The following is a 55,272-nucleotide window of genomic DNA, read 5'->3' on the forward strand; positions in this document are numbered from 1 at the left end:
CGATCCCCTGCGAGATCGTGAACACGTTCTAAGGTTGCGTTAAGGCAGTCGTACCAATATCGGGCCGCACAGTGTCCTATTGGGTTTCCGTCGATTGCCATGCCGCTGGATCATGTTCTCTTCCTCTCTTTCAACGGCCGGGCTTCGGTGCCCCAGCGGCCGGGGGCGTTCGCGCCTTGCGCGCCGGATCAGCCGCCGCAGTCGATAGCGATGCGCTCGCCGGGGCCTGGCCTGGCCGCGGCCGCCAGGAAGGGGCTCTGATGGCCGTGCAAGCCAAGCCTCGGCAACTCGCGTCCCTTTCCTGCGTCGTGCCCTGCCACAACGAGGCGGCCAATCTGGAAAAGCTGCTGCCGCAGCTCCAGGAGGCGCTGGCCGCCTGCGTCGAAAGCTGGGAGATCATCCTGGTGGACGACGGCAGCTCGGATGCGACCAGCATGGTGCTTGCCCACTGGGCGCAGCGGCCGGGCTTCCGTGCGCTGCTGCTGTCGCGGAACTTCGGCAAGGAGGCGGCCCTCATGGCGGGCCTGGAGGCGGCGCAGGGCGACGCCGTGGTGACGATGGATGGCGACCTGCAGCATCCCCCGTCCCTCATTCCCGTCTTCCTCCAGCACTGGAGCGAGGGCTCGGACATGGTCTATGCCCAGCGCCAGGATCGGCACGACGAAGGCGTCTTCAAGCGCTGGGGCGCGGGCTGGTTCTATGCCATCGTGAACATGGGCGGGCGATTCCAGGTGCCCGCCGGGGCCGGGGACTTCCGGCTCATGGACCGCAGCGTGGTCGATGCCCTGCTGTCCCTGCCCGAGCGCAACCGCTTCATGAAAGGCCTCTATGCGTGGGTCGGCTTCGATGCCACCGCCGTCCCCTACATGCCCAGCGCCCGGCTGCACGGCCGCACCAGCTTCAGCCCTTTGGCGCTGATCCGGCTTTCGCTCGACGGGCTGACCGGCTTCACCGCCTGGCCCCTGCGGGCCGTGAGCGCCATGGGCCTGGTGCTGGCGGTGCTGGCGCTGCTCTACGGGGCCTACCTGACCATCGCCTACCTGCTCTACGGGCATGCGATCAGCGGCTGGACGACCATCGTGGTCGGCCTGATGGGCTTTTCCGGGGTGCAGCTGCTGTCGCTGGGCATCGTGGGCGAATACGTGGGGCGGATTGCGGAAGAGGTCAAGGCACGGCCCCTCTACGTCATCAAGCGTGAACTGGGCCAGGGTCTGAAGAGGGCGGATTGATGACGGTGAACAACAAGAACCCGGCGCAGCCGGGAATGGTGGCGGTCGCCCTGCTGGTGCTGGCCTGGTGGGCCGCCACGGCCTGCCTGCGTCCGCTGATGCTGCCCGACGAGGGCCGCTACGTGGGCATCGCGTGGGAAATGCTGCGCTCGGGCGACTGGCTCACGCCCACCATCAACGGCCTGCCGTACTTCCACAAGCCGCCGCTCTTTTACTGGATCACGGCCAGCTCGCTCTGGCTGTTCGGCAACCACGAAGGCGCGGCGCGCGTGGCGCCCATGCTCGGCGCCCTGGCCGGTTCGTGGGCTTCCTACGCCTTCCTGCGCCGCTGGTGGAGCGAGCGGGCGGGGCGGATGGGCCTGCTGGTGCTCATGGCGCAGCCGCTCTGGATCATGGGCGCGCAATTCGCCAACCTGGACACGCTGGTCGCCGGCTGCATCGTCGCCACCATCTGCCTGCTCGCGCACGCCGTGATGCTGGCCGAGCATGCGCTGCCGCATCGCCGGGTGCTGCTCGCCGCCTGGGGCATGGCCGCGCTCGGCGTGCTGGCCAAGGGCCTGATCGGCTTCGTGCTGCCGGCGCTGGTGGTGTTCCTGTGGCTCGTCGCGCAGCGGCGCTGGCGGCGCCTGGGCGGCCTCTTCTGGTGGGCCGGGCCGCTGCTGTTCCTGTGCCTGACGGCGCCGTGGTTCTTCGCCATGCAGCAGCGCTTTCCGGACTTCCTGTACTACTTCTTCGTGGTGCAGCATTTCAAGCGCTTCGCTGAGGCCGGGTTCAACAACGTGATGCCCATCTGGTTCTATCCGGCCGCGCTGGCGCTCTTCTTCCTGCCGTGGCTGCCGTGGATGGCCCGCGCCTGCAGGCCGCTCGGCAGCGGCGCGTCGCCTGAGCACCGTTCGGTTCGGCTGCTGCTGTGGATCTGGGCGGCCGTCATCGTGGGCTTCTTCTCGCTGCCCAAGTCCAAGCTGCTGGGCTATGTCATGCCTGCGGTGGTGCCTCTGGCCGCCCTGGCGGCGCAGGGCTATCTGTCGCGGGAGCGCGTCTCCCGCCTGCAGTCGGGCCTGTGGTTCCTGGCGGCGGGCACGGGCACGGCGCTCGCGCTGGGGGCGCTGACGTGGCTGACCGTGCATCCGCAGAACTCCATGCGCGCCTTCGCGCAGGCGCTGAGCGAAAGCCGCCAGGCGGCAGAGCCCGTCGTGATGCTCGACACCTACTATTTCGACCTGCCGTTCTATGCGGGCCTGCGCACCCCGGTGGCGGTGATCGAGAACTGGGACGACCCGGCGATCCAGCAGCGAGACGACCAGCGCAAGGAAATCGCCGATGCCGGCCAGTTCGATCGGGCCGCCGCGTCCGTGCGCCTGCTGCTGCCGGCCTCCCTGCCGCGCCTGCTGTGCCGTTCCGGCGTCGTGTGGGTGCTGGGGCCTTCCAGGGCGGTGGAGCGCTACCCGTATCTGGCGGAGGCCGCCAGCGCCTACAGCCGCAACGCGATGACGTTGTGGCGCCTCGAAACCGGGCGCCCGGCCGTTGCCGCGCAGCTGGGGTGCAGCCAGATGCCGTACGACGATGCGCTGCGCCAGTCCCCCGCGCCGCTCTCCGAGGCCCGCGTGCCGGGTTGAGCGGCGCCCCTGGGCCGCTGCTGGCTCGCACCCAGCGCGGCCCGCATGGAGCCATAAAAAAGCCGGCCCGGGCAGCGCTGCCCGGGCCGGCTTTTTCGTGTGCGGTGTGGTTAGGCCAGCAGGTCGCTCAGCGCCCGCGCGATGACCTTGGTGGCGCGGCGCAGGTCTTCGAGGTCCAGGCGCTCGTCGGCGCGCTTGGCGTGCGATTCCAGCACCGTGCGCGGGCCGGCGCCGTAGATCACGCCGGGGATGCCGGCTTCGCCGTAGAGGCGCACGTCGGTATAGAGCGGCGTGCCCATGGCGGGCACGGGCTGGCCGAAGAGGGCTTCGCCGTGGCGCTGGATGGCGCTCACCAGCGGCGCATTGCCCGCCAGCGGCTTCATGGAGTTGGCCAGCAGCAGGCGTTTGATCTCCACGGTGATGCCCGGCTGGCCGGCGGCGGCCTCGGCGATCACGCGGCGGATGTCGGCTTCCACGGTGGCCGGGTTCTCCTCGGGGATCATGCGGCGGTCGAGCTTGAACACCACCTTGCCGGGCACGACGTTGGTGTTGGTGCCGCCTTCGATGCGGCCCACGTTCAGGTAGGGGTGCTTGATGCCCGCGACCTTGGACGTGATCTGCTTGTAGGCCGTGTTCTGCGCGTAGAGCGCCTTCAGGATCTGCACGGCGCCCTGCAGCGCGTCCACGCCGGTGTCGGGCACGGCGGCGTGGGCCATCTTGCCGTTCACGGTGACTTCCATCTGCAGGCAGCCGTTGTGGGCGGTGACGACTTCGTAGCTGAAGCCGGCGGCGATCATCAGGTCGGGCTTGGTCAGGCCCTTCTTCAGCAGCCAGCCGGGGCCGAGTTCGCCGCCGAATTCCTCGTCGTAGGTGAAGTGCAGTTCCACCGCGCCCTTGGCGGGCCTGGCGACGGCTTCCAGCGCGCGCACGGCGAAGGTGAAGGAGGCGAAGTCGCTCTTGCTCACGGCCGTGGCGCGGCCGTACATCTTGCCGTCCACGATTTCTGCGCCGTAGGGGTCGTGCGTCCAGCCTTCGCCGGGCGGCACCACGTCGCCGTGGGCGTTGAGGGCGATGGTGCGGCCGCCGTCGCCGGCCTGGCCGTAGGGGCGGCGCACGATCAGGTTGGTGATCGACTGCATGCCGTAGTCGCGCACCTCGGCCTCGGGCACGGCGTGCTTTTCGGCCTCGAAGCCGAAGCCCTGGAGCAGCTCGGCCGTGCGCTCGGCGTGCGGCGCGTTGTTGCCCGGGGGCGTGTCGGTGGGCACCTGCACGAGGGCTTGCAGGAAGCGCACTTCCTCGTCGAAATGCTGGTCGATCCAGGCGTCGAGTTGCTGGTAGTTGCTCATGGGTTTTCCGTGGCGAGTTGGTTCAAGACGTGGGTGAAGGCATCGACGGCCAGTTGCATGTCGTCGGCCGTGGTGCTTTCCAGCGGGTTGTGGCTGATGCCGCTGTTGAGGCCGCGCGTGAACAGCATGGCCTGGGGCATGATTTCGTGCAGCTTCATGGCGTCGTGGCCGGCGCCGCTGGGCATGCGGAAGACGGGCACGCCCAGGGCATCCACGGCGCGTTCCCAGCGCTGCTGCCAGGCCGGTGCGCTGGGCGCGGCGGCGGCCTTCATGGCCTGCTCGCAGGTGTAGGACAGGCCCCGGCGCTGGGCGATGGCGGCGAGTTCTGCCAGCACGTCGCGCTCCAGCGCGTCGCGCTGCGGGTCGGTGGGCGCGCGCAGGTCCAGGCTGAAGAGGCAGCGGCCGGGCACCACGTTGATGGAGCCGCTGGGCACCTGCAGCTGGCCGATGGTGCCGACCGAGTCGCCATCCTGCGCGGCGCGCTTTTCCACGTAGAGGGCCAGCTCGGCCACGCCCACGGCGGCATCGCGGCGGCGGTCCATGGGCGTGGTGCCGGCGTGGCTGGCCATGCCGGCCATCTCGCACACGTAGCGCACGCCGCCGTTGATGGAGGTGACCACGCCCAGGGGGATGTCCAGCTCGTTCAGCACCGGGCCCTGTTCGATGTGGACCTCGATGAAGCCCAGGTAGCGGGCCGCGTCGCGGCGCAGCTTGGGGATGTCGTCGATGCACAGGCCCGCGTGCTGCATGGCCTCGCGCATGGTGATGCCGTCGGCATCCTGCTGGTCCAGCCAGGCGTTGTTGAAGTGGCCGATGAGCGCGCCCGAGCCCAGGAAGGTGGCCTTGTAGCGCTGGCCTTCTTCCTCGGCGAAGCCGACCACCTCGATGCCGAAGGGCAGGCGGCGGCCGGCGCGGTGCAGCTCGCGCACGCAGGCCATGGGCACGAAGATGCCCAGGCGCCCGTCGTACTTGCCGCCGTTGCGCACGGTGTCGTAGTGGCTGCCGGTCATGAGGATCTTCGCGTCGGGCGTGGCGCCGTGGTAGCGGCCCACCACGTTGCCCACCGCGTCCACCTCGACCTCGTCGAAGCCGCAGTCGCGCATCCAGTGGCTGATGCGCTGGGCGCAGGCGCGGTGCGCGTCGGTGAGGTAGGTGACGGTGAGCTGGCCGAGTTCGGCGAAGCCCGGGTCGCTGTGCGCGGCCAGCCTTTCCTGCCAGTCCCACACGTCGTTGCCCAGCGCGGGTTCGTAGCCGAACTTGTCGTTCAGGCGGATCTCGGCGATGCGGTGGATGTTGCGCAGCGCCTCGGCCATCTCAAAGTCCACCGGGTTGCCCAGGCGGCGGGCGAAGGTGTCGATGATTTCCTGCTTGGGCAGGCCCGTGCCGCGCGGCCCGCGCACGGCCAGGATGAACGGGAAGCCGAAGCGGGCGTTGTAGTCGGCGTTGAGCTGCTGGATGCGCGCGAATTCTTCGGGCGTGCACTGCGTGAGGCCGGCCTTGCTCTGCTCGTTCGCCGATTCGGCCGTGAGCGCCTGGGCCACCATGGCCTTGCCGGCCAGCTCGGGGTGGGCGCGGATCAGCGCGAGCTTGGCCTCGTGCGGCGCCTGCGCCAGCACGCGCACCATGGCGTACTTCAATTGCGCGAGCGAGCGGAAGGGCCGCTCGGCCAGCGCGCCTTGGGCGATCCAGGGCGAATGCTCGTAGAGCCCTTCCAGCAGCGCCAGGGCCTGGTCGGCCGGCGCGGCGTTGAGTTGTTCCAGCGTCAGTGGCATGGGTGTCGTGCTCCTGAAATATGAGCTATTGGCGCAGGTGGGATAAGCGCCAGAGGCCGATTGGGTTTGTATGTCCGTCGATCAGAGGCCGGGGGCCGGGTGCTGCTCGGCCCAGTGCTGCGCCAGGTCGAGCCGGCGGCAGACCCACACCTTGTCGTGGCGCTGGATGTGGTCCAGGAAGCGCTGCAGCGCGGTGATGCGCCCGGGCCGGCCCAGCAGGCGGCAGTGCATGCCTATGCTCATCATCTTGGGACGGTCGTCGCCGGCCGGGTCGCCCTCGGCATAGAGCGCGTCGAAGGTGTCCTTCATGTACTGGAAGAACGGGTCGGCATGCGAATAGCCCTGCGGCAGCGCGAAGCGCATGTCGTTGCAGTCCAGCGTGTAGGGCACGATGAGCTGGGGCACCGTGCTGCCGTCGGTCTTCTGCACCTTCATCCAGAAGGGCAGGTCGTCGCCATAGTAGTCGCTGTCGTAGGCGAAGCCGCCGTAGTCGGCCACCAGGCGGCGCGTGCGCGGGCTGTCGCGGCCGGTGTACCAGCCCAGCGGGCGGTTGCCGGTGAGCTTGCGGAGGATGTCCATGGCCTCGGCCATGTGGGCGCGCTCCACGTCTTCGGGAATGTTCTGGTAGTGGATCCACTTCAGGCCGTGGCAGGCGATGTCGTAGCCCAGCTCGCCGAAGGCGGCTGCCACATCGGGGTGGCGCTGCAGCGCGGTGGCCACGCCGAATACGGTGAGCGGCAGGCCGCGGCGCTCGAATTCGCGCAGCAGGCGCCACACGCCGGCGCGCGAGCCGTATTCGTAGATGCCTTCCATGCTGATGTGGCGCTCGGGGTAGGCGGCGGGGTTGAACATTTCCGAGAGGAACTGCTCGCTGCCCGCGTCGCCGTGCAGCACGCTGTTCTCGCCGCCTTCCTCGTAGTTCAGCACGAACTGCACGGCGACGCGCGCGCCGCCGGGCCAGCGGGCGTGCGGCGGGTTGCGGCCGTAGCCGATCAGGTCGCGCGGATAGGGCAGGGTGGAGTCGTAGAGCGTCATGGCGTTGAGGTGTCGGGTCAGAGAGGCAGCGGCGACAGCGCCGCGGACAGGTCGTTGAGCGGGCGCTGCTGGCCGAAGGCGAGGCTTTGCTCCACATGCAGCAAATGGGCCTGCATCAGCTGCACGGCCTGTTCCTCGTTGCCGGCGGCCAGCGCATCGACGATGGCGCCGTGCTCTTCATGCGAATGCGCGGCGGCGCTGGCGGACTGGTACATCAGGGTGATGAGGGCGCAGCGCGAGATCAGGTCGCCCAGCAGCTGCGCCAGCACTTCGTTGTCCATCAGCTCGGCCATGCGGACGTGGAAGTCGCCCAGCAGCTCGGTGCGGCTGCTGGCGTCGGTGCCTTCCACGGCGGCCTGCTCGCGCAGCACATGCTCGCGCAGCGCGGCGATCTTGCCCTGCGTGCGGGTCCGCACGAAGGCGCGGGTCATCTCCACTTCCAGCATGCGGCGCACGGCGAAGACCTGGCGCGCCTCGTCTTCCGACGGGGTGGAGACGAAGGCGCCGCGCGCGGGCTCCAGCGTGATCAGCCGGTTCTGCGCGAGCTGGAAGAGCGCCTGGCGCACCAGCGTGCGCGAGACGCCGAAGTGATCGGCCAGCTTCTGCTCGGCCAGCTTGGTGCCGGGCTGCAGGCGCTGCGTGGCGATGGCGCGCGTGAGCGACTGGACGATGGCGCTGGTGGAGGAGGGTTCCATGGGCGATGAGGGCAGTTGCTCAAAAGTGTATACACTTTTGGTCCACACGGCGCTGCATCCCGTGGGCCGTCATCACAGGAGATTCCCTATGGGCCTGAGCACCCACGTTCTCGACACCATGCACGGCTGCCCCGCTGCGGGCATGGCAGTGGCGCTGTATGCCACCGACGGCGGCGCGGCCACCCTGGTCAAGCAGCTGGTGCTCAACCACGACGGCCGCACCGACGCGCCGCTCTTCGACAACGCCAGCCTGCGCCCCGGCACCTATCGCCTGAGCTTCGATGTGGCGGCGTATTTCCGCGCCCGGGGCGTGGAGCTGCCCGAACCCAACTTCCTGAACGTGGTGCATCTGGACTTCGGCGTGGCCCATGCCGACCAGCACTACCACGTGCCGCTGCTGGTGAGCCCCTGGAGCTATTCCACCTACCGGGGTTCCTGACACGCGGCCGCTGTGTGGCCGAAAAACCCTGCAGCGCGCTCCAGATGCGCGCAGGGTGCTCTTCTTTTCATAGCTGGCCTTCGGTCAGTGTATCGAGCTGGAAGCGCCCCGACTTGTCCCACAGCCAGGTGTCGGTGTAGGTGACCTTGCCCATGCGCGTGGGCGCGGGGAAGGGCGCCGCGGCGCGCACCGTGCGCTCGATCTCCTTCATCACCTCCGGCGCATGGCGCGGCGCGCGCATCCAGCGCACGGCGGTCACGCGGCCCGCCCGGTCGATGTCCACTTCCAGCACGCCGATGGCGTAGAGCAGCGGCTGCAGCTGGCCCTTGTAGATGCGGTCGGCGTTCAGGCCGTAGAGATGCGCGGCCGCGTCCTTGCGGTAGGCGCGGGGCGTGGTGGCGGCGGAAGGGCTGGCCGGCCCGCGCACGGCCGGTGCCGGATTCACCACCGTGGGCGGCTGGCCGGCATCGGCGGGGCTTTGTGGCTGCGCGGGCGGCACGGCGGGCGGGCGGCAGGCGCTCATCAGCGTGGCCACGGCGGCCATCAGGCCGGCGGGCAGCCAGAAGGGGCGCTTGCGGCGGGGCGGCTGCGGTGCTTGGGGGGGCTGGGTCATGGCGGTGCGATGCGGAAATAGGTGGGAGCGGGGCCGGCGCTGGCACGGCGCCTCGCTATGCTCGAACCCTGGTGCGCCGGCTGGCGCGGCGGCAGGGTTCACGAAAAAGGAAGCATGCGGATGGGTGATGGTGGCGACATGACGGCGTTGCAGCGCCTGCTGGACGGGCTGGCATCGGCGCCGGCATGCCTGGTGACGGTGGAGTCTATCCAAGGCTCGGCGCCGCGCGAGCCCGGCGCCTGGATGGCCGTGTTCGGCGCAGCCCAGGGGCCCGTCATCGGCACCATCGGCGGCGGGCATCTGGAATGGCAGTCCATCGCCGATGCGCGCGAATGGCTGGCCGCCGCACCCGCAGGCGGCGCGCCCGATACCCGGCTGGTGCGCCATGCGCTGGGCCCCAGCCTGGGGCAGTGCTGCGGCGGCGTGGTGCAGGTGCGGCTCGAACGCATCACGGCGGCCCAGGCGCCGGCCTTGCGCGAGCGGCTGGCTCCGCGCCTCACGCCCGTGGCGCTCTTCGGCGGCGGCCACGTCGGCCATGCGCTGGCCCGGGTGCTGGCGCCGCTGCCCTTCGCGCTGCACTGGATCGACAGCCGCGACGGCATCTTCCCGCCCCAGGCGGCGCCCGGCACCGTCTGCGAGCATTCCGAGCCCGTGCAGGGCGCCGTGCCCACGCTGGCCGCGGGCTCGCTGGTGCTGGTGATGAGCTTCAGCCATGCCGAAGACCTGGACGTCGTCGCCGCCTGCCTGCAGCGCCGCCGCGCACGGGGCGATCTGCCCTTCATCGGCATGATCGGCAGCCGCACCAAGTGGGCCACCTTCCGCCGGCGCCTGGCCGAGCGCGGCTTCACCGAGGCCGAACTGGCCGGCGTGACCTGCCCCATCGGCGTGCCCGGCATCGTCGGCAAGGCGCCGGAGGTGATCGCCGTGGCCGTGGCCGCGCAGCTGCTGCAGCAGGTGGCCGGGTCGGCCGCTGGGGGCTGAGTCTTCACGATTCGCCTGCCGCGGTGGCTGGCCGTGGGAACAATTCCTGCATACACTTTGCGACAGAACAAAAACAGGTCGCAGCGGTGCCCCGGCGGATCGGCTTTTCGATGAAAGGCTGAGATTCGCCAAGGTGCGCGGCCCCATTCGACTGCTCAGAGCGCCCGCAGTGGTGAGCAGGTTGCACGAGGCGGCGCCCCACGCGCCGCCCCACGTTGAGAGAAGAACCCATGGAAAGCTATCTCCTCGACTGGGCCAACCTGCTGCTGCGCTGGGTCCACGTCATCACCGCCATCGCCTGGATCGGCTCGTCGTTCTACTTCGTCTTCCTCGACTCCAGCCTCACCCCGCCGGTCGATGACGACCTCAAGAAGCAGGGCGTGAGCGGCGAGCTCTGGGCCGTCCACGGCGGCGGCTTCTACCACCCGGTCAAGTTCGCGGGCGCGCCGCCGCAACTACCCAAGCACCTGCACTGGTTCTTCTGGGAGAGCTACAGCACCTGGATCAGCGGCTTCGCGCTCTTCACCGTGTCGTATCTCTGGAGCGCCAGCACCTACCTGATCGACAAGTCGCGCATGGACTGGGCGCCGGCCACCGCCATCGCCGTGGCGCTGGCCTTCCTGGTCGTTTTCTGGCTGCTCTACGACGGCATCTGCCGCGTCTTCGGCCAGAAGAAGAAGGGCGACGCCATCGTCGGCGCGCTGGTCTTCGTGCTGGTGTGCGTGGCCGCCTGGCTGGCCTGCCACTGGTTCGCGGGGCGCGCGGCCTTCCTGCTGGTGGGCGCGATGATCGCCACCTCCATGAGCGCCAACGTGTTCTTCTGGATCATTCCCGGCCAGCGCAAGGTCATCGCGCAGATGAAGGCCGGCCAGCCGGTGGACCCGATCCACGGCAAGCGCGGCAAGCAGCGCAGCGTGCACAACACCTACTTCACGCTGCCGGTGCTGTTCTGCATGCTGTCCAACCACTACAGCTTCACCTGGAGCCACCCGCAGAACTGGCTGATCCTCATCCTGATGATGTTCGCGGGCGCGGCCATCCGCCAGTTCTTCGTGATGCGCCACGGCTGGAAGCTGGGCCGCAACGCCCATCCGCTGCCCTACGCCCTGGTGGGCTGCGCGGTCATCGTGGGCGCCATCGTCGGCCTGCAGCCGTCCATCGCCCCGGGCGCTGCCGGTGCCGGCGCGCCCGCATCGGCCACGGCAGCTGCCGCCGCCCCGGTGGACTACGCCCAGCTGCAGCCCGTGCTGGCCCAGCGCTGCTATCTCTGCCATGGCGCGCAGGTGCAGATGAAGAACCTGCGGCTGGATTCGCCCGAATCCGTCCAGCAGCATGCCCAGGCCATCTACCAGCAGGTGGTGGTGCAAAAGCTCATGCCCATGAACAACGCCACCGGCATCACCGACGACGAGCGCGGGCTGGTCAAGCGCTGGTTCGAGGGTGGCGCCGTGATGACGAAGTGAGGCATTCCGGGCGGCAAAGCCAAGCCCGGGGCCGGGGATTCGCAGCCGCTGCGCTACAGTGGCGCGCTGCATTTTTTTCAAAGGAACCGGCTTGGAATTCGTGAGCTTTCTGATCGACTTCATCCTGCATGTCGACAAGCACATCGCGGCCTTCGTGGCCAGCTACGGCCCCTGGGTCTATGCCCTGCTGTTCGCCATCGTGTTCGTGGAAACGGGCGTGGTGGTCATGCCCTTCCTGCCGGGCGATTCGCTGCTCTTCATCGTGGGCGCGCTCTGCGGCGCCGGGCTGATGAGCTTTCCCATCGCCTGCGCCGTGCTGCTGGCCGCCGCCATCCTAGGCGACCAGTGCAACTACACCATCGGGCGCACCATCGGGCCCAAGGTGTTCCAGTGGGAGGATTCGCGCTGGTTCAACCGCCGGGCCTTCAACCAGGCGCACGACTTCTACGAGCGCTACGGCGGCATCACCATCGTGATCGCCCGCTTCATGCCCTTCATCCGCACCTTCGCGCCCTTCGTGGCCGGCGTGGCGGCCATGGGCCGGGCCAAGTTCACGGCCTTCAACGTGGGCGGGGCGCTGCTCTGGGTGCTGGGCATCTGCACGGCGGGCTACTTCTTCGGCAACTTCCCGTGGGTGCAGAAGAACCTCGACAAGATCATCTGGGCGATGATCCTCATCCCGGGCCTGATCGCCATCTTCGGCGCCTGGCGCGCCGGCCGCAAGGCGCCAGCCGAGGCCTTGCCGAAGTAGAGCCGGGGCTACCACCCACCAAGAAAAAGGGCACCTTGCGGTGCCCTTTTTCTGTTGCGTTGAAGCGGCGGCTCGTGAGCCGGCGCGATCAACGGCGGCGGTCGCGGTCCTTGCCCAGTTCGTTGCCGATCAGGGCGCCGGCAGCGGCGCCGCCGACGGTGGCGGCCGTGCCGCCCACCGCGCTACCCAGCACGCCGCCAGCCACGGCGCCTACGCCGGTGCCGATCTGGGCATTGGAGGGGTTGGTCGAGCAGCCGGCCATGCCGAGTGCGGCAACGCAGGCAGCTGCGGAAAGAAGGTGGCGGTAGTTCATGGTGTGCTCCTTGATGGTTGTCTTGAAGACAGGATTCGAAACGTCCGGTGCGCAATGAAAGCCTGCCGGGCATGCCTTCATCCGTCGCATGCCCGCAGTATTGCCCCGTCGCCTCCCGCGCCTTGTCAGCAGAAGAAACCGCGAACTGTAGGACGGTGACCGGGCCGCCCGAGTGCGGCGGCAGGGCCGCGCCCGGCGGGGGCCGAACAGATGGTCACACCCGGTGTGGGGCCTGCGCTACACCGTGCGGCTGCGCGCCAGCGGCGGGTTGCGGGCGAAGTAGCGCGTGATGCCGCGCATCAGCGCATCGGCCAGCTGCTGCTGGTAGAGGGCGGTGCGCAGGCGGGCCTCTTCCTCGGGGTTGCTGATGAAGGCGGTCTCCACCAGCACGCTGGGAATGTCGGGCGCCTTGAGCACCGCGAAACCGGCCTGCTCCACGCGCGCCTTGTGCAGCTTGGCCATGCTGCCGATCTCGCCCAGCAGCACGCTGCCGAGCTTGAGGCTGTCGTTGATCTGCGCGGTGGTGCTCATGTCGAGCAGGGCGCGCTGCACGTGCTGGTCCTGCGTGCGCACGTTCAGGCCGCCCACCAGGTCGGCCTGGTTCTCCTTGTTGGCCAGCCAGCGCGCCGCCGAGCTGGAGGCGCCGCCCTGGCTCAGCGCGAACACGCTGGCGCCGCTCGCCGCCGGGGTGGTGAAGGCGTCGGCATGGATGGAGACGAAGAGGTCGGCCTGCACGCGCCGGGCCTTGTCCACCCGGGTGCCCAGGGGCACGAAGAAGTCGGCGTCGCGGGTCATGAAGGCGCGCATGGGATTGCCGCCGACGGTGGTGGCGTTGATGCGGTCGCGCAGCAGGTGGGCGACCTTCAGCACCACGTCCTTCTCGCGCGTGCCCGCCGGGCCGATGGCGCCGGGGTCTTCGCCGCCGTGGCCGGGGTCCAGCGCCACGATGATGAGGCGGTCCGTGGCCCGGGCGATGGCCGGTGCGGCGGGCGGCTGCACCTGCTGCTGTTGTTGCTGCTGCGTGGGCGGCTGCAGCGCCCGTGGGGGAGGCGCCGGCGGCCGCACCGGGGCGGCGGCGATCAGCGGCGCAGGCGGGGGCGCGATGCCGGGGGCGGGCGCATTCGGCCGCTCGCCGTGCTGGGCGATGAGCTCGCCCAGCGGATCGGTCGGCGTGCCGGGCTTGGCGGCGATGTGCGGCAGCGGCGCCTGGGCGGGCGCTTCGCGCAGGCGTTCGGAGATCAGCGCTTCGAGCGGGTCTTCGGGCACGGCGGGGTAGAGGTCGAACACCAGCCGGTGCTGGTAGGCCGCCACCGGCGCGAGCGAGAAGACCTGCGGCAGCGCGGCGCGCTTGAGGTCGATGACCAGGCGCACCACGCCGGGCGCGTTCTGGCCCACGCGGATGCCGGCGATGTTGGGGTCGTCGGCCTTGACCTTGGCCACCAGCTCGCGCAGCTCGGGGTTGAGGTCGATGCCTTCGATGTCCACCGCCAGCCGGGGCGGCGTGGCCACGAAGAACTGCTTGGCGGAGAGCTTCTGGTCGGATTCGATGGTGACGCGGGAATAGTCCTGCGCGGGCCATACGCGCACGGCGACGATGCCGGCGCCGCGGGCGATCTGCTGGGCACCCAGCAGCAGCACCAGGGAGCCGGCCTGCATCAGCAGCTTGCGGCGGGAGGGCGTGGCGGCGTCGCGCGCCGGCCTGGGGGCGGCCGTGCTTTCGTCCGCGCCGTGGGGGTGGTCGCTCATGCGTTCAGTCCTTGCAGCAGGGTGTGGCCGTGGGCGGTGCCGGCTCGCAGGGTGGCGCGGCGTTCGGTGTCGTCCAGGGCTTCGATATGGAGGGCCAGGTCGGCCGGCGGCAACAGGCCCGCGGCCTGTTCGGGCCATTCGGCCAGCTTCAGGCCGGGGCTGGCGAAGATGTCTCGAAAGCCCGCGTCTTCCCATTCGCGCGGGTCGCTGAAGCGGTAGAAGTCGAAATGCCAGATGGCGAGGCCGGGTGCCTCGTGCGGCTCGACCACGGCATAGGTCGGGCTCTTGATGCGGCCCTGTACGCCCAGCGCGCGCAGCAGGTGGCGCACCAGCGTGGTCTTGCCCGCGCCCAGGTCGCCGTGCAGGGTAACGAAGGCGTTGGCCAGGCCCGGCAGCGCGGCCAGCCGGGCGGCGAAGCGGGCGGTGTCGTCCTCGCCGTGCCAGCGCATTTCGGTGCTGGCGAGCTGCGGCGATGCCGCCGCTTCGGGGGCATCGGCCGGGGGGCTTTCTACAATCGGGCCGTGATGGTGTGCAGCAGTCAACTCGTTCCTCAAATGCAAGGCTGGGCGCGCGAACTGGGATTCTCCCAAATCGGCGTGGCGGGCGTGGATTTGTCCTCGGCCGAAGCTGGATTGATGCAGTGGCTGGGCCAAGGGTTCCATGGCGATATGCATTACATGCAATCCCATGGGCTCAAGCGCGCGCGGCCGGCCGAACTGGTGCCCGGCACGGTGAGCGTCATCACCGCCCGCATGGACTATCTGCCCGCCGCCACGTTCCCGGCAGCCGGCGGCGCGTCTGGCTGGCAGGCCATCGAATTCGCGCGGCTGGAGCGCCCGGCCGAGGGCATCGTCTCGGTCTATGCCCGGGGGCGCGACTATCACAAGGTGCTGCGCAGCCGCCTGCAGAAGCTGGCCGACCGCATCGCCCAGGCGGTGGGGCCGATCGGCCACCGCGTGTTCACCGATTCTGCGCCCGTGCTGGAGGCGGAGCTCGCCAGCCGCAGCGGCCAGGGCTGGCGCGGCAAGCACACGCTGGTGCTCAACCGCGAGGCGGGCTCCATGTTCTTTCTGGGCGAGATCTACGTGGACATGGCCTTGCCCGCCAGCGCGCCCGTCACCGCGCACTGCGGCAGCTGCAGCGCCTGCATCGACGTCTGCCCCACGCAGGCCATCGTCGCCCCGCATCGCGTGGATGCGCGGCGCTGCATCTCCTACCTCACCATCGAGCATGCCGGCCCCATCCCCGAGCCGCTGCGCCCGCTGATGGGCAACCGCATCTACGGCTGCGACGACTGCCAGCTGGCCTGTCCCTGGAACAAGTTCGCGCAGGCGAGCGTGCTGCCCGACTTCGACGCCCGCCCGGGGCTGGCCGGCCAGCAGCTGGTGCATCTGTTCGGCTGGGACGAGCCCACCTTCCTGCGCCTGACCGAGGGCGGCCCGATCCGCCGCATCGGCCACGAACGCTGGCTGCGCAACGTGGCCGTGGCCCTGGGCAACGCGCTGCGCGCCACGGGCGACGAGGCCCTGCGCGCCGCCCTCGCAGCCCGCGCCGACGACCCGAGCCCGCTGGTGCGCGAGCACGTGGCCTGGGCCCTGGCGCAGCGCCCCGATTCGTAATGAAAATGGCCTGTAGCGCTTGATGTATAAGCGCTTTATGCTATTAAAAATATAGCAATCTAGCGCAGCACGCCCAGCGCGAAAGGCAGGCTGAGCACCCCCAGCATGGTCGATAGCGTGACCAGCCCGGCCACGTACGGCCCGTTGTAGCCCATGCGCGCGGCCAGCACGTAGCAGGTGGAGGCGGTGGGCAGGGCCGAGAACGCCAGCAGCACGGTGGTCTGCACCGCGTCCAGTCCGAAGAGCCGCGCCAGGCACCAAGCCAGCAGCGGCAGCAGCAGGTGGCGGATCAGCAGCACGGCCACCGCCAGCGTCTTGCCGCGCACCAGGCTGCCGAACTGCATGCCGGCGCCGGCGGCCATCAGCCCCAGCGCCAGCGATGAGGCGCTGATGCGGCTGACCGTGGGCTCGATCCAGCCCGGAATGCGAAAGCCCAGCAGGTTGGCGACGAGGCCCGTGGCCGTGGCCAGGATGAGCGGGTTGCGCACCAGCTCGCGCACGAAGCCGGTCTGCCCGGCCCGCGCCATGGGCCAGACGGCGGCCACGTTGAAGAGCGGCACGCACACGCCGATCAGCACCGCGATCAGCAGCAGGCCCTGGGGCCCGGCCAGCCGATCGGCCAGCGCCAGCCCGATGAAGGAATTGAAGCGGAAGGCCACCTGGGCGCTCGCCGCATGGTCGCGTGCATCGATCCGGCCGCGCAGGCCCGGCAGCCGGGGCAGGGCATAGGCCAGGCCGATGCCCGCCAGCCCCATCAGCACGCCCGCGGCGATCAGGCCCGAGGCCTCGCCCACCCGGATGGGGCTCTTGACGATGGACTGGAACAGCAGCACCGGAAAGAGCAGGTAGTACACCAGCGTCTCCACCGGCTGCCAGATGGGCCGGCCCAGCGGGGTGTAGCGGCAGAGCAGGTAGCCGATCGCGATGAGGGAGAAATCCGGGAGCAGGAGCTGGGCGTAGTTCACCCGGCCAGCATACCCGGCGCGGCTGGCTGCGTCAGTGCGCGCCGCGATGCACGGATGCGTCACTCGAAGGCGCGGCAGGCGGGCTTTTCCCGGGAAATCCCTCATGGATGAGAGCCCCTGCGCGACCGATTTCGGCGGGGGCCGCCTTTAGGATGCGCCCATCCCGTATCAACGCGTATCACCGTGCCCATGACGCACATGCCCTTCAGGAGACCGACTATGCACCGCCGAAACTGGTTCGCACTGGCCCTTGCCCTGGCCGCCGGCAGCTCGTTTGCCCAGACCTACCCCAACAAGCCCGTGCGCCTGGTGGTGCCCTTCGCTCCCGGCGGCACGACCGACATCATCGCCCGCGTGATCGCCGACCCGCTGGGCCGCGTGCTGGGCCAGCCCGTGGTGGTCGAGAACAAGGCTGGCGGCGGCGGCATCGTCGGCGCCTCGGAAACCGCCCGCGCCACGCCCGACGGCTATGCGCTGGGCATCGCCACCGTGTCCACCACGGCGGCCAACCCGGCCATCAATCCCAAGGTGCCGTACAACCCGCTGACCGACTTCACGCCGATCATCAACATCGCGGCCACGCCCAACATCATCGCCGTGAACCCGAGCTTCCCGGCCAAGGACTACAAGAGCTTCGTCGCCGAGATCAAGAAGGTGCCGGGCAAGTATTCGTATTCGTCTTCGGGCACGGGCGGCATCGGCCACCTGCAGATGGAGCTCTACAAGAGCCTGACCGACACCTTCGTCACCCACATCCCCTACCGCGGCGCGGGCCCGGCCCTGAACGACACGGTGGCCGGCCAGGTGCCGATGATCTTCGACAACCTGCCCTCGGCCCTGGCCTTCATCAAGGAAGGCCGGCTGGTGCCCATCGTGGTCGCCGCGCCCCAGCGCGTGGCGGCCCTGCCCAACGTGCCCACCTTCAAGGAAGTGGGCCTGGAGCCCGTGAACCGCATGGCCTACTACGGCATCCTGGGCCCGAAGAACCTGCCCAAGGAGGTGGTGGACAAGATCAACGCCGGCGTGCGCAAGGTGCTGGAAGACCCGGCCGTGCGCAAGCGCATCGAAGACACCGGCTCCATCATCGTGGGCAACACGCCCGAGCAGTTCGCCGACCAGATCAAGGCCGAGTACGCGGTCTACAAGCAGGTGGTGCAAAAGCAGAAGCTGACGCTGGATTGAGGCCCGGCTTCGGATCCGTGCCGCTTGCCGCTGCGCAGCGACCCGACACCGCTTCCCCCCAGCCGCCTTCGGGCGGCTTTTTCTTTGGCGCCCGGCAACTGGCCACGCGCCGCGCGGGGTCAGGGCGAAAGACCCTGAAATATTCCTCCGGCAGATCCGAAAAGAACCTGTCGCTGCTGGCCTGCCGCGCATTCCGATGGGGCGCCGGTTGCCCATTGGCGGTGCATTTCAGGGCAAATACCTAGGCGGCTGCGGAGTGGAGCTGGAGGGGCAGATCTTCCCGTGCCCCGGGCCTTTGAGGCGCGGCCGCATCGCCGCGCTTTCCTTCTGCAATGCCCTGCACGATGCGCCAAAACCGTGCATGCACGGCAGATCCTGCACTCTTGAACCGTTGCCTGACAGTCAACGAATCTCTACCGGGGTTGACATTGCAACACTGTGTCAATTCAAAGAATCTTGTGGGCACGAACTCGCCGGCTGAGCCAAGAAGGAGCGCCGGACGTCGTCAACCCCCAAGCCAGAGGCCCTATGTCAACCATCTCCACTTCTTCCCTTCCGGCGGCGGCTGCGGCCAGCCCGGTGCGCTCCATCAAAGTCAATCAGATCGTCCTGGTGCTGGCGATCGCTGGCGTGCTGACCATCGCATCGGAGTGGTTCGGCACCGCCACGTTCTCGATAGGCTTCACCAAGGTGACGCTGTTTCCGTTTCTCTGGGCGCTGCTCGCCTGCGTGCTGTGCAGCGTCGTCATGAAGAGGACGGATACGTCGGGGCGCGAATACATCCGCACCCAGACCATCGCGTCGGACTTCGTGCAGATCGGCATCATGCTGTTCATCGCCAAGCTGGGGTTCACCGTGGGCATCAACCTGCAGAAGGTGATCGCTGCCGGCCCGATCCTGCTGCTGCAGGAGGCCGGCAACTTTCTCGGCACCATCGTGCTCGCGCTGCCCGTGGCGCTGCTGCTGGGCATCAAGCGCGAGGCCATCGGTGCCACCTTCTCGGTGGGGCGCGAACCCGGTGTCGCGCTGATCGCCGAGCGCTACGGAATGAACTCGCCCGAAGGGCGTGGCGTCCTGGCCGAATATGTGACGGGTTCGGTCATCGGCGCGGCCTTCATGGCCTTCTTCGCCAGCATGGTGGCGCACATGGGCATCTTCAGCCCCGAGGCGCTGGGCATGGCGGCGGGCATCGGCTCGGGCAGCATGACGGCCGCGGCCGTCGGCGCGATCTCGGTCCAGTACCCGGCCGAGAAGGACACCATCGCCGCTCTGGCCGCCGCGAGCAATCTGATCACCACGGTCGTTGGCACCTACATCCTGGTCGTTTTCTCGCTGCCCATGGCCAACTGGCTCTACGCGCGCCTGGAACCCATCCTGGGCAAGAATCGCAAGGCCATCATCGTCGAGCACGACACCGCGATGCGCGAAGCCATGGGCGAGATGCACCAGCAGGCGCGCCTTCCGTTCGGCGGCATCCTGGCTGCCGTGGTCGGCACGGCAGCCATCGCCCTGGTGGGCAACCAGTTCACTGGCGGCAAGTCCATGGCGCTCGCCTTGCCTGGCATGCTGGCGCTCGCTGCCTGCGCGCTGGCTGGCCTGGTGGTGTCGCGGTTGGCGGCCCGGCTGCGCATCCCGGCCATCATCTGGGTGTCGATCATGGGCGTGCTGGTCAGCGTGCCGATGTCGCCCTTGGCCCCCGTGATCAATCCGATGGTGGACAAGGTCAACCTGCTGACCGTGGTCACGCCGGTGCTGGCCTATGCCGGTCTCTCGCTGGCCAAGGACCTGCCGGTGCTCAGAGCCCTGGGCTGGCGCATCATCGTCACTTCGCTGATCGCCACGGCGGGCGCGTTCCTGGCGGGCGCCGCCATCGCGCAGTACTTCGGCGGTTGAATACCGCCGCGGCCCTGGGCGGGGCATGAACCGTTCCCGACCGCTCTTTTTCCCGAAGCGCCGCCTGGTCGGCGCTCAGCCTTTGGTCTTGCGGAAAGCCCGCATGGTGGCGATGAGCTGCAGCAGCAGCTGATTGGCGGCGGCAGGCAGGCTGCGCCCCAGCCGCGTGACGATATGGGCCTCGGCGCTCGCCAGCACCGCCTGGTCGATCGGAATGGCCACCAGATCGCCCGCCTGCGTTTCCTGCGACACGGCAAAGGCCGGCAGCAGCCCCACCCCCAGCCGCGCCTTGCAGAAATGCTTGACCACCGAGATGGAGTCGGTGGTGAGTTTCGGCGACAGCCTCAGCTTTTCCATCTGTTCTGCCAGCGCCACGATCTGCCGCGTTCCGTAGGAGCCGTGCATCAGGGCCAGCGGATGCTCTGCCAGGTGTTTGAACATCGGTTGGCGCTGCAGGCGGGTCAGCGGATGGTCTGGCGCCACGATGGCGCACATCGGTTGGCGCACCGCCGCGCGGGACCGGATGCCCGGCGTGGGCGGCGGGTTGTAGACCAGCCCGATATGCGCCGCATCTTCGCTGACGCGGCGCAGGACGTCGTTGGTGCCGGCCAGGCTCAGGTTGACCGTCAGGCGCGGATGGCGCCGCCAGAAGTCCTGCAGCGGCTCATCCATGAGGTCACTGACGAAGCCTTCCCCCAGCACCAGATCGATGTGGCCCCGCGCGAGTCCGCGCAGTTCCTGCAGCTTGACGATCAGGTCGTCCTGGTGCGCACGGTGCTGGCGGTAGTAGTCGCACACCATCTGCCCGGCCTCGGTGGGGCGCACGCCGCGGCCCATGCGCTCGATCAGCGTCACGGCCAGTTCGCTTTCGAGCTGCGCGATCTGCCGGCTGACCACCGACGGGTTCATGTCCATCTTGTCGGCCGCGGCCCGGACAGAGCCAGAGACCGAAGCCTCGTACAGGTAGCGCACACGGCGGTCGTCGATGAAGCCCGCCGCCAGATCAGCCATCGTGGTCATGGGATGTTCGTTGCTTTGGAGTCAACGAAATTCTACTGGCGTTGACATTGATGGCTGGAAGCGCTGGCGCGAACATTCTTCCTACCGGCACACAACGCCATTCACCGAGAGAGATAGAGCATGAAAACCATTGGCATCATTGGACTGGGCAACATGGGGCGCGGCATGGCGCTGTCGCTGCAGCGCGGCGGCTACGACGTGGTGGGCACGGATGCTTCCGGGGCCATTCGCGCCCTGCTGGCGGCCGACGGCATCCGCGTGGTCGACTCCATCCGCGAGGTGGTTGCAGCGGCGGAGTTGGTCGTTCTCTCGCTGCCCACGGCCGCGATCGTTTCAGAAGTGGTGGCCGGGGCGGGCGGCATCATCGAGCATGCCAAGCCTGGGCTGATCGTCGTGGACACCTCGACCTCCCACCCCGATACCACCCGCGCCCTGGCGGCCAGGCTGCAGGCGGCTGGCATGCGCATCATCGATGCACCCGTCAGCGGCGGCCCCAAGGGTGCGCTCAATGCCACCATGACCATGGTGATCGGCGCTTCCGACAAAGACTTCGCCGAGGCGGAGCCTGTGCTGCAGGCGATGAGCGCCAAGCGCGTGCATGTCGGTGCCGTGGGCGCCGGGCATGTCGCCAAGATCGCCAACAACCTGTTCGCCGCTGCGCATTTGCTGGTCGCGGGCGAGGTCACCCGCCTGGCCGCTGCGGCCGGGGTGCCGGTGGAACGGGTGCTGCAGGGCGTCAATGCAGGCTCGGGCCGCAGCTTCGTCACCGAGCACAACTTTCCGACCTGGGTGACGAGCGGCCGGTTCGACTCCGGCTTCACCATGAAGCTCATGCGCAAGGACGTGCGGCTGGCCCAGGAGCTCACCGCGGGCGTCGGGCTGGACCTGCCGCTGACGCAGCGCGTGGCCGAGCTGTGGGCGCAGAGCGCCGACTCCATCGGCGACGCCGAAGACTTCAACCGCATCGTCGAACTGGGCACTCGCGAAGCCCTGGCAGCGGCCTGACTGACATTGCAAGGAGCCCTTTCCATGAACATCAATCCCATCGAGCAACTGCTGGCGGCCTATGCCGCTTTCTTCCCTGGCGCGCAGATCGGCTCCTATGTCGATGGCGCCATCCTGCCGGGTGAGGGCGCCGATATCGCGCTGATCAACCCGGCCACGGGCCAGGCCTTCCTGTCCTACCAAGACGCGGGCGAGCGCGTGGTGGCCGCTGCCGCACGGTCTGCGCTGGAAGGGCAGCGGACCTGGGCCGCCCTGAGCCATGCCGAGCGCGGCCGCATCATGCATGCGGCGGGCCGGCTGCTGCGCGAGAACATCGAGCCGCTGGCCCAGCTGGAATCCATCTCCGCCGGCAAGCCGATCCGCGACTGTCGCGGCGAGGCGCTGCGCGTGGCCGAAATGTTCGAGTACTACGCCGGCTGGGCCGACAAGGTCTATGGCAACGTGATTCCGGTGCCCAGCGGCCACCTGAGCTTCACCCGCCGCGAGCCCTGCGGTGTGCTGCTGGAGATCACACCCTGGAATGCGCCGCTCTTCACCTGTGGCTGGAACGTGGCGCCCGCCATCTGCATGGGCAATGCTGTGATCCTCAAGCCATCAGAGCTCACACCGCTCAGCTCGCTCGCCTTCGCGTCGCTGATCGAGAAGGCGGGGGTTCCCCGAGGCGTGCTGTCGGTGCTGGCCGGCTACGGCCACACCACCGGGCAGCAGGCGCTGATGAACCGCGCGGTGAAGAAGGTGGTGTTCGTCGGCTCGCCAGCGACCGGGGGGAAGATCGCCGCGGCTGCGGCGCAGCGCGGCATTCCCTGCGTGCTGGAGCTGGGCGGCAAATCGGCCAATATCGTGTTCGAAGACGCCAACCTGGAGCGCGCCGCCATTGGCGCCCAGGCGGCCATCTTCGGCAACGCAGGCCAGAGCTGCGTCGCGGGCTCGCGCCTGCTGGTGCAGCGCAGCATCTATGACCGCTTCGTGAAGATGGTGGCCGACGGCGCAGCGCAGATCAAGGTCGGCGACCCGGCCTCCGCCACGACCGACATCGGCCCGATCCACAACGCCCGGCAGTATCAGCATGTGCTGGACATGATTCGCACGGGCCTCCAGGAGGGAGCCGAAGTGGCCGAGGGCTGCGACGGGCAGCCTGCTGAATCCGGTTACTGGGTGCGCCCCACGGTGCTGAAGAACGTGCACAACAAGATGGATGTGGCGCAGACCGAAATTTTCGGGCCGGTGGTGGTGGCGATCCCGTTCGACACCGAGGAGGATGCCATCGCCATCGCCAACGACAGCGACTTCGGTCTGGCGGGTGCCGTCTGGACGGCGGACATCGGCCGCGCCTACCGCGTGGCGTCGAAGGTCAACGCCGGCACCTTCTGGGTCAACATGTACAAAGTTATCAACGTCGCGGCTCCCTTCGGGGGCTATGACGCCAGCGGATACGGTCGTTCTTCGGGCATCGAGGCACTTCATGAATACACCCAGGTCAAGAGCGTCTGGGTGGAAACCGCCGAGAAACCGGTGCAGGCCTTCGGCTACGCACCCAGCCTCGATATGGCGAAATGATCCCGATGTCCCCAACGGCTCCGGCTTCGGCACCGCAGCCGGCCGGGCCGGTGCCGAAGCCCGCCGAAGCCGTTTCCATGCAAACCCTCGATCTGGACATCTCCCGCGACATGGTGCGCTGGCGGCACGACCTGCACGCCCATCCTGAGCTGGCCTTCTGCGAACACCGTACCTCGGACTTGGTCGCTCGCGAGTTGCAGGCGATGGGCCTGCCCGTGCATCGCGGCCTGGGCCGCACGGGCGTGGTGGGCACGCTTGTGCGAGGGGTAGGGCCTGCCATCGCGCTGCGTGCGGACATGGATGCTCTGCCGGTCCACGAGGCCAACACCTTCGGGCATGCGTCCTGCAACCCCGGCACCATGCACGCCTGCGGGCATGACGGCCACACCGCCATGCTGCTGGGCGCTGCGAAGCTGCTTGCGCGCGACGATGGCTTTCGCGGCACGGTCCACTTCGTGTTCCAGCCTGCAGAAGAGAACGAAGGCGGTGGGCGTGCGATGGTGGAGGACGGCCTGTTCGAGCGCTTCCCGGTATCGGCGGTGTACGGCATGCACAACTGGCCCGGTCTGCCGGCGGGCCGCTTCGCCATCAATCACGGGCCGATGATGGCTGCGCTCGACACCTTCGAGATTCGCGTCGGCGGCAAGGGGTCGCATGCCGCGATGCCCGAGCGCGGCATCGATCCCTTCATGGCCGTGGCGCAGCTGGTGATGGCGCTGCAGACCATTCCCAGCCGCGTGCTGAGCCCGATGGATGCTGCGGTCGTCAGCGTGACGCAGATCCATGGAGGCGATGCCTGGAACGTCATCCCGGACTCGGTGTCGGTCCGTGGCACCGTGCGGTGCTTCGACCCCGCGGTCCAGGACCGGGTCGAGGCAGCCCTGCGCCAGATTGCCGAAGGCTGCGCGGTTACCCACCGGGCCGCGATTGCGGTCGAGTATGTCCGCCGCTACCCACCCACGGTGAACACCGGGCGTGAGGCCGATCAGGCCGTCGCCGCGGCACGTCGCGTCGCGGGGCACGACGCGGTGCAGCTGGGTTGCACGCCGTCCATGGCGTCCGAGGACTTCGCCTTCATGCTGTCGGCCTGCCCCGGGGCCTACATCTGGCTGGGCGCCGACGGTGCCAGCCCCTCAGCGCCTCTGCACAACCCGCATTACGACTTCAACGACGACACGCTCACGGCCGGTGCCGCCTTCTGGGTCGAACTGGTCAGGCAGGAGCTTGCGAAGCAGGGCGGTTAGGGCCGGGCTGAGGCTGTCTCGCTATCATGGCCGGGCCTCTTCGCCCGAACATGATCGCCTCTGATTTCGCAGCGGACCGTTGTCCGTACAGCCATCACATCCTCTCCGTCAAGGAAGGCCGCACACCTCCGGGCTTGTGCGCGGCATGGGCTCCATGAAGGACCGGGTTTCCGCATCGCAGGCCGCAGTCGCAGACCCCGCCATCGATGCCTTCATCGATGCGCTCTGGCTGGAAGATGGCCTCTCGCGCAACACCCTGGCTGCGTACCGGCGCGACCTGGCGCTTTATGCGCAGTGGCTGGCCGAAAGGGGCCGGGCCTTGCCCCAGACCGATGAGTCCGATCTCAATGCCTACATGGGGGCGCGTTACCAGCAGAAAGGCAAGGCCACCTCCGCCAATCGCCGCCTCACCGTGTTCAGGCGCTATTTCCGCTGGGCGCTGCGCGAGAGGCTGATCACCGCCGACCCCACCGCCCGCCTGCAGGCCGCGCGCCAGCCCATGCGCGTGCCCAAGACCCTGACGCAGGCGCAGGTGGAGGCGCTGCTGCACGCGCCCGATACGGCCCAGCCGCTCGGCCTGCGCGACCGGGCCATGCTGGAGCTGATGTATGCCAGCGGCCTGCGCGTGACCGAGCTGGTCACGCTCAAGACCTTCCACCTGGGCCTGCAGGAAGGCGTGCTGCGCGTGATGGGCAAGGGCGGCAAGGAGCGGCTCGTGCCCTTCGGCGAAGAGGCCGGCCGCTGGCTGGAGCGCTACCTGGCCGAGTCGCGCGCGGCCATCCTGGGCGGGCAGCAGAGCGATGACCTGTTCGTCACCCAGCGCGGCTCGGGCATGACGCGGGCCATGTTCTGGGTGATCGTGAAGAAGTCGGCCATGCTGGCCGGCATCACCACGCCGCTGTCGCCGCACACGCTGCGCCATGCCTTCGCCACCCATCTGCTCAACCACGGGGCCGACCTGCGCGTGGTGCAGCTGCTGCTGGGCCATGCCGATATTTCCACCACCACCATCTATACCCATGTGGCGCGCGAGCGGCTCAAGCACCTGCACGCGCAGCACCATCCGCGTGGCTAGGTCGGGACGCTTTCTTTTTCGACTGTCTCTCCTGTCTGGATCCTTCATGCAACGACTTCACCGCCGCCGCCATCTGGCGCTGCTCGCCTCCGGCCTGCTGGCCGGCCTCTCCATGCCGGCGCTGGCCGAGCAGCCCGCCTGGCCTGCGCGCCCCATCCGCATCGTCGTGGCCTATCCGGCCGGCGGGGTGAGCGACGTGGTCGCCCGCGCGCTGGGCGACAAGCTCTCGGCGCGGCTGAACGTGCCCGTGGTGGTGGACAACAAGGCCGGCGCGGGCGGCAGCATCGGCATGGATGCGGTCGCCAAGGCCGCGCCCGATGGCTACACGCTGGGCTTTTCCTCGATCAGCCCGCTGGTGCTGAATCCGCACCTGGGCAAGCCGCCGTTCGATCCGGTGCGCGATATCGCGCCGGTGGCCAGCGTGATGTATTCGCCGGTGCTGCTGGTGGGCACGTCCGCCCTGGGCGCGCGCGATTTCCGGCAGCTGCTGGCGCAGGCGAAGGCGCGGCCGGGCGAGGTGCGCTGGGCCACGTCGGGGCTGGCGTCGCTCGGCCACATCATGCTCGAGCAGATCATGCTGGGCAGCCAGGCGCAGATCACGCACGTGCCCTACAAGGGCGGCGGCCAGCAGCTCAACGATGCGCTCAGCGGCCAGTTCGAAGTGCTGTCCACCAACGCCGCGCCGGCCGTCATGCAGCAGATGAAGGCCGGCCGGCTGCATGCGCTGGCCGTGGGCGCGCCGAAGCGGCTAGAGACCCTGCCCGACGTGCCCACGCTGGCCGAGCTGGGCTTTCCGGCCGCCAACATGACCTCGGTCTTCGGCATCTTCGCGCCGGGCAAGACGCCCGCGCCGGTGATCGAGCGCCTGAACGCGGAGATCAACCGCGCGCTGGCGCAGTCCGATGTGCGGGCGCGGCTGACCGCGTCGGACAACGTGCCCACGGGCGGCTCGGCGGCGGATTTCGCCCGGGAGATCGCGGCCGAATCCGCCAGCAACCTGAAGGTGATCCGCGCCGCGCACATCCAGGCGCAGTGAACGCGAAGAAGGCTGCGCCGGCCGGGGCGCAGCGGGCGTTCACTCGTTGAGGCTCTCGGCCCAGGTCAGGGCCTGCAGGTGGGCCCAGTTGACCTGGCGGTTGGACAGGTGCAGTTCTTCCGCCGCACGTGCGAAGGCCGCGTCGTCGCCGCTTTCGCAGGCCTTGGTGAGTTCCAGGAAAGGCGCGAAGACGCCGGTGTTGTGCAAGAGCGCATCGACCACCGGCTGCGGCAGCGCCACGGATTCGAGGGCCTTGTCCAGCGGCACGCCCAGCATGGTGTCGAGCAGCGAGAACACGCCCACGACGAAGGCGTTGTCGCATTCCTCGGGCGGCAGCAGCTCGGCGGCCAGCAGCTCCATCAGGCGGCCGCGCACCACGGCCGTCTGGCCGACGGCGGGCGGCGTGCTGTCGGCGCGCGAGGTGGTCATCAGGAGCGCGGCCCAGCGGAAGAGCTTCTTCAGGCCGAGGATCATCACCGCATGGCCGAACGAGGTGATCTCGCACGACAGGCCGAAGCCGGACGAATTGATGAACCGCAGCAGGTTGAAGGAGAGGGTGGGGTCCTTCTTGAGCAGATCCTCGATCTCGGCCGTGGAAGCCTGGCGGCGCACCAGGTTGATGAGCTGGATGATGGTGGCCTGCGAGGGGCGGATGGTCTGCGCCTTGACCAGCGACGGCCGCGCGAACCAGAAGCCCTGGAAGAGCTTGACGCCCAGCGCCGCCATGCGTTCGTGCTGCTCGGCCGTCTCCACCTTTTCGGCCACCAGCTGGGCCGGGCTGTGGGCGCGGGCGTACTTCACCAGCGGTTCGGACAGTTGCGGCTGGAAGGCCTGCATGTCCAGCTTGATGAAGGCCGCCAGCGGCAGCCAGGAGGCGTAGGCCTTGCGCAGCACGTCCTGGCTGAAGGCGAGCCGGAAGCCGCGCGCGCGCAGGCCTTCCAGCAGCGGCACGCGGCCCTGGATCTCTTCAGGGGGCGCGCCTTCGGGCAGGATGGGGACTTCCAGCACCACCTTCTCGGGGTGGATCAGCTCCAGATGGCCGCCGGCCAGGCTTTCATGCGTGCAGTTGATGAACACCGTCTTGCGCCCGACCAGGGCCTCGGTGCCGGCATAGGAGAGGGCGTTGAACAGCAGGGCCGCATCGCTGGCCGCCGTGTGCTCGTCGGCGCGGGTCGATCGGTCGAACAGCTCGTAGCCGTACACCGTGCGCTTTTCGTCGAGGATGGCCTGCCGCGCGATGATGATGTGCTCGCCGGACTCTGCCGGGGCGGCATCTTCCAGGGCTTGCGATTCGGTGGGCTCGAAGTCTGGCGAAAGGGGGGCGGATGGGCTCGGCATGGGCGCTGGCTGGGTAGGGAATGGCCCATTCTAAAAGCAGCCCGGGCCCGGGCAGGCCGCCCGGCAGCAGGCGCTTCGCGCGCCTGCCCGGCGGTCAGCTGCCGTCGGCGACGTGGTCGGCCCAGGCGAGGGCCTGCAGGTGGGCCCAGTTGATCTGCTGGCTGGTCAGGCCCAGGCTCTGGGAGGCCTGGTCGAAGGCCGTGTCGTCGTTGTTCTCGCAGGCCTCCGCCAGCGTGAGCAGCTGGCCCAGCGTGCCGGTGCGCTCCAGCAGCGCGTCGGCCACGGCCGCAGGCACGTGCAGCAGGCCCACGGCCGAAGCGAGGGGCATGGACAGCATGACGTCCAGCAGCGAGAAAACGCCCACCACGAAGGCCTGGTCGGCCTCTTCGGGGGTGAGGATCTCCAGCGCCAGCAGCTCCATCAGGCGGCCGCGCACCACGGCCGTCTGGCCGACGGCGGGCGGCATGGTGCCGGTGCGGGAGGCGGTCAGCAGCAGGGCCGCCCAGCGGAAGAGCTTCTTGAGCCCCATCAGCATGACGGCCTGGCGGAACGAGGTGATCTCGCGCGTCATGCCGAAGCCGGTGGAGTTGATGAGGCGCATGAGGTTGAAGGCCAGGCCCGCGTCCTTCTTGAGCACTTCCTCGATCTCGTCGGTGCTGGCCTGGTTCCGCACCAGGTTGATGAGCTGGATGATGCTGTGCTGCGAGGGGCTGAGCAGCTTGGCCTCGACCAGCGAGGGGCGCGAGAACCAGTAGCCCTGGAACAGCTGGATGCCCTTGCTGGAGACCATGTCGTACTGCTGCGCGGTTTCCACCTTCTCGGCGATCAGCTCGGCGTTGGACTGCCGGCCCGCGTAGTTGATGAGTACCGCCAGCTGGTCGTAGGCCAGCACCGAGAGGTCCAGCTTGATGTAGTCGGCCAGCGGCAGCCAGGGCGCGTAGGTCGATTCGAGCACCGTGTGGTTGAACGCCAGATGGAAGCCCCGCTGGCGCAGCTCGGCCAGGATGGGCTGGCGCATGTTCACCTCTTCGGAGGCGGCATGGCCCAGCGGCGGGATCTCCAGCACCACCTTGGCCGGATCGACCAGCTCCAGGTGGCCGCCCGAGAGGCTCTCATGCGTGCAGTTGACGAAGATGAGCTTCTTGCCCACCAGGTCTTCGGTGCCGGCGTGCGAGAGTGCCGTGAAGACCAGGGTCACGTCGCTCGCGGCCGTGTGCTCGGTCTGGGTGCGCGAGCGGTTGAAGAGTTCGTAGCCGATGACGGCGTGCTCACCGTTGACGATGGCTTGCCGCGCGATCATCGCCTTGCTGATCGCGGACGATCCGGCAGGGGATGCCGCGGCGGACAAGGGAGGCGTTGCAGTAGGCATGATTGAGGAAAACGATGATTTTCGGCCAAGCATAGCTTGAGAGGCGCGCCGCGGGACGAAAAGCTCCAAACCCCCGGAGCAACGTGTAGGCCAGTATGCTGGGCGGGGGCCTGCGTTGCGGGCCAGACCTCGCCATCCGGATGGAGATGGCCGGAGATGCTGTGGTTCCTCAGGGGCTGGCGGCGATCGGGGACAAGATCGTTGACAAACTTTCAGCCGTTCTGCAGCCAGTCCATCTCCGCGTCGCTGAAGCCCGCCGCGCGCCGCGCGTCGGCGTTGAAGGGGGGCTTCAGGCGCGGCGCCTCGTACTCGCGCACCAGGTGCGCGTAGTGCGCGACCGGGTCCAGGCCCGCGCTCTCGCAGGTGTGGCGGTACCAGTGGTTGCCGATCGCCACGTGGCCGATCTCTTCGCGCAGGATCACGTCCAGGATGTCCACCGCCGCCAGCGCGTCGGGCGTGCCCACCTGGCGCAGCTTGCGCTGGATCTGGGGCGTGGCGTCCAGCCCGCGGGCTTCGAGCGTGCGCGGCACCAGGGCCATGCGGGCCACGATGTCGTGCGCGGTCTTCTCGCACATCGTCCAGAGGCCCTGGTGCGCGGGAAAGTCGCCGTAGTCGTGGCCGGTGCTGCGCAGATGGGCGCGCAGCATGCGGAAGTGGCTGGCCTCCTCGCCGGCCACGCGCAGCCAGTCGCGGTAGTAGGCATCGGGCATGCCCGCGAAGCGCCAGACCGCGTCGAGCGCGAGGTTGATGGCGTTGAACTCGATGTGGGCGATGGCGTGCATCAGCACGGCGCGGCCTTCGGGCGTGGCGGGCGAGCGGCGGGCGACCTCGGTGTGGCGCAGCAGCGGCGGCCGCTCGGGCCGGCCGGGCAGGGTGGCCGGGTCGGGCTCCGGCAGCGTGGCCTGGCTTGCTATGGAAAGCATAGCTGACTGCGCATGCATCTCAAGCGCTGCGGCCGATTTTTCTTCAGGGTCTGCGAGGCGCAAGACCTCCAGGGCACGTTGGCGAAGCTCCATCCCTACAATTCTAGGTTTTCCACCACATCACGATGACGGGAGACCACATGGCGCTGTATGAACTCGATGGCATTGCTCCGCGCGTGGCGGAATCGGCCTGGGTGGCGGACAGCGCCGAGGTCATGGGCAACGTGGCGCTGGGCGAGGACGCCAGCATTTGGTTCGGCGCGGTGCTGCGGGGCGACAACGACCCGATCACCATCGGCGCGGGCACCAACGTGCAGGACGGCAGCGTGCTGCATGCCGACTTCGGCCAGCCGCTGACCCTGGGCGAGCGGGTGACCGTGGGCCACAAGGTCATGCTGCACGGCTGCACCATCGGCGACGAGTCGCTGATCGGCATCGGCGCGGTGGTGCTCAACGGCGCGAAGATCGGCCGCCATTGCCTGGTGGGCGCGGGCGCCCTGGTCACCGAGGGCAAGGAGTTCCCCGACGGCTCCATGATCCTCGGCAGCCCCGCCCGCGTGGTGCGCCAGCTCACGCCCGAGCAGATCGACGGCCTGCGCCGCAGCGCCCAGGTCTATGTCGAGAACGCCCGGCGGTTCCGCGCGGGGCTGCACCGCATCGGCTGACCGCCCGCGCAAGCGCCTGCCTGGCCGGGACTGCCCGGCTGCGGTCGTTCATTTATTTTTTCCCCTTTTTTGCAGGAAGGCACAGCGTGTCCGAACTCCACAAATTCCTTTTCGATGGCCTGCCGGTGCGCGGCATGCTGGTGCGCCTGACCGATGCCTGGACCGAGATCCTCGCCCGCCGTGCCGGCAACACCGCCACGGGCGCCTATCCCGAACCGGTGCGCGAGCTGCTGGGCGAGATGGCCGCCGCCGCCGTGCTGATGCAGTCCAACATCAAGTTCAACGGCGCGCTGGTGCTGCAGGTCTTCGGCGATGGCCCGGTCAAGCTGGCCGTGGCCGAGGTGCAGTCCGACCTGAGCCTGCGCGCGACGGCCTCCGTCACGGGCGAGGTGCCGGCGACGGCGCGCCTCTCCGACATGGTGAACGTGGGCGGCGGCGGCCGCTGCGCCATCACGCTGGACCCCAAGGACCGCATGCCCGGCCAGCAGCCCTACCAGGGCGTGGTGCCGCTGCATGGCGACCACTACGAGAAGCTGGACAAGCTCAGCGACGTGCTGCAGCACTACATGCTGCAGTCCGAGCAGCTCGACACCACCCTGGTGCTGGCGGCCGACGACAAGGTGGCGGCAGGCATCCTGATCCAGCGCATGCCCATCAAGGGCGAGGGCAACCTCGGCGGCGGCGAGCTGAGCCACAGCGAGAACGAGGACCAGATCGGCCGCAACGAGGACTACAACCGCATCGCCACGCTGACCGCCAGCCTGACGCGCGAGGAACTGCTCTCGCTGGACACGGACACCATCCTGCGCCGCCTGTTCTGGGAAGAGAAGCTGCTGCGCTTCGTGCCCCGCGAAGGCGAGGACGGTCCGCGCTTCGCCTGCACCTGCAGCCGCGAGCGCGTGAGCAACATGCTGCGCAGCCTGGGCGCGGAAGAGGCCGAAAGCATCCTGGCCGAGCGCGGCGAGATCGAGGTGGCCTGCGAGTTCTGCGGCCAGCAGTACCGCTACGACGCGGTGGATGCGGCGCAGATCTTCACCGGCGCCGTGAAGCTGCCGCCGGGCACGGACGCGGTGCAGTGATGCGGTGAGATAACGGGCTGCCGCTTTGCCGGCGGCCGGGTGCGCAGCCCGCGAGCCTCAGAACGTGAACACGTCGCAGCGTTTTTTTTCAGCGCGCGGCGATGAGCCGCTGGAACAGCTGGTGCTCGCATTCCGGGTCGCTGCACTTCTCGCAGCCCCAGCTGCGCATGCGGAGCGGTCGGTCGGCGGCGGATGCCGGCGCCTGCGTTTCGGCTGCGGCGGCCTTGGCCCGGCGCACGCCTGCGAGGGCCATCAGGGCGCTGCTTGCCTGCCGCACGCGGGCCTGCATGTCGCCATAGAGCACCTGGTAGGGAATCTGCGCCGCATGCAGCGCATCGCGCAGACGGGCGTGCAGGGCCTCGGCCGGAGCGTCCGGCACGGGGCCTTCCAGCCCGCCCAGCAAGGTCAGCTGGTAGGTCGCGGCATGGCGGCGGGCAGCGGCCTCGATGGCGCCTGGGCCCGGGATGCGGGCCTCGCCTTGGCCAGCGGGGCCGGCCCGGGTGGCCTCATCGGATTCGGTGGGGAGAGCCGGGTCCAGCACCTGGGCCTGCAGCTCGGTGCGGCCCTGCAGCAGCCATTCGCGGCCGGCGGGCAGGTCGGCGCGCACGGCGGCATCCAGCGCATGCGCCAGTGCAGCGCTGTCGTCGGCGCGGTCGGCCAGGATGGCCACTTGGAAAACGGCGGTAGGCAAGAGGAATTCGCCTGAAGGTGACGGAACGGCGAGGGGCTGCGCGCGTGGGGAGAGGAATACGGGGCGAAGGGTGCTGCCAGCCAGCGAGGTGGGCGGGCGGCGCGCGTTTCTAGCGCCGGTTGCCGGCGATCTGCACGTAGATCTCGTTGGGCTTGACCATGCCCAATTCGCTGCGCGCCTTTTCCTCGACCATGTCCAGGCCGTCGCGCAGATCCTGCACTTCGGAGGCGAGCCGATCGTTGGCCAGGCGGGCCTGTTCGTTGGCGGCCTTCTGTGCGGCGATCTTTTCCTGCATTTCCTGCACATGGGCCAGGCTGCCGCGCCCGGTCCATAGCTGGGCGTGCACACCTGCCAGCAGCAGCAGCAGGACCAGAGGGACGATGCGGGGGGTCATGGGGCCTGGTATGGGAATGCCGGGGGCGCGCTTCGCCGCACTGCAGCCCACCCGCCCCGGCACGGGGCGTTGCGCCGGGCGCGGGGCCCGGCGGTGGGGTGGCTGCAAGCGGCGGCGCTCACGGCGGCAGCGCGGAGGCGGTTCAACGCAGGTTGTAGAACGCTTCGCGGCCGGGGTAGTGGGCGATGTCGCCCAGGTCTTCTTCGATGCGCAGCAGCTGGTTGTACTTGGCGATGCGGTCCGAGCGCGACAGCGAGCCGGTCTTGATCTGGCCGGCGTTGGTGCCCACGGCGATGTCGGCGATGGTGGAGTCTTCGGTCTCGCCCGAGCGGTGCGAGATCACGGCCGTGTAGCCGGCGCGCTTGGCCATCTCGATGGCGGCGAAGGTCTCGGTCAGGGTACCGATCTGGTTGATCTTGATGAGGATCGAGTTGCCGATGCCCTTGTCGATGCCTTCCTTCAGGATCTTGGTGTTGGTCACGAACAGGTCGTCGCCCACCAGCTGCACGTTCTTGCCCAGGCGCTCGGTCAGGTGCTTCCAGCCGTCCCAGTCGCCTTCGGCCATGCCGTCCTCGATGGAGATGATGGGGTACTTGTCCACCCAGGTGGCCAGCATGTCGGTCCATTGCTGGGCCGTCAGGCGGATGCCGCCTTCGCCTTCCAGCACGTAGTGGCCGTCCTTGTAGAACTCGCTGGCGGCGCAGTCCAGGCCCAGGGCGATCTGCTCGCCCGCGGTGTAGCCGGCGGCGTCGATGGCCTGCAGGATCAGCTGGATGGCGGCCTCATGGTTCTCGACGCTGGGGGCGAAGCCGCCCTCGTCGCCCACGGCGGTGCTCATGCCCTTGTCGTTGATGATCTTCTTCAGGGCGTGGAACACCTCGGCGCCCCAGCGCACGGCCTCGCGGAAGCTCGGAGCGCCCACGGGGATGATCATGAATTCCTGCAGGTCCAGGCTGTTGTTGGCGTGCGCGCCGCCGTTGATGACGTTCATCATCGGCACGGGCAGCTGCATGCCGCCCATGCCGCCCAGGTAGCGGTACAGGGGCAGGCCGGATTCTTCGGCGGCGGCGCGGGCCACGGCCATGGAGACGGCCAGCATGGCGTTGGCGCCCAGGCGGCTCTTGTTGTCGGTGCCGTCCAGGTCGATCAGGGTCTTGTCCAGGAAGGCCTGCTCGGAGGCGTCCAGGCCCAGCACGGCTTCGGAGATCTCGGTGTTGATGTGCTCGACGGCCTTGAGCACGCCCTTGCCCAGGTAGCGGCTCTTGTCGCCGTCACGCAGCTCGATGGCCTCGCGGCTGCCGGTGGACGCGCCCGAGGGCACGGCCGCACGGCCCATCACGCCCGATTCGAGCAGCACGTCGCATTCGACGGTGGGGTTGCCACGGCTGTCCAGCACTTCGCGGCCGACGATATCAACAATCGCACTCATGGGTTTCCTTCAGGGAGAGTTTCAAAAACCGGGATGGGCGGGGCCGATCTTCAATGCCTAATCGGCCGCCAGCGCTTGATTTGCTTGCGCAGTTTGCTATCGAAAAAGTAGCGTTTTCGGGTCAGACGCCCTCGACGCAGACCATGCGCATGACGGCCGCGCCTTCGCGGGCCGCCTTGGCCTTCTGGTATTCGGGCGTGTTGTAGAAGCCTTTAGCTGCCTCGAACGAGGGGAACTTCAGCACCACCATGCGGCCGGGGTTCCAGTCGCCTTCCAGCACTTCGACCTTGCCACCGCGGATGCACACCTCGGCACCATGCACCTGCATGGCATGCGTGCTCCGCTTCTTGTACTCCTCGTACTGCTCGGGATGGGTGACGTTGACGCTGGCGATGACGTATCCGCTGGGCATGGTGCTTGTCTCTTGGTGGTTGATGTGTGGTGGGGGCGGGGCAGTGATCAGGCCTCGAAATCGTCTTCGAGGAAGCCGTTCTTCTTGGTGACCTCGTCGAGCGCCACCAGGGTTTCGAGCAGCGCCTTCATGCGGCCCAGGGGCACGGCGTTGGGGCCGTCGGACCAGGACTCGGCCGGGCAGGGGTGGGTCTCCATGAAGAGGCCCGACACGCCTGCGGCCACGCCGGCACGGGCCAGCACCGGCACCATCTCGCGGGCACCGCCGCTGACGGCGCCCTGGCCGCCGGGCTTTTGCACCGAGTGGGTCACGTCGAACACCACGGGCGCGCCGGACTTGCGCATCTCGGCCAGGCTCGCCATGTCGGCGACGAGGTTGTTGTAGCCGAAGCTCACGCCGCGCTCGCAGGCCAGGAAGCGGTCGGGCGACAGGCCAGCCTCTTCGGCGGCGGCACGGGCCTTGTCGATGACGTTCTTCATGTCCCAGGGCGCGAGGAACTGGCCCTTCTTGATGTTCACCGGCTTGCCCGACTGCGCCACGGCGCGGATGAAGTCGGTCTGGCGGCACAGGAAGGCGGGCGTCTGCAGCACATCGACCACGCTGGCCACCTCGGCGACCTGCGAGGCGTCGTGCACGTCGGTCAGGATGGGCAGCTGCAGCTGGCGGCGCACCTCGTCCAGGATCTTCAGGCCCGCCTCCATGCCCACACCGCGCTTGCTGGAGCCCGAGGAGCGGTTGGCCTTGTCGAACGAGCCCTTGTAGATCAGCGGGATGCCAAGCGGCGCGCAGATCTCCTTGAGCTGGCCGGCGACGTCCATCGACATCTGCAGGCCCTCGATGGAGCAGGTGCCTGCGATGAGGAAGAAGCGCTGGTCGAGGCCGACGTTGAAGCCGCACAGTTGCATGGCGTTGTCTCCGTGGTGTCTGCGGCTCAGGCCGCCGGGGTGGCCAGCGCTGCCAGCGCCGCCGGGGCGCGGGAAGCCTGGTGCTCGACCGCGGCCTTGATGAAGGCGTTGAAGAGCGGATGGCCGTTCCAGGGCGTCGATTTGAACTCGGGGTGGAACTGCACGCCGATGTACCAGGGGTGCACGTCCTGGGGCAGCTCGACGATCTCGGTGAGCTGCTCGCGCTGCGTGAGCGCGGAGATCACCAGGCCCGCCTTGCGCAGCTGGTCCAGGTAGTTCACGTTGGCTTCGTAGCGGTGGCGATGGCGCTCGGTCACCACGTTGCCGTAGATCTGGTGGGCCAGCGTGCCGGGCGCCACGTCGGAACTCTGCGCGCCCAGGCGCATGGTGCCGCCCAGGTCGGAGTTGGCGTCGCGCTTCTTGATCGTGCCGTCCGCGTCCTTCCACTCGGTGATCAGGGCGATCACGGGGTGGGGCGTGGCGGCATCGAATTCGGTGCTGTTGGCGTTCTTCAGGCCGGCCACGTGGCGGGCGTATTCGATGGTGGCGACCTGCATGCCCAGGCAGATGCCCAGGTAGGGCACCTTGTGCTCGCGGGCGAAGCGGGCCGTGCAGATCTTGCCTTCCACGCCGCGCGCGCCGAAGCCGCCGGGCACCAGGATGGCGTCGTACTTGGCCAGCTTCTCGGCCGCGTCGGCCGCGCCGATGGTCTCGGAATCGACGTGCTCGATCTTCACGCGCACGTGGTTCTTCATGCCGGCGTGGCGCAGTGCCTCGTTGACCGACTTGTAGCTGTCGGACAGATCGACGTATTTGCCCACCATGGCGATGGTGACCTCGCCCTGCGGATGCTCGGTCTCATAGACCAGCTGGTCCCAGCGCTTGAGGCTGGTGGGCGGCGTGTTCAGGCGCAGCTTGTCGCAGATCAGGCCGTCCAGGCCCTGCTCGTGCAGCACGCGGGGCACCTTGTAGATGGTGTCCACGTCCCACATGCTGATCACGCCCCACTCGGGCACATTGGTGAAGAGCGAGATCTTGGCGCGTTCCTCGTCGGGAATGCGGCGGTCGGCGCGGCACAGCAGCGCATCGGGCTGGATGCCGATCTTGCGCAGCTCCTGCACGGTGTGCTGCGTGGGCTTGGTCTTGAGCTCGCCGGCTGCCGCGATGAACGGCAGGTAGGTCAGGTGCACGAAGGCGGCGTTGTTGGGGCCGAGCTTGAGGCTCAGCTGGCGCACGGCCTCCAGGAAGGGCAGCGATTCGATGTCGCCCACGGTGCCGCCGATCTCGACGATGGCCACATCGACCGCGTCGTCGGTGCCGACGCCGGCTCCGCGCTTGACGTATTCCTGGATCTCGTTGGTGACGTGCGGGATCACCTGCACGGTCTTGCCCAGGTAGTCGCCGCGGCGCTCCTTCTCCAGCACCGACTGGTAGATCCGGCCGGTGGTGAAGTTGTTGGACTTCTTCATGCGCGTTTCGATGAAACGCTCGTAGTGGCCCAGGTCGAGGTCGGTCTCGGCGCCGTCGTCGGTGACGAACACCTCGCCGTGCTGGAACGGGGACATGGTGCCCGGGTCCACGTTGATGTACGGGTCGAGCTTGATGAGGGTGACTTTGAGGCCCCGCGATTCGAGGATCGCGGCAAGGGAGGCTGAGGCGATTCCCTTGCCCAGGGAAGACACCACACCGCCGGTGACGAAGACAAATTTGGTCATGTCTTTTATGGTGGTGGGAAATCGGAATTATAGAGGCCGGCCCGACTGCGCTCGCCGCGGCCCGGCCCATGTCCCCCGGCACCGTCTGCTAAATTGCGCCCCCTATGAATGAGCTTGCTGGCAAACACATCGTCCTGGGCCTGAGCGGAGGCGTCGCCTGCTACAAGGCCGCCGAACTCACCCGGCTGCTGATCAAGGCCGGCGCCACGGTGCAGGTGGTGATGACCGAGGCCGCCGGCCAGTTCATCACCCCGGTGACCATGCAGGCCCTGAGCGGCCGCGCCGTCTATGGCTCGCAGTGGGACGCGCGCGAAGCCAACAACATGCCGCACATCAACCTGAGCCGCGAGGCCGACGCGATCCTCATCGCGCCGTGCAGCGCCGACTTCATCGCCCGCCTGGTGCAGGGCCGGGCCGACGAGCTGCTGAGCCTGCTCTGCCTGGCGCGCCCGGCCGATCGCGTGCCGCTGCTGCTGGCCCCCGCCATGAACCGCGAGATGTGGGCGCACCCGGCCACCCGGCGCAACCTGGCCCAGGTGGCGGCCGATGGCGCCGCCGTGCTGGGCGTGGGCAACGGCGAGCAGGCCTGCGGCGAGACCGGCGACGGCCGCATGCTGGAGCCGGCCGAGATCATGGAAGAGCTCGCCGCCTTCTTCACCCCCAAGCGCCTCGCAGGCCAGCGCGTGCTGGTCACGGCCGGGCCGACCTTCGAGGCCATCGACCCGGTGCGCGGCATCACCAACCGCTCCAGCGGCAAGATGGGCTTCGCCATCGCCCGTGCGGCCCGCCATGCGGGCGCCGAGGTCACGCTGGTGGCCGGCCCGGTGGATCTGCCCACCCCGCGCGGCGTGCGCCGCATCGCCGTGCAATCGGCGCAAGAAATGCTGCAGGCCGTGATCCCGCAAGCGCAGGGTGCTACCGTTTTCATAGCGACCGCCGCCGTGGCCGACTGGCGCCCGGCGCAGGCCGCCACGCAGAAGATCAAGAAGGACGGCTCGGGCGAGGTGCCCACGCTGGGCTTCGTCGAGAACGAAGACATCCTCGCCACGGTGGCGCAATCCGAGCGGGCGCGCTCGGGCGCGCTCTTCTGCGTGGGCTTCGCCGCCGAGAGCGAAGACCTCGTCGCCCATGCCAGCGCCAAGCGCGTGCGCAAGGGCGTGCCGCTGCTGGTCGGCAACATCGGCCCTGCCACCTTCGGGCAGGACGACAATGCCCTGGTGCTGTTCGATGCCCAGGGCCACCAGGACCTGGGGCGCGCCTCCAAGCACGAGCTGGCCGGCCGGCTCGTCGAAGAGATCGCCCGGCGCCTGCCAGCCGCGCGCTGACGGGGCCGCTTCCGCCGGCGTTTACCGCCGCCGCCCCTGCGCCTGCCGTGGGGCCTGCGGCGCTTGCCCGTTTTCCTTTTTCCTCACCTGGGCGGACCGATCGTCCGCCGCCTTTCCATGAAGATCGACCTGAAGATTCTCGACCCCCGCATGGCAGAGCAGCTGCCTGCCTACGCCACGCCCGGCAGCGCCGGCCTGGACCTGCGCGCCTGCCTGGATGCGCCCATCACCCTGGAGCCCAACGCCTGGCAGCTCGTGCCTACGGGCATCGCCATCCACCTGCGCGATCCGGGCTACGCCGCGATGATCCTGCCGCGCTCGGGCCTGGGCCACAAGCACGGCATCGTGCTGGGCAACCTGGTCGGCCTGATCGACAGCGACTACCAGGGCCAGCTGATGGTGAGCGCCTGGAACCGCAGCGGCACCGCGTTCACGCTGCAGCCCATGGAGCGGCTGGCGCAGCTGGTGATCGTGCCGGTGGTGCAGGCACAGTTCAACGTGGTGGACGAATTCAGCGCCGCCTCGGAACGCGGGCAGGGCGGCTACGGCTCCACGGGCACGAACTAAGAACGTGTTTACGATCTCCCCGGGGGCGCGCAGCTACGTCGGCGGGATGGGATGCAAGGCGCGGTGCGCAGTGGATAGCACGGCTATCCACAAGCGCGGCAACGCCGCAGACCGCCCGCCCACACCGCTGCCCTTCGGGTTGGAGCGAAATCGGGCCATGACAAAGAAGCTTTGACGCCCCGGCTGCTTGCATGGGCATGAGCCCATGCGGCGCACCCGAAGCATCCACTCATCCCGATTGCGCTCCAACGCGATCCCCTGCGAGATCGTTAACACGTTCTAAGCGCCGTGTGTAGGAGGTCGCACTACGCGCAGACCGCCTGCCGGCCCGCACGGCGGCAAATGTGAGCAATGGTTCAATCGGTCAACGCACGGGCCCCATCGGCCATTGCTATGACAAAGGAGTTCAAACCATGCGTACCTCTTCCCGTCTGGCCACCCTGGCCGCTTCCGTGATCGCCGCCGGCACGCTGGCCGCCTGCGCGCAGCAGCCCATGTATTCGCAGTACCCGTCGCAGCCGCAGCCGGCCCCGGGCTACAGCACCTATCCGTCCGGCGCCAACAACCAGTACGGCACGGAATTCGGTACCGTGGCCAACATCGAGGTGCCCCAGGCCCGCAGCGGCGGCACCAGCGGCGCAGGCGCCCTGCTGGGTGCCGTGGTCGGCGGCGTGCTGGGCAACCAGGTGGGCGGCGGCATGGGCCGCGCCGCAGCCACGGCGGTGGGTGCCATCGGCGGCGGCTTCGCGGGCAATGCCATCGAAGGGCGCACCAACAACAACCAGGTGGCCGGCAACGGCAACTACCGCCTGATCATCAATCTGGACAACGGCGGCCAGCGCATCTTCGACGTGCCCTCGCCCGGCGATCTGCGCCCCGGCGACCGCGTCCGCATCAACGGCGGCCAGATCTCGCGCATGTGATTGCGCCAACGCACCGCCGGGCAGCGCGCCCGGCGGGCGCACACAGCACAACGGGCCCCGCGGGGCCCGTTTTTCATGCGCGCTGCAAAGGCTCAGTGCAGCAGCCCGCCTTCGGGCGCCTGGGGCTGGATGCGGAAGAAGCCCGTGCCGGCCGTGCCGCGGCCGATCTCTTCCTCGGTCGCCTCGCGCACGCCTTCCACCTGCAGATGCAGGCGAAGGGCGATGCCCGCCAGCGGGTGGTTGCCGTCCAGCACCACGTGGTCGGGGTAGAGCTGGGCGACGGTGTAGAGCGCATCGCGGGGCGCATCGGCATTGCAGCCCGGGGGCAGGGCGGAGCCCTCGAAGGTCATGCCTTCTTCGATGTCGGCCGGAAAGAGGTTGCGCGGCTCCAGGAAGAGCAGCTTGTCCTGGTAGTCGCCGAAGGCTTCCTCGGGCTCCAGGTGCAGGTCGAGCTGGGTGCCGACCGAGTGGCCCTGCAGGGCTTCTTCCACCCGGGCCAGCAGGTCGTCTCCGCCGACCAGGAACTCCACGGGCTCATCGAGCACGTCCAGTTCCTCGCCCAGGGTGTCTTTCAGGATCCAGGTCAGAGCGACCACGCATTGAGAGGTGATTTCCATGGTGTGAGCAGCTTGCGCGGTTCGTGCCGCGACGGGAAAGATCGAAGGCCGCCGGTGCTCCGTTCTCACGAAGGCACTCGGGCGGCCGCTGGGCGCGATTTTCCCACGGCTGCGCGTGCCGCCAGGCGTGCCCCTTGCGGTATCCCCTTCAGAACGGGTAGTGGCGCGGCGCTGTCTGCATGGTGATCCAGCGCGTGTCGGTGAAGGCGTCGATGCCCGCCTGGCCGCCGAAATGGCCGTAGCCCGAGTGCTTTACGCCGCCGAAGGGCATCTGTGCCTCGTCGTGCACGGTGGGGCCGTTGACGTGGCAGATGCCCGCCTCGATGCGGGCGGCCACGCGCCAGCCGCGCGCCGTGTCGCGGGTGTAGACGGCCGAGGCCAGGCCGAACTCGTTGTCGTTGGCCATGGCGATGGCCTCTTCCTCGCCGCGCACGCGCACGATGGCCTTGACCGGGGCGAAGGTCTCTTCGCGGAAGATGGCCATGGCGGGCGTGACGCCGTCGATCAGCGTGGCCGGCATCAGCGTGTCGGTGGCCTTGCCGCCGCAGAGCAGCCGCGCGCCCTGGGCCAGGGCGTCGTCGATCAGGCGGTTGGCACGCTCCACGGTCGCCATGTCCACCACCGAGCCCAGCACCACCGGGCCCTGGCGCGGGTCGCCCAGCGGCAGCGCCTTGGCACGCGCCACCAGCTTGGCGAGGAAGTCATCGGCCACGGCCTCGTCCACGATGATGCGCTCGGTGGACATGCAGATCTGCCCCGAATTGGCGAAGGCGCCGAAGGTGCATCCGGCCACGGCGGCGTCGATGTCGGCATCGTCCAGCACCAGGAAGGGCGCCTTGCCGCCCAGCTCCAGCACGGCGGGCTTGAGGTATTTGGCGCAGGTCTGGCCGATGATGCGGCCCACGCGCGTGGAGCCGGTGAAGTTCACGCGGCGCACGGCCGGGTGGGCCACCATGGCTTCCACGACGGCGCCGGCATCGTCGGGCGCATTGGTCACGAAATTGACCACGCCGGGCGGCAGGCCGCCTTCCTGCAGCGCCTCGATGATCAGGCCGTGGGTGGCGGGGCACAGCTCGGAACCCTTGAGCACCACGGTGTTGCCGCAGGCCAGCGGCGTGGCGATGGCGCGCACGCCCAGGATCACGGGCGCATTCCAGGGCGCGATGCCCAGCACCACGCCGGCCGGCTGGCGCACGGCCATGGCGATGCTGCCCGGCACGTCGGAGGGGATGATCTGGCCGTTGATCTGCGTGGTCAGCGATGCGGCCTCCAGCAGCATGCTGGCTGCCAGGTGCACGTTGAAGCCGGCCCAGAGGCCCGAGGCGCCGGTCTCGGCGGCCATGGCGGCGGCGAAGGCCTCGGCCTTGGCTTCCAGCGCCTGCGATGCCTTCATCAGCATCTGGCGGCGTTCGGTGGGGCCCAGCGCGGCCCAGGCGGGGAAGGCCTTGTGCGCGGCCTCGACGGCGCGCACCGCGTCTTCGGGCGTGGCCGCCGGGGCGCGGGTGGCCACCGAGCCGTCCAGCGGATTGCGGCGCTCGAAGGTGGCGCCGTTGCCGGCCTTTGCGGCTTCTCCGGCGATCAGCATGGTTTGTTCGATCACGAATGTCTCCTCGGTCGGATGGGGAAATGCCCCGGGGCGCAGGCTGCCGCCTGGCGGGCCCGCCATCGTAGTGGGGCATGCCGCCTGCCGCATAGGACAATGCCGCACTGTTTCCCAGCTCATTTCCGGACCCGCTTCATGGACACCCACATTCCGCTCGCCCTGCTGGGCGGGCTCACCGCCTCCCAATTCATGCGCCGCCACTGGCACAAGAAGCCTTTGCTGGTGCGCCAGGCGATCCCGGGCTTCACGCCCCTGATCCCGCGCGCGCAGCTGCTTGCCCTGGCGGGCGAGGAGGGCGTGGAGTCGCGCCTGATCCAGCAGCAGGACGGCGGCCGCTGGAAGCTCAGCCACGGCCCGCTGGCGCGCCGCAGCCTGCCACCCCTGCAAAAGCCCGGCTGGACCGTGCTGGTGCAGGGCGTGGACCTGCACGACGACGGCGTGCATCAGCTGATGCAGCAGTTCCGCTTCGTGCCCGAGGCGCGCCTCGACGACCTGATGATCAGCTACGCCAGCGACGGCGGCGGCGTCGGCCCGCACTTCGACAGCTACGACGTCTTCCTGCTGCAGGCCCAGGGCCGCCGCCGCTGGCGCATCGGCCGCCAGAAGGACCTGACGCTGCGCGAAGGCATCCCGCTCAAGGTGCTGGAGCATTTCGAGCCCGAGGAGGAGTTCGTGCTGGAGCCCGGCGACATGCTCTATCTGCCGCCGCGCTGGGCGCACGACGGCGTCGCCGAGGGCGAGTGCATGACCTACTCCATCGGCTTTCGCTCGCCCAGCCGGGCGGAGGTCGCGCAGAACGTGCTGCTGCGCCTGGCCGACGAGGCCGGCGACGACGAGGACACGCCGATCTACCGCGATCCGCGCCAGGAAGCCGTGGCCCAGCCGGGCGCCATTCCGTCCGCGCTGCAGGACTTCGTGCGCGACGCCGTGCGCCGCGCGCTCGATGACCCCCAGGCGCTGGAGCGCGCCCTGGGCGAATCGCTGACCGAGCCCAAGCCCAATGTCTGGTTCGACCCGGCGCCGCCCGGCGGCCTGCTGGAAGGCGTGGTGCTGGACCGCCGCACGCGCATGATGTACGACGAGCGCCACGTCTTCATCAACGGCGAGAGCTACCGCGCCGCAGGGCGCGATGCCACGCTGATGCGCCGGCTGGCGGACGAGCGCTCGCTGTCCGCGCAGGACCTGGCCCGGGCCAGCGACGATGCGCTGGAGCTGCTGTCGGTCTGGTGCGACAGCGGCTGGGTGCACTCGCTGGCGTAGCCGGCGTGAGGCGGCGGGGCGTCCGGGCGCGCCTGGGTGCATCCGGGTGTATCTGTTGTTGCAAGTCGAAAGAGGTGCTGAATGAACCCGCCCAGCGACGCCGCCGCCCTGCCGGCTGATTCGGCCGGCGACTTGCCCGAAGGCCGGTTCGCCGGCCGCGAGGATTTCCGGCAGCTCATCCGCGATGCGCTGGCCTGCGCGGCGCGCGAGGGCTGGCCCGAACTGGTGCTGAGCGACCCGGACTTCCGCGACTGGCCGCTGGGCGAGCGGGCCGTGGAGCAATCGCTGCAGGCCTGGGCGCGCGCCGGCCGGCAGTGCACCATGCTGGCGGCGGATGTCGGCGCCGTGCAGCGCCAGCACGCACGATTCGTGCAGTGGCGCGGCACCTGGAGCCACATCGTCACCTGCCGCAGGGCGGCGAGCGCCCAGCCGCAGGAGTTGCCCAGCGCGCTCTGGTCGCCCGGCTGGGTGCTGCACCGCATCGACGTGCCGCGCTGCGTGGGCGTGGCCGGCCGGGAGGCCGACCGCCGCGTGCTCTTGCGGCAGGAACTGGACGAATGGCTGCTGCGCAGGAGCGCGCCGGGTTTTCCCGCGACCACGCTGGGGCTCTGATGCGCGGCCTGCCCGGAGCGCGAACGTAGCCTTGGGACGGCCTCTGCGAGATCGTCAACAAGCTCGCAGACCCTGTGTCGCGGACCTATCGGTGTTACTGGGTATTGACGAAAATCCTTATAATTTCGTGTTGGCCTCATTACCACACGCATGCCGCTCGGCGTGCCTGGCCAACCGGACCGCTGCAAGAGGTGGACGGTGTTGTCCATTCGAAGAATCCCGTTTGTCCAAGAGGAAACCTGAAATGAAGAATTCCGTCGTTCTGGCCGCCCTGATCGCTGCTGCTGCCCTCGCCGCCTGCGGCAAGAAGGAAGAGCCCGCACCCGCTCCCGCACCTGCCGTGGAAGCTCCTGCCGCCGCACCGGCTGCCGCTCCCGCCGCTTCTGACGCTGCCGTGGCTCCTGCCGCCGCTGCTGCTTCCGAAGCCGCTTCCGCTGCTTCCGACGCTGCTGCTGCCGCTAACGCCGCCGCTGCTGCTGCTACCGCCGCTTCCGCAGCCAAGTAAGCACTCCAGGCTTTTCCCCGGGTTCGCCCGGGGTTCGGTCGAAGAAGGCCCCGTACCGCTGGTCGGGGCTTTTTTTCGTCCGTCGTTTTTGTCCGCCGCTGCTGCCGCGGCTGCGAGCGCTGCCGGTGGCGAGGACGTTCAGCCCACTTCGATCCAGCCGGTGCCTTCGCGCGGATGGGCCACGTCCACGGCCTCCTGGGGCCAGCCCAGGGCATCGGCGAGCGCGGCGCGGGCCAGCTCGGGGCGGTTGTTCTGGGCGCTCAGATGGGCCGCCACCACGCGCTGCAGGCCGGTGTGGCGCACCGCGCCCAGGATGCCGGCCGCGACATGGTTGGGCAGGTGGCCCAGGCGGCCGCTGATGCGCCGCTTGAGGAAGGCGGGATAGGCCGAGGCCTGCAGCATCTCGGCGTCGTGGTTGGATTCCAGCAGCAGCGCGTGGCAGCCCTGCAGCTGCTCCAGCACATGCTCCGAGGCGTGGCCCAGGTCGGTCAGCAGGCCGATGTGCGTGGCGCCGTCGCTGCAGCGCAGGTGCAGGGGCTCGCGGGCATCGTGCGGCACGGTGAAGGGGCGGGCCTCGAAGGCGCCCAGGTCGATGGCCTCGCCGTCGCGGGCGATGCGCAGCAGGCCGTCCAGATCCGGGCTGCCCAGGGCCTCGTGCGTGCCCTGGCTCATCCACACCGGGATGCGGTGGCGCAGGGCGAGCTTCTGCACGCAGCCGATGTGATCCGAATGCTCGTGCGTGATGAAGACGGCGTCGAGCTCGTTCAGCGCCACGCCTGCGGCATCCAGCCGCCATTCCAGCTGCCGGATGCCGAGGCCGCAGTCCACCAGCAGCCTGCGGCGGGCCTGCGGGCCGCAGGCGCCGTTGCTGCCGCCCTCGACCAGCGTGGCGTTGCCCGTGCTGCCGCTGGCCAGGTTGCGAAAGCGGAGCAACTCGGGAGGGCTTACTTCAGGTCGTCCACCAGCACGCGCACGATGCGCTGGGCGTTTTCGGACGATTCGGGCGCGCCGGCGGCGTTGAGCACGGAGACGGTGCTCACGTTGCCCTGGGTGCGCACGACGATGCGGTACTTGAGCGGTGCCACGCCGTCGGACGAGCTGCTGAACAGCTTGCTGAAGAAGCCCTTGTCCTTCTTGTCGGTCGGCGGCACGTAGCGCACGAAATAGACGCCCTGGCTGCGGTCGCGGTCTTCCACGGTGAAGCCGGTGCGGTCCAGCGTCAGGCCGACACGGCGCCATGCGCGGTCGAAGGGCTCGTCCAGCTGCACGGCCGGGGCACCGGCCACGGTGGCCAGGCGCGCGGCCGGGGCGACCTGCACCGGAGCGTTGGCGATGGCACGGGATTGCTCTTCGCTCACGCCCAGCTTGACCATCAGGCGGCGCAGGAATTCGGTCTCCAGTTCGGGATCGACCGGGCGGGGCTGCCACACGGTGCTGTCCTTTTGCTGGTTGGTATAGACCTCGGCCATGCCGCGATGCGAGATGAAGATCTCGGTGGAGCCGTTGGGGCCGCGCTCCAGGCGCGTGCGGAACTTGTCGCGCTCGCCGGTGGAGTAGAGCGAGTCGAACACCTTGCCGAGGGTGGAGCGGATGATGTCCTGCGGCAGCTTGGCGCGGTTCTCGGCCCAGTCGGTTTCCAGCAGGCCCAGCTTGGGTTCTTCGGTGGTGAAGACGAAGCCGTTTTCGAGCCAGAAGTCGCGCACGGGCTCCCAGAGCTGTTCCGGCGTGCGGTTGACGACCAGCCAGCGCTGGTTGCCGTCGCGCTCGATGCGCACGTCGCCGATGGTCTGCGGCGCGGCGTTGGTGCGGCTGTTGGCGCGCTGGGTCTGGCCGGCCTCGAACGCGGCGGCCGACACGGTGGTGCCGGGCACGACGTAGCGGGCGTCGGTGGTGATCTGGCGCAGATCGGGCGGCACTTCCAGCGTCGGGCCCTTGGTGGCGCTCTTGTAGTCGATCTTGTCGTTTTCCAGGACGGAGCAGGCGGACAAGGCCATGGCGAGGCCCAGCAGGCCCAGTCGATTGATTGCGTTCACGCGGAAATCCTCTTGTGATCTGAGGCTGCAGGTGCGGCCGGGTACGTGTTGCGTCAAGGTGGGGCGGGGCGTCAGAGCAGTCCGCCGGCCTTCAGGGCGGCTTCGACGACGGGCTCGTTGGCGGTGGAAAGGGGCGTCATGGGCAGGCGCATGGTGCCGCCGCACAGGCCCATGCGCTTCATGGCCCACTTCACGGGAATCGGGTTGGCCTCGACGAAGAGCTGCTTGTGCACGGGCATCAGCTGGAACTGGATCTCCATGGCGCGGCGCACGTCCCCCGCCAGGGCCGCCACGCAGAGCTCGTGCATCAGGCGCGGGGCCACGTTGGCCGTCACGCTGACGTTGCCATGGCCGCCGCAGAGCATGAGGGCCACGGCGGTCGGGTCGTCGCCCGAATAGACGGCGAAGCCCTTGGGCACTTCGCGGATCAGCCACTGCGCGCGCTCGATGTTGCCGGTGGCTTCCTTGATGCCGATGATGCCGGGCACCTGGGCCAGGCGCAGCACCGTGTCGTGCTGCATATCGGCCACGGAGCGGCCGGGCACGTTGTAGAGGATGGTGGGCAGGTCGCCCACGGCTTCGGCGATGGCCTTGAAGTGCTGGTACTGGCCCTCTTGCGTGGGCTTGTTGTAGTAGGGCACGACCTGCAGCTGGCTGTCCGCTCCGACCTTCTTGGCGAAGCGGGCGAGCTCGATGGCTTCGGACGTGGAGTTGGCGCCGCAGCCGGCCATGATGGGCACGCGCTTGGCGGACTGCTCGACGGCCACGCGGATGATCTCGCAGTGCTCTTCGACGTTGACCGTGGGCGATTCGCCCGTGGTGCCCACCACGCCGATGCAGTCGGTGCCTTCGGCGATGTGCCAGTCGATCAACTTGCGCAGCGTGGGGTAGTCCACGCTGCCGTCCTCGTGCATGGGGGTGACGAGGGCGACGATGCTGCCGGTAAGAGGAGCGCTGGGGAGTGTCATGTCCGCATGGTGAAACGGTAAAAGGGCATTCTAACTAGGCGCCCGTGGCATGGAGGGCGTCGCATCGGGAACGAGGGGATGGCGTGGGGGTGTTGCACCGGGTGCCTCGCGCACCGCGGCCACCCGCTGCACGAAGCGTTCGGGCGACGGCAGCCAGCCGTCTTCGAACGCCACGATGCGCAGACCCTCGCAGGCGCGCAGCAGTTCCCCGGGCGCCAGCAGAAAGTCGGGCCGCGCGGGCCGGCCCACGGTTTCGTTGCCGGCCGCGAAGGTTTCGTACAGCAGCACGCCGCCCGGCGCCACGCTGGCCACGATGGCGGGCAGCAGCGGCCGCCAGAGGTAGTTGGTGACGATCACCGCATCGAAGCGGCGGCCGGCGAGCGGCCAGGGGCCGGCCTCGATGTCGGCGCACAGGGTTTCGGCGAATGCGCAAAGTGGCGCCAGCGCGTCCTGCGACCGGTCGATGCCGGTGACCGCATGGCCGCGCCCGTGCATCCAGCGCAGGTGGCGGCCCGCGCCGCAGGCCACGTCGAGCACGCTGCCGCCCGCAGGCGCCAGATGCGCCCAGCGCCGGATCCATTCGGAAGGGTTGTCGTTGCCGTGCATGGTGGGTTTGCTATTGTTTCGATAGCTGCCTGCGCTTGTCCAGCGGGCGCAGGCGGCAGAAAAGAGTCGGAATCGATGCCGGAGTCGGAGTTCGGCCGCTCAGAAGCAGGCCCAGATCTGGTCGGCCAGCATGACGACGAAGCCCGGCTCCGCGTACAGCCAGAACACCAGCGCCAGCAGCGCGCCGCTCAGGGCGACGCCGAGCGCCAGGCGCAGGCGGTTGTGGGGCTGGTGGGGCATGCTGGCCAGGCCTTTCAGGCGGGGCGCGGTGCGCGCAGCAGGGGCGCTTCGCGCACCGGCAGGTTCACCAGGCCCGCGAAGACGCCCAGCGCGATGGCGATGTACCAGACCACGTCGTAGCTGCCGGTGCGGTCGTAGAGATAGCCGCCCAGCCACACGCCCAGGAAGCTGCCGATCTGGTGGCTGAAGAACACGAAGCCGCTGAGCATCGACAGATGCTGCACCCCGAAGATCTGCGCCACGGTGGCGTTGGTGACCGGCACGGTGGACAGCCACAGCGCGCCGATCACGGCCGAGAACACATAGACCGAGGCCGGCGTGAGCGGCGCCAGCAGAAAGGCGCTGATGGCCACGGCCCGCGCGAAGTAGATGAACGCGAGGATGTAGCGCTTGGGGATGCGCTGGCCGAGCGTGCCGGCCAGGTAGGTGCCGAAGATGTTGAAGAGGCCGATGAGCGCCAGCGCGTAGCTCGCCACCTGCGGCGAGAGGCCGTGGTCCTTGAGATAGCTGGGCATGTGCACGCCGATGAACACCACCTGGAAGCCGCAGACGAAGTAGCCCGCCGTCAGCAGCAAAAAGCTCGGGTTGTGCAGCGATTCCGCCACCGCCTGCGCGATCGACTGGCCGCGCTGCGGCGTGGGCGCGGCGCCCTGGCCGGAGGGCTTGGCGAAGCCGGGCTCGCGCAGGCCGAAGGCCAGCGGCACGATGAGCAGCACCAGCAGCGATAGCGCCAGCAGCGCCTCCTGCCAGCCCATCCGGGCGATGAGCTGGCCTTCCACCGGCACCATCAGGAACTGCCCGAACGAGCCCGCCGCCGCCGCCACGCCCATGGCCCAGGAGCGCTTCTCGGGCGCGATCTGCCGCCCCAGCACGCCGTAGATCACCGCATAGGTGGTGCCCGCCTGGGCTGCGCCGATGAGCACGCCGGCGGTGAGCGCGAACGTCAGCGGCGTGGGCGAGAGCGCCATGCCCGCCAGGCCCAGCGCGTAGAGCAGGGCGCCGCCGATCAGCACGCGGAAGGCGCCGAAGCGGTCCGCCGCCATGCCCGCGAGGATGCCGAACAGGCCCCAGGCGATGTTCTGCACCGCGATCGCCAGCGCGAAGGTCTGGCGCGTCCAGCCCATTTCCTGCGTGATGGGCTGCAGCCAGAGACCGAAGCCATGGCGTATGCCCATCGACAGCGTGACGACGGCGGCGCCGCACAGCAGCACCTGGGCCATGGACAATTTGCGGGTGGGGTCTTGAGGCATCGGGCGAATGTAGCCAAAACCGCGCGGGGCCGCTGGCACGCAAGCGTCTCGCGCATTGGTGGGCTGTGGTTATATCCAGCACTACAATCCGCCGCCATGGCAGTCAAACCCGCATCCGTATCCGCATCCTCCGCCGCGAGCAGCGAGTATTCCGAAGGCTCGATCCGCGTGCTCAAGGGCCTGGAGCCCGTCAAGCAGCGCCCGGGCATGTACACCCGCACCGACAACCCCCTGCACATCATCCAGGAGGTGCTCGACAACGCCGCCGACGAGGCCCTGGCCGGCCACGGCAAGAAGATCAAGGTCACGCTGCATGCCGATGGCTCGGTCAGCGTGGAAGACGATGGCCGCGGCATCCCGTTCGGCCTGCACCCCGAAGAGAAGGCGCCGGTGATCGAGCTGGTGTTCACCCGCCTGCATGCGGGCGGCAAGTTCGACAAGGGCAAGGGCGGCGCCTACAGCTTCTCGGGCGGCCTGCACGGCGTGGGCGTGTCGGTGACCAACGCGCTGGCGCTCAGGCTGGAGGCCCACACCCACCGCGAAGGCCAGGTGGCGCGGCTCGTCTTCGAGGGCGGCGACGTCACCGAGCCGCTGGTGGCGCGCCCGCTCGCCGCTGGCGAACGCAAGCAGGGCACCACCGTGCGCGTGTGGCCCGATCCCAAGTACTTCGAGACCTCCGTGCTGCCCATGGGCGAGCTGACCCACCTGCTGCGCAGCAAGGCGGTGCTGATGCCCGGCGTGACGGTGACGCTGGTCAACGAGAAATCGAAGGACACGCAGACCTGGCAATACAAGGGCGGCCTGCGCGACTACCTGGCGCAAACCTTGTCGGCCGATCCGGTGATCCCGCTCTTCGAGGGCGAGGGCTTCGCCGACCGCCACAACGAGAGCTTCGCCGAAGGCGAGGGCGCCTCCTGGTGCGTGGGCTTCACCGACGAAGGCGCGCCGGTGCGCGAGAGCTACGTCAACCTGATCCCGACCAGCGCGGGCGGCACGCACGACGCGGGCCTGCGCGACGGCCTCTTCAACGCGGTCAAGAGCTTCATCGAGCTGCATTCGCTGCTGCCCAAGGGCGTCAAGCTGCTGCCCGAAGACGTGTTCGCCCGCGCCTCCTACGTGCTGTCGGCCAAGGTGCTGGACCCGCAGTTCCAGGGCCAGGTCAAGGAAAAGCTCAATTCGCGCGACGCCGTGCGGCTGGTCTCCAGCTTCGTGCGGCCGACGCTCGAGCTCTGGCTGAACCAGCACGTCGAATACGGCAAGAAGCTGGCCGAACTGGCCATCAAGGCCGCGCAGACGCGCCAGAAGGCCGGCCAGAAGGTCGAGAAGAAGAAGGGCTCCGGCGTGGCCGTGCTGCCCGGCAAGCTCACCGACTGCGAAAGCCGCGACCTCTCGCACAACGAGGTGTTCCTGGTCGAGGGCGACTCCGCCGGCGGCAGCGCCAAGATGGGCCGCGACAAGGAATGCCAGGCCGTGCTGCCGCTGCGCGGCAAGGTGCTCAACACCTGGGAGGTGGACCGCGACCGCCTCTTCGCCAACAACGAGATCCACGACATCTCCGTGGCGCTCGGCGTCGATCCGCACGGCCCGAACGACACGCCCGACCTCTCGGGCCTGCGCTACGGCAAGGTCTGCATCCTGTCCGATGCCGACGTGGACGGCTCGCACATCCAGGTGCTGCTGCTCACGCTCTTCTTCCGCCATTTCCCCAAGCTGATCGACGCCGGCCACATCTACGTGGCCCGGCCGCCGCTCTTCCGGGTGGACGTGCCCGCGCGCGGCAAGAAGCCGGCCTCCAAGGTCTATGCGCTGGACGCGGGCGAGCTCGAATCCATCCTCGACAAATGCGCCAAGGACGGCGTGGCGCGCGAGAAGTGCCAGATCAGCCGCTTCAAGGGCCTGGGCGAGATGAACGCCGAGCAGCTCTGGGAAACCACCCTCAACCCCGACACGCGCCGCCTGCTGCCGGTGCAGCTGGGCGCCATGGGCTTCGCCGATACCGAGAGCCTGATCACCAAGCTGATGGGCAAGGGCGAGGCCGCCGCCCGCCGCGAGCTGATGGAACTGCACGGCGATGCGGTGGAGATCGATATCTAGCCGTTCCTGCTGCGCCTTGGAGCGGTTTCGGGCTGCAGCGCCCGTCCCGCTTGCGCATGCTGCTATTGATTTGGTAGTGGATGGGTGGAGCCCGGCCCAGGCCCGCGCCACCTCATCCTTCGTTCCCTTCCTTTCCTTCGACGCATGAGCGACAACGACCAACCCACCCTCGACTTCACTCCGCCCGCGCCGGCCGACGACCAGCTCGCCCTGGCCGGCTACGCGCAGCGCGCCTATCTGGAATACGCGCTCTCCGTGGTCAAGGGCCGCGCGCTGCCCGACGTGTGCGACGGCCTCAAGCCCGTGCAGCGGCGCATCCTCTTCGCGATGGACCGCATGGGCCTGTCGTACAGCGGCCCCACCCGCAACGTACCCGCCAAGCCGGTCAAGAGCGCCCGCGTGGTGGGCGACGTGCTGGGCCGCTTCCACCCTCACGGTGACCAGTCGGCCTACGACGCGCTGGTGCGGCTGGCGCAGGACTTCAGCCAGCGCTATCCGCTGATCGACGGCCAGGGCAACTTCGGCAGCCGCGACGGCGACGGCGCCGCCGCCATGCGCTACACCGAGGCGCGCCTGACGCGCATCTCCAGCCTGCTGCTCGACGAGATCGACCAGGGCACGGTGGACTTCGTGCCCAACTACGACGGCTCCACCGAAGAGCCGCGCCAGCTGCCCGCCCGCCTGCCGTTCGCGCTGCTCAACGGCGCCAGCGGCATCGCCGTGGGCCTGGCCACCGAGATCCCCAGCCACAACCTGCGGGAAGTGGCCGACGCCTGCGTGGCACTGGTCAAGAACGCCCACCTCTCCGAAGAGGAACTGTTCACGCTGATCCCCGGCCCGGACTACCCCGGCGGCGGCCAGATCATCAGCAGCGCGGCCGACATCCAGGACGCCTACCGCACCGGGCGCGGCAGCCTGAAGGTGCGCGCGCGCTGGAAGATCGAGGACCTGGCCCGCGGCCAGTGGCAGCTGGTGGTGACCGAGCTGCCCCCGGGCGTGTCGGCGCAGAAGGTGCTCGAAGAGATCGAGGAACTGACCAACCCCAAGGTCAAGGCCGGCAAGAAGGCGCTCTCGCAGGAGCAGGTGCAGCTCAAGGCGACGGTGCTCGGCGTGCTCGACGTGGTGCGCGACGAGTCCAGCAAGGACGCGCCCGTGCGCATCGTCTTCGAGCCCAAGACCGGCCGTGTGCCGCAGCAGGAACTCATCACCTGCCTGCTGGCCCACACCAGCCTGGAGACCTCGGCGCCCATCAACCTGACCATGGTCGGGCTGGACGGCCGGCCCGTGCAGAAGTCGCTGCGCCGCATGCTGGAGGAGTGGGTCGCCTTCCGCCAGCAGACCATCACGCGGCGCAGCCAGCATCGCCTGGCCAAGGTGCTGGACCGCATCCACATCCTCGAAGGGCGGCAGACCGTGCTGCTCAACATCGACGAGGTGATCGCCATCATCCGCGCCAGCGACGAGCCCAAGGCCGCGCTGATGGCGCGCTTCAACCTGTCGGAACGGCAGGCCGAGGACATCCTGGAAATCCGCCTGCGCCAGCTGGCGCGGCTCGAGGCCATCAAGATCGAGCAAGAGCTCGCCGAGCTGCGCGAGGAGCAGGGCAAGCTCGAAGACATCCTGGGCAACCCGACGTCGCTGCGCCGCCTCATGATCAAGGAGATCGAGGCCGACGCCAAGCAGTTCGCCGATGCCCGCCGCACCCTCATCCAGGCCGAGAAGAAGGCCGTGGCCGAGGTCAAGGTGGTCGATGAGCCGGTCACGGTGGTCGTCTCGGAAAAGGGCTGGGTGCGCGCGCGCCAGGGCCACGGCCACGACGCAGCCAGCTTCGCCTTCAAGTCGGGCGACGGGCTCTATTCCACCTTCGAGTGCCGCACGGTCGATACGCTCATCGTCTTCGGCAGCAACGGCCGCCTGTATTCGGTGGCGGTGTCGCAGCTGCCGGGCGCGCGCGGCGACGGCCAGCCCATCACCACGCTGATCGAGCTCGAAGCCGGCACGCAGCCGGTGCATTACTTCGCCGGCCCGGCTGCCGCCACGCTGCTGCTGGCCAACTCGGGCGGCTACGGCTTCATCGCGGCGGTCGAGAACATGGTGGCGCGCAACCGGGGCGGCAAGGCCTTCGTCACGCTGGGCGAGGGCGAGCAGCTCTGCCGGCCTTCGCCTGCAGCGGGCTGCAGCGCGGGCGGCCAGCCGCTGGCGCCGGCCACGCACGTCTGCTGCGCTTCGGTGGGCGGGCGCATCCTGACCTTCGAGATCAGCGAACTCAAGACCATGGCCAACGGCGGCCGCGGCCTGATGCTGATCGACCTGGAAGACAAGGACCAGCTCGCAGGGGCCGCGGCCTATACGCGCAGCGTGCGCATCGCCGGCCTGGGCCGGGGCGGCAAGGAGCGCGAGGAGACGCTGGAAATCCGCAGCCTGAACAACGCGCGCTTCCCGCGCGGGCGCAAGGGCAAGGCGGCCGATCTGGGCTTCAAGCCGAACGCCGTGCTGCGCGTGGAGTGACGAGGCGCGGCGCGTTCCCGGCAAGGTGCTGGAACAAGCCTTCTCCCCCGTCCCGCGAAGGGCCGCCCCATGGGCGGCCCTTTTTTGTTGCGCTGCCGCATCGCGGTGTGCGGCTGGTATTAATGCGGAGTGGTGTTTCCGCTTGTATCCATGCAATATCGCCTCTAGCGTGACCACGGCCGACCATCGTTACCGTGCCGCGCCTATTCGTCGTGTCCGTGATGTTTGCCCCGGGAGCCCCCACCTTGAAAGACTTGAAAATCACGACCCGGCTTGCGCTGGGCTTTGCGCTCATCCTGCTCATCATGTTCCTCATGAACATGCGGGGCCTCTCCAGCATGGGCGTCATGGTGCGCTCCGTGAAGAGCGTTTCTTCCGAGTCGCTGGTCAAGGAGCGGCTCATCAGCGACTGGGCACGGACCATCCATGTGGCCGTGCAGCGCACCAAGGCGGTCGTGCTCAGCAACGACACGTCGCTGAACGACGCATTCGCGAAAGAGGCCGCAGCGTCGTCGCAGCAGTCTTCCGAGTTGCTCAAGCGCATCCAGGCGCTGCTGGAGACCGATCAGGAGAAGGCGCTGATGGCCGACATCCAGAAGGCGCGCACCGGCTACCTCGCGGCGCGCGATGCGATCTACAAGGCCAA

General features: G+C 68.8%; 52 protein-coding genes (1 of these 52 only partly in view). 25 read left to right on the forward strand and 27 right to left on the reverse strand.

Features of this window, described 5'->3' with window-relative positions:
- Positions 1-260: 260 nt before the first annotated feature.
- Together BM070_RS12240 and BM070_RS12245 are read left to right on the forward strand one after the other, a co-directional pair.
- Positions 261-1,229: a glycosyltransferase family 2 protein gene (locus BM070_RS12240; protein WP_092939694.1), complete on the forward strand. Its 969-nt coding sequence runs from the start codon at positions 261-263 to the stop codon at positions 1,227-1,229.
- Complete coding sequence (locus BM070_RS12245; RefSeq protein ID WP_092939695.1) at positions 1,229-2,845, forward strand: ArnT family glycosyltransferase; 1,617 nt, start codon at positions 1,229-1,231, stop codon at positions 2,843-2,845. Before BM070_RS12240 ends, BM070_RS12245 begins: the two co-directional genes overlap by 1 nt.
- A 110-nt stretch (positions 2,846-2,955) precedes the next feature.
- Here the strand turns inward: BM070_RS12245 and BM070_RS12250 are convergent, their stop codons facing one another.
- The 4 genes from BM070_RS12250 to BM070_RS12265 all read right to left on the reverse strand — a co-directional run bounded on the left by BM070_RS12250 (position 2,956) and on the right by BM070_RS12265 (position 7,693).
- A complete protein-coding gene (locus BM070_RS12250) occupies positions 2,956-4,191 on the reverse strand; it encodes a M20 family metallopeptidase (protein ID WP_092939696.1) in 1,236 nt (411 codons plus the stop codon).
- Complete coding sequence (uraD, locus tag BM070_RS12255; RefSeq protein ID WP_092939697.1) at positions 4,188-5,963, reverse strand: 2-oxo-4-hydroxy-4-carboxy-5-ureidoimidazoline decarboxylase; 1,776 nt, start codon at positions 5,961-5,963, stop codon at positions 4,188-4,190. The genes BM070_RS12250 and uraD overlap by 4 nt, the downstream gene beginning before the upstream one ends.
- A gap of 81 nt (positions 5,964-6,044) precedes the next feature.
- Positions 6,045-6,998, reverse strand: coding sequence for an allantoinase PuuE (puuE, locus tag BM070_RS12260; protein WP_092939698.1), 954 nt, complete (start codon positions 6,996-6,998; stop codon positions 6,045-6,047).
- A gap of 17 nt (positions 6,999-7,015) precedes the next feature.
- On the reverse strand, positions 7,016-7,693 hold the full coding sequence (locus BM070_RS12265; protein WP_092939699.1) for a GntR family transcriptional regulator: 678 nt from the start codon (positions 7,691-7,693) through the stop codon (positions 7,016-7,018).
- 88 nt (positions 7,694-7,781) lie between these two features.
- Here BM070_RS12265 and uraH point away from each other — a divergent pair, with 88 nt between their 5' ends.
- The gene (uraH, locus tag BM070_RS12270) at positions 7,782-8,132 is read left to right on the forward strand and encodes a hydroxyisourate hydrolase (protein ID WP_092939700.1); all 351 of its coding nucleotides are present in this window, start codon (positions 7,782-7,784) and stop codon (positions 8,130-8,132) included.
- 67 nt (positions 8,133-8,199) lie between these two features.
- Here the strand turns inward: uraH and BM070_RS12275 are convergent, their stop codons facing one another.
- On the reverse strand, positions 8,200-8,676 hold the full coding sequence (locus BM070_RS12275; RefSeq protein ID WP_092939821.1) for an energy transducer TonB: 477 nt from the start codon (positions 8,674-8,676) through the stop codon (positions 8,200-8,202).
- Between the two features lie 207 nt (positions 8,677-8,883).
- Between BM070_RS12275 and xdhC the strand changes: the two genes are divergently transcribed.
- From xdhC to BM070_RS12290, 3 genes are all read left to right on the forward strand, one after another.
- Positions 8,884-9,726, forward strand: a complete 843-nt coding sequence (xdhC, locus tag BM070_RS12280) for a xanthine dehydrogenase accessory protein XdhC (RefSeq protein ID WP_092939701.1) — start codon at positions 8,884-8,886, stop codon at positions 9,724-9,726.
- A 230-nt stretch (positions 9,727-9,956) separates the two neighbouring features.
- Positions 9,957-11,189: a urate hydroxylase PuuD gene (locus BM070_RS12285; RefSeq protein WP_092939702.1), complete on the forward strand. Its 1,233-nt coding sequence runs from the start codon at positions 9,957-9,959 to the stop codon at positions 11,187-11,189.
- Positions 11,190-11,280: 91 nt separating this feature from the next.
- Positions 11,281-11,940: a DedA family protein gene (locus BM070_RS12290; RefSeq protein WP_092939703.1), complete on the forward strand. Its 660-nt coding sequence runs from the start codon at positions 11,281-11,283 to the stop codon at positions 11,938-11,940.
- Between the two features lie 88 nt (positions 11,941-12,028).
- Here BM070_RS12290 and BM070_RS12295 read toward each other — a convergent pair whose 3' ends face one another.
- The 3 genes from BM070_RS12295 to tsaE form a co-directional block, all read right to left on the reverse strand.
- Positions 12,029-12,253 carry a YMGG-like glycine zipper-containing protein gene (locus BM070_RS12295; protein WP_092939704.1) on the reverse strand — a complete coding sequence of 75 codons (225 nt, stop codon included), beginning with the start codon at positions 12,251-12,253 and terminating at the stop codon, positions 12,029-12,031.
- A 237-nt stretch (positions 12,254-12,490) separates the two neighbouring features.
- Entirely contained in the window at positions 12,491-13,999 is a 1,509-nt protein-coding gene (locus tag BM070_RS12300) for an N-acetylmuramoyl-L-alanine amidase (RefSeq protein ID WP_092939705.1), read from the reverse strand.
- On the reverse strand, positions 13,996-14,541 hold the full coding sequence (gene tsaE / locus BM070_RS12305) for a tRNA (adenosine(37)-N6)-threonylcarbamoyltransferase complex ATPase subunit type 1 TsaE (protein WP_092939706.1): 546 nt from the start codon (positions 14,539-14,541) through the stop codon (positions 13,996-13,998). Before tsaE ends, BM070_RS12300 begins: the two co-directional genes overlap by 4 nt.
- 12 nt (positions 14,542-14,553) lie before the next feature.
- Between tsaE and queG the strand changes: the two genes are divergently transcribed.
- Positions 14,554-15,618, forward strand: coding sequence for a tRNA epoxyqueuosine(34) reductase QueG (gene queG, locus BM070_RS12310; protein ID WP_092939707.1), 1,065 nt, complete (start codon positions 14,554-14,556; stop codon positions 15,616-15,618).
- A 59-nt stretch (positions 15,619-15,677) separates the two neighbouring features.
- Here the strand turns inward: queG and BM070_RS12315 are convergent, their stop codons facing one another.
- On the reverse strand, positions 15,678-16,583 hold the full coding sequence (locus BM070_RS12315) for an AEC family transporter (RefSeq protein WP_092939822.1): 906 nt from the start codon (positions 16,581-16,583) through the stop codon (positions 15,678-15,680).
- Positions 16,584-16,802: 219 nt separating this feature from the next.
- Here BM070_RS12315 and BM070_RS12320 point away from each other — a divergent pair, with 219 nt between their 5' ends.
- Complete coding sequence (locus BM070_RS12320) at positions 16,803-17,765, forward strand: tripartite tricarboxylate transporter substrate binding protein BugE (protein ID WP_092939708.1); 963 nt, start codon at positions 16,803-16,805, stop codon at positions 17,763-17,765.
- Positions 17,766-18,293: 528 nt separating this feature from the next.
- On the forward strand, positions 18,294-19,658 hold the full coding sequence (locus BM070_RS12325; RefSeq protein ID WP_092939709.1) for a DUF3100 domain-containing protein: 1,365 nt from the start codon (positions 18,294-18,296) through the stop codon (positions 19,656-19,658).
- A 75-nt stretch (positions 19,659-19,733) separates the two neighbouring features.
- Here the strand turns inward: BM070_RS12325 and BM070_RS12330 are convergent, their stop codons facing one another.
- Positions 19,734-20,678: a LysR family transcriptional regulator gene (locus BM070_RS12330; protein ID WP_245785199.1), complete on the reverse strand. Its 945-nt coding sequence runs from the start codon at positions 20,676-20,678 to the stop codon at positions 19,734-19,736.
- Positions 20,679-20,798: 120 nt separating this feature from the next.
- On the opposite strand from BM070_RS12330, the gene BM070_RS12335 reads away from it, so the two are divergent.
- The 5 genes from BM070_RS12335 to BM070_RS12355 all read left to right on the forward strand — a co-directional run bounded on the left by BM070_RS12335 (position 20,799) and on the right by BM070_RS12355 (position 26,595).
- Positions 20,799-21,683 carry an NAD(P)-dependent oxidoreductase gene (locus BM070_RS12335; RefSeq protein WP_092939710.1) on the forward strand — a complete coding sequence of 295 codons (885 nt, stop codon included), beginning with the start codon at positions 20,799-20,801 and terminating at the stop codon, positions 21,681-21,683.
- A gap of 24 nt (positions 21,684-21,707) precedes the next feature.
- The gene (locus BM070_RS12340; protein WP_092939711.1) at positions 21,708-23,240 is read left to right on the forward strand and encodes an aldehyde dehydrogenase family protein; all 1,533 of its coding nucleotides are present in this window, start codon (positions 21,708-21,710) and stop codon (positions 23,238-23,240) included.
- A gap of 77 nt (positions 23,241-23,317) precedes the next feature.
- Positions 23,318-24,484, forward strand: coding sequence for a M20 aminoacylase family protein (locus BM070_RS12345; protein WP_092939824.1), 1,167 nt, complete (start codon positions 23,318-23,320; stop codon positions 24,482-24,484).
- 154 nt (positions 24,485-24,638) lie between these two features.
- Entirely contained in the window at positions 24,639-25,559 is a 921-nt protein-coding gene (gene xerD / locus BM070_RS12350; RefSeq protein ID WP_092939825.1) for a site-specific tyrosine recombinase XerD, read from the forward strand.
- 46 nt (positions 25,560-25,605) lie between these two features.
- Entirely contained in the window at positions 25,606-26,595 is a 990-nt protein-coding gene (locus BM070_RS12355; protein ID WP_092939712.1) for a Bug family tripartite tricarboxylate transporter substrate binding protein, read from the forward strand.
- A gap of 39 nt (positions 26,596-26,634) precedes the next feature.
- On the opposite strand, the gene BM070_RS12360 is transcribed toward BM070_RS12355, so the two are convergent.
- From BM070_RS12360 to BM070_RS12370, 3 genes are all read right to left on the reverse strand, one after another.
- Entirely contained in the window at positions 26,635-27,933 is a 1,299-nt protein-coding gene (locus BM070_RS12360) for an EAL and HDOD domain-containing protein (RefSeq protein ID WP_092939713.1), read from the reverse strand.
- A gap of 94 nt (positions 27,934-28,027) precedes the next feature.
- Positions 28,028-29,302: an EAL and HDOD domain-containing protein gene (locus BM070_RS12365; protein ID WP_092939714.1), complete on the reverse strand. Its 1,275-nt coding sequence runs from the start codon at positions 29,300-29,302 to the stop codon at positions 28,028-28,030.
- Between the two features lie 212 nt (positions 29,303-29,514).
- Entirely contained in the window at positions 29,515-30,318 is an 804-nt protein-coding gene (locus BM070_RS12370; RefSeq protein WP_092939715.1) for a ferritin-like domain-containing protein, read from the reverse strand.
- A 47-nt stretch (positions 30,319-30,365) separates the two neighbouring features.
- Here BM070_RS12370 and BM070_RS12375 point away from each other — a divergent pair, with 47 nt between their 5' ends.
- A complete protein-coding gene (locus BM070_RS12375; RefSeq protein WP_092939716.1) occupies positions 30,366-30,890 on the forward strand; it encodes a gamma carbonic anhydrase family protein in 525 nt (174 codons plus the stop codon).
- An 86-nt stretch (positions 30,891-30,976) separates the two neighbouring features.
- Positions 30,977-31,969, forward strand: a complete 993-nt coding sequence (gene hslO / locus BM070_RS12380) for an Hsp33 family molecular chaperone HslO (protein WP_092939717.1) — start codon at positions 30,977-30,979, stop codon at positions 31,967-31,969.
- Between the two features lie 88 nt (positions 31,970-32,057).
- On the opposite strand, the gene BM070_RS12385 is transcribed toward hslO, so the two are convergent.
- The 6 genes from BM070_RS12385 to pyrG form a co-directional block, all read right to left on the reverse strand.
- Entirely contained in the window at positions 32,058-32,660 is a 603-nt protein-coding gene (locus BM070_RS12385; RefSeq protein ID WP_139222819.1) for a hypothetical protein, read from the reverse strand.
- 109 nt (positions 32,661-32,769) lie between these two features.
- Positions 32,770-33,054, reverse strand: coding sequence for a septum formation initiator family protein (locus BM070_RS12390; RefSeq protein WP_092939719.1), 285 nt, complete (start codon positions 33,052-33,054; stop codon positions 32,770-32,772).
- A 142-nt stretch (positions 33,055-33,196) separates the two neighbouring features.
- Positions 33,197-34,483 carry a phosphopyruvate hydratase gene (eno, locus tag BM070_RS12395; protein ID WP_092939720.1) on the reverse strand — a complete coding sequence of 429 codons (1,287 nt, stop codon included), beginning with the start codon at positions 34,481-34,483 and terminating at the stop codon, positions 33,197-33,199.
- Between the two features lie 121 nt (positions 34,484-34,604).
- Entirely contained in the window at positions 34,605-34,895 is a 291-nt protein-coding gene (locus BM070_RS12400) for a DUF1330 domain-containing protein (protein WP_092939721.1), read from the reverse strand.
- 47 nt (positions 34,896-34,942) lie between these two features.
- On the reverse strand, positions 34,943-35,800 hold the full coding sequence (kdsA, locus tag BM070_RS12405; protein WP_092939722.1) for a 3-deoxy-8-phosphooctulonate synthase: 858 nt from the start codon (positions 35,798-35,800) through the stop codon (positions 34,943-34,945).
- Between the two features lie 26 nt (positions 35,801-35,826).
- Positions 35,827-37,515 carry a CTP synthase gene (gene pyrG / locus BM070_RS12410; protein WP_092939723.1) on the reverse strand — a complete coding sequence of 563 codons (1,689 nt, stop codon included), beginning with the start codon at positions 37,513-37,515 and terminating at the stop codon, positions 35,827-35,829.
- Positions 37,516-37,619: 104 nt separating this feature from the next.
- Between pyrG and coaBC the strand changes: the two genes are divergently transcribed.
- The 3 genes from coaBC to BM070_RS12425 all read left to right on the forward strand — a co-directional run bounded on the left by coaBC (position 37,620) and on the right by BM070_RS12425 (position 40,330).
- Complete coding sequence (gene coaBC, locus BM070_RS12415; RefSeq protein WP_092939724.1) at positions 37,620-38,840, forward strand: bifunctional phosphopantothenoylcysteine decarboxylase/phosphopantothenate--cysteine ligase CoaBC; 1,221 nt, start codon at positions 37,620-37,622, stop codon at positions 38,838-38,840.
- Positions 38,841-38,957: 117 nt separating this feature from the next.
- Positions 38,958-39,407, forward strand: coding sequence for a dUTP diphosphatase (gene dut / locus BM070_RS12420; protein WP_092939725.1), 450 nt, complete (start codon positions 38,958-38,960; stop codon positions 39,405-39,407).
- A gap of 413 nt (positions 39,408-39,820) precedes the next feature.
- Positions 39,821-40,330 (forward strand): outer membrane lipoprotein, encoded by a 510-nt coding sequence (locus BM070_RS12425; protein ID WP_092939726.1) that lies wholly within the window; start codon positions 39,821-39,823, stop codon positions 40,328-40,330.
- 92 nt (positions 40,331-40,422) lie between these two features.
- On the opposite strand, the gene BM070_RS12430 is transcribed toward BM070_RS12425, so the two are convergent.
- Positions 40,423-40,947 (reverse strand): FKBP-type peptidyl-prolyl cis-trans isomerase, encoded by a 525-nt coding sequence (locus BM070_RS12430; protein ID WP_092939727.1) that lies wholly within the window; start codon positions 40,945-40,947, stop codon positions 40,423-40,425.
- Between the two features lie 148 nt (positions 40,948-41,095).
- Entirely contained in the window at positions 41,096-42,547 is a 1,452-nt protein-coding gene (locus BM070_RS12435; protein ID WP_092939826.1) for an aldehyde dehydrogenase, read from the reverse strand.
- 138 nt (positions 42,548-42,685) lie between these two features.
- Between BM070_RS12435 and BM070_RS12440 the strand changes: the two genes are divergently transcribed.
- From BM070_RS12440 to BM070_RS12450, 3 genes are all read left to right on the forward strand, one after another.
- Complete coding sequence (locus BM070_RS12440) at positions 42,686-43,810, forward strand: cupin domain-containing protein (protein ID WP_092939728.1); 1,125 nt, start codon at positions 42,686-42,688, stop codon at positions 43,808-43,810.
- 81 nt (positions 43,811-43,891) lie between these two features.
- Positions 43,892-44,422 carry a hypothetical protein gene (locus tag BM070_RS12445; RefSeq protein WP_092939729.1) on the forward strand — a complete coding sequence of 177 codons (531 nt, stop codon included), beginning with the start codon at positions 43,892-43,894 and terminating at the stop codon, positions 44,420-44,422.
- Between the two features lie 244 nt (positions 44,423-44,666).
- Positions 44,667-44,927: a hypothetical protein gene (locus tag BM070_RS12450; protein ID WP_092939730.1), complete on the forward strand. Its 261-nt coding sequence runs from the start codon at positions 44,667-44,669 to the stop codon at positions 44,925-44,927.
- 138 nt (positions 44,928-45,065) lie between these two features.
- Here the strand turns inward: BM070_RS12450 and BM070_RS12455 are convergent, their stop codons facing one another.
- The 6 genes from BM070_RS12455 to BM070_RS12475 form a co-directional block, all read right to left on the reverse strand.
- Positions 45,066-45,860 (reverse strand): MBL fold metallo-hydrolase, encoded by a 795-nt coding sequence (locus BM070_RS12455; protein ID WP_092939731.1) that lies wholly within the window; start codon positions 45,858-45,860, stop codon positions 45,066-45,068.
- 11 nt (positions 45,861-45,871) lie between these two features.
- The gene (gene bamC / locus BM070_RS12460) at positions 45,872-46,960 is read right to left on the reverse strand and encodes an NlpB/DapX family lipoprotein (protein ID WP_092939732.1); all 1,089 of its coding nucleotides are present in this window, start codon (positions 46,958-46,960) and stop codon (positions 45,872-45,874) included.
- A 71-nt stretch (positions 46,961-47,031) separates the two neighbouring features.
- Positions 47,032-47,928, reverse strand: a complete 897-nt coding sequence (gene dapA / locus BM070_RS12465) for a 4-hydroxy-tetrahydrodipicolinate synthase (protein ID WP_092939733.1) — start codon at positions 47,926-47,928, stop codon at positions 47,032-47,034.
- Positions 47,929-47,958: 30 nt separating this feature from the next.
- The gene (locus BM070_RS12470) at positions 47,959-48,534 is read right to left on the reverse strand and encodes a class I SAM-dependent methyltransferase (RefSeq protein ID WP_092939734.1); all 576 of its coding nucleotides are present in this window, start codon (positions 48,532-48,534) and stop codon (positions 47,959-47,961) included.
- A 99-nt stretch (positions 48,535-48,633) separates the two neighbouring features.
- On the reverse strand, positions 48,634-48,774 hold the full coding sequence (locus BM070_RS24790) for a hypothetical protein (protein WP_175518484.1): 141 nt from the start codon (positions 48,772-48,774) through the stop codon (positions 48,634-48,636).
- 14 nt (positions 48,775-48,788) lie between these two features.
- A complete protein-coding gene (locus BM070_RS12475) occupies positions 48,789-50,024 on the reverse strand; it encodes an MFS transporter (RefSeq protein WP_092939735.1) in 1,236 nt (411 codons plus the stop codon).
- Between the two features lie 96 nt (positions 50,025-50,120).
- Here BM070_RS12475 and BM070_RS12480 point away from each other — a divergent pair, with 96 nt between their 5' ends.
- The 3 genes from BM070_RS12480 to BM070_RS12490 all read left to right on the forward strand — a co-directional run.
- The gene (locus BM070_RS12480) at positions 50,121-52,118 is read left to right on the forward strand and encodes a DNA topoisomerase IV subunit B (protein WP_092939736.1); all 1,998 of its coding nucleotides are present in this window, start codon (positions 50,121-50,123) and stop codon (positions 52,116-52,118) included.
- A gap of 144 nt (positions 52,119-52,262) precedes the next feature.
- The gene (gene parC / locus BM070_RS12485; RefSeq protein ID WP_092939737.1) at positions 52,263-54,626 is read left to right on the forward strand and encodes a DNA topoisomerase IV subunit A; all 2,364 of its coding nucleotides are present in this window, start codon (positions 52,263-52,265) and stop codon (positions 54,624-54,626) included.
- Between the two features lie 245 nt (positions 54,627-54,871).
- On the forward strand, positions 54,872-55,272 hold the 5' portion of the coding sequence (locus BM070_RS12490) for a methyl-accepting chemotaxis protein (RefSeq protein WP_092939827.1). 1,381 nt of this gene lie beyond the right edge of the window; the window shows 401 of its 1,782 coding nt (coding positions 1-401); its start codon is at positions 54,872-54,874; its stop codon lies beyond the right edge, outside the window.

It is taken from the genome of Paracidovorax wautersii, from assembly GCF_900113035.1.
In the GTDB taxonomy this organism is placed as follows: Bacteria; Pseudomonadota; Gammaproteobacteria; order Burkholderiales; family Burkholderiaceae_C; genus Paracidovorax; species Paracidovorax wautersii.

What these genes read in the sequence shown, in the direction of transcription:
- BM070_RS12340 (WP_092939711.1), top strand. Translation starts at nt 21,708, where the DNA reads ATGAACATCAATCCCATCGAGCAACTGCTGGCGGCCTATGCCGCTTTC.
- BM070_RS12355 (WP_092939712.1), top strand. Translation starts at nt 25,606, where the DNA reads ATGCAACGACTTCACCGCCGCCGCCATCTGGCGCTGCTCGCCTCCGGC.
- BM070_RS12375 (WP_092939716.1), top strand. Translation starts at nt 30,366, where the DNA reads ATGGCGCTGTATGAACTCGATGGCATTGCTCCGCGCGTGGCGGAATCG.
- BM070_RS12330 (WP_245785199.1), bottom strand. Translation starts at nt 20,678, where the DNA reads ATGACCACGATGGCTGATCTGGCGGCGGGCTTCATCGACGACCGCCGT.
- BM070_RS12250 (WP_092939696.1), bottom strand. Translation starts at nt 4,191, where the DNA reads ATGAGCAACTACCAGCAACTCGACGCCTGGATCGACCAGCATTTCGAC.
- queG (WP_092939707.1), top strand. Translation starts at nt 14,554, where the DNA reads ATGCAAGGCTGGGCGCGCGAACTGGGATTCTCCCAAATCGGCGTGGCG.
- pyrG (WP_092939723.1), bottom strand. Translation starts at nt 37,515, where the DNA reads ATGACCAAATTTGTCTTCGTCACCGGCGGTGTGGTGTCTTCCCTGGGC.
- BM070_RS12445 (WP_092939729.1), top strand. Translation starts at nt 43,892, where the DNA reads ATGAACCCGCCCAGCGACGCCGCCGCCCTGCCGGCTGATTCGGCCGGC.
- BM070_RS12450 (WP_092939730.1), top strand. Translation starts at nt 44,667, where the DNA reads ATGAAGAATTCCGTCGTTCTGGCCGCCCTGATCGCTGCTGCTGCCCTC.
- BM070_RS12470 (WP_092939734.1), bottom strand. Translation starts at nt 48,534, where the DNA reads ATGCACGGCAACGACAACCCTTCCGAATGGATCCGGCGCTGGGCGCAT.
- BM070_RS12335 (WP_092939710.1), top strand. Translation starts at nt 20,799, where the DNA reads ATGAAAACCATTGGCATCATTGGACTGGGCAACATGGGGCGCGGCATG.
- BM070_RS12360 (WP_092939713.1), bottom strand. Translation starts at nt 27,933, where the DNA reads ATGCCGAGCCCATCCGCCCCCCTTTCGCCAGACTTCGAGCCCACCGAA.
- BM070_RS12240 (WP_092939694.1), top strand. Translation starts at nt 261, where the DNA reads ATGGCCGTGCAAGCCAAGCCTCGGCAACTCGCGTCCCTTTCCTGCGTC.
- kdsA (WP_092939722.1), bottom strand. Translation starts at nt 35,800, where the DNA reads ATGCAACTGTGCGGCTTCAACGTCGGCCTCGACCAGCGCTTCTTCCTC.
- BM070_RS12370 (WP_092939715.1), bottom strand. Translation starts at nt 30,318, where the DNA reads ATGGAGCTTCGCCAACGTGCCCTGGAGGTCTTGCGCCTCGCAGACCCT.
- BM070_RS24790 (WP_175518484.1), bottom strand. Translation starts at nt 48,774, where the DNA reads ATGCCCCACCAGCCCCACAACCGCCTGCGCCTGGCGCTCGGCGTCGCC.
- BM070_RS12265 (WP_092939699.1), bottom strand. Translation starts at nt 7,693, where the DNA reads ATGGAACCCTCCTCCACCAGCGCCATCGTCCAGTCGCTCACGCGCGCC.
- BM070_RS12295 (WP_092939704.1), bottom strand. Translation starts at nt 12,253, where the DNA reads ATGAACTACCGCCACCTTCTTTCCGCAGCTGCCTGCGTTGCCGCACTC.
- BM070_RS12245 (WP_092939695.1), top strand. Translation starts at nt 1,229, where the DNA reads ATGACGGTGAACAACAAGAACCCGGCGCAGCCGGGAATGGTGGCGGTC.
- BM070_RS12480 (WP_092939736.1), top strand. Translation starts at nt 50,121, where the DNA reads ATGGCAGTCAAACCCGCATCCGTATCCGCATCCTCCGCCGCGAGCAGC.
- eno (WP_092939720.1), bottom strand. Translation starts at nt 34,483, where the DNA reads ATGAGTGCGATTGTTGATATCGTCGGCCGCGAAGTGCTGGACAGCCGT.
- xerD (WP_092939825.1), top strand. Translation starts at nt 24,639, where the DNA reads ATGAAGGACCGGGTTTCCGCATCGCAGGCCGCAGTCGCAGACCCCGCC.
- BM070_RS12425 (WP_092939726.1), top strand. Translation starts at nt 39,821, where the DNA reads ATGCGTACCTCTTCCCGTCTGGCCACCCTGGCCGCTTCCGTGATCGCC.
- uraH (WP_092939700.1), top strand. Translation starts at nt 7,782, where the DNA reads ATGGGCCTGAGCACCCACGTTCTCGACACCATGCACGGCTGCCCCGCT.
- coaBC (WP_092939724.1), top strand. Translation starts at nt 37,620, where the DNA reads ATGAATGAGCTTGCTGGCAAACACATCGTCCTGGGCCTGAGCGGAGGC.
- BM070_RS12400 (WP_092939721.1), bottom strand. Translation starts at nt 34,895, where the DNA reads ATGCCCAGCGGATACGTCATCGCCAGCGTCAACGTCACCCATCCCGAG.
- BM070_RS12475 (WP_092939735.1), bottom strand. Translation starts at nt 50,024, where the DNA reads ATGCCTCAAGACCCCACCCGCAAATTGTCCATGGCCCAGGTGCTGCTG.
- BM070_RS12345 (WP_092939824.1), top strand. Translation starts at nt 23,318, where the DNA reads ATGCAAACCCTCGATCTGGACATCTCCCGCGACATGGTGCGCTGGCGG.
- BM070_RS12325 (WP_092939709.1), top strand. Translation starts at nt 18,294, where the DNA reads ATGTCAACCATCTCCACTTCTTCCCTTCCGGCGGCGGCTGCGGCCAGC.
- BM070_RS12320 (WP_092939708.1), top strand. Translation starts at nt 16,803, where the DNA reads ATGCACCGCCGAAACTGGTTCGCACTGGCCCTTGCCCTGGCCGCCGGC.
- BM070_RS12430 (WP_092939727.1), bottom strand. Translation starts at nt 40,947, where the DNA reads ATGGAAATCACCTCTCAATGCGTGGTCGCTCTGACCTGGATCCTGAAA.
- puuE (WP_092939698.1), bottom strand. Translation starts at nt 6,998, where the DNA reads ATGACGCTCTACGACTCCACCCTGCCCTATCCGCGCGACCTGATCGGC.
- BM070_RS12285 (WP_092939702.1), top strand. Translation starts at nt 9,957, where the DNA reads ATGGAAAGCTATCTCCTCGACTGGGCCAACCTGCTGCTGCGCTGGGTC.
- BM070_RS12365 (WP_092939714.1), bottom strand. Translation starts at nt 29,302, where the DNA reads ATGCCTACTGCAACGCCTCCCTTGTCCGCCGCGGCATCCCCTGCCGGA.
- xdhC (WP_092939701.1), top strand. Translation starts at nt 8,884, where the DNA reads ATGACGGCGTTGCAGCGCCTGCTGGACGGGCTGGCATCGGCGCCGGCA.
- BM070_RS12440 (WP_092939728.1), top strand. Translation starts at nt 42,686, where the DNA reads ATGGACACCCACATTCCGCTCGCCCTGCTGGGCGGGCTCACCGCCTCC.
- BM070_RS12275 (WP_092939821.1), bottom strand. Translation starts at nt 8,676, where the DNA reads ATGGCCGCCGTGGCCACGCTGATGAGCGCCTGCCGCCCGCCCGCCGTG.
- dut (WP_092939725.1), top strand. Translation starts at nt 38,958, where the DNA reads ATGAAGATCGACCTGAAGATTCTCGACCCCCGCATGGCAGAGCAGCTG.
- dapA (WP_092939733.1), bottom strand. Translation starts at nt 47,928, where the DNA reads ATGACACTCCCCAGCGCTCCTCTTACCGGCAGCATCGTCGCCCTCGTC.
- parC (WP_092939737.1), top strand. Translation starts at nt 52,263, where the DNA reads ATGAGCGACAACGACCAACCCACCCTCGACTTCACTCCGCCCGCGCCG.
- BM070_RS12300 (WP_092939705.1), bottom strand. Translation starts at nt 13,999, where the DNA reads ATGAGCGACCACCCCCACGGCGCGGACGAAAGCACGGCCGCCCCCAGG.
- BM070_RS12390 (WP_092939719.1), bottom strand. Translation starts at nt 33,054, where the DNA reads ATGACCCCCCGCATCGTCCCTCTGGTCCTGCTGCTGCTGCTGGCAGGT.
- uraD (WP_092939697.1), bottom strand. Translation starts at nt 5,963, where the DNA reads ATGCCACTGACGCTGGAACAACTCAACGCCGCGCCGGCCGACCAGGCC.